This is a genomic window from Nonomuraea sp. NPDC052116 (assembly GCF_040680035.1).
Taxonomy (GTDB): domain Bacteria; phylum Actinomycetota; class Actinomycetes; order Streptosporangiales; family Streptosporangiaceae; genus Nonomuraea; species Nonomuraea angiospora_A.
In genome coordinates this window covers 114087-169264 of the sequence record NZ_JBFAWA010000014.1, presented here as the reverse complement: position 1 = coordinate 169264, position 55178 = coordinate 114087, and the positions used below count along the sequence as shown (strand labels likewise).

General features: G+C 72.1%; 50 protein-coding genes and 1 pseudogene (1 of these 51 only partly in view). 23 read left to right on the top strand and 28 right to left on the bottom strand.

Going from position 1 to position 55178, the window contains the following annotated elements:
- Positions 1 to 261: 261 nt before the first annotated feature.
- Together AB0L65_RS26895 and AB0L65_RS26890 are read left to right on the top strand one after the other, a co-directional pair.
- The gene (locus AB0L65_RS26895) at positions 262 to 1377 is read left to right on the top strand and encodes a hypothetical protein (protein WP_364250213.1); all 1116 of its coding nucleotides are present in this window, start codon (positions 262 to 264) and stop codon (positions 1375 to 1377) included.
- Between the two features lie 211 nt (positions 1378 to 1588).
- Positions 1589 to 2725, top strand: coding sequence for a serine hydrolase domain-containing protein (locus AB0L65_RS26890; protein WP_364250210.1), 1137 nt, complete (start codon positions 1589 to 1591; stop codon positions 2723 to 2725).
- 14 nt (positions 2726 to 2739) lie between these two features.
- Here the strand turns inward: AB0L65_RS26890 and AB0L65_RS26885 are convergent.
- Positions 2740 to 3637 (bottom strand): IS5 family transposase gene (locus tag AB0L65_RS26885; RefSeq protein ID WP_364250468.1). Its coding sequence is split into 2 segments (ribosomal slippage): positions 2740 to 3294 and positions 3296 to 3637, totalling 897 coding nucleotides; the frame shifts between segments, so codons are not numbered across the junction.
- Between the two features lie 124 nt (positions 3638 to 3761).
- Here AB0L65_RS26885 and AB0L65_RS26880 point away from each other — a divergent pair.
- Both AB0L65_RS26880 and AB0L65_RS26875 read left to right on the top strand, forming a co-directional pair.
- Entirely contained in the window at positions 3762 to 4625 is an 864-nt protein-coding gene (locus AB0L65_RS26880) for an SDR family oxidoreductase (protein ID WP_364250207.1), read from the top strand.
- A 64-nt stretch (positions 4626 to 4689) separates the two neighbouring features.
- Positions 4690 to 4926, top strand: coding sequence for a hypothetical protein (locus AB0L65_RS26875; RefSeq protein WP_364250204.1), 237 nt, complete (start codon positions 4690 to 4692; stop codon positions 4924 to 4926).
- A 7-nt stretch (positions 4927 to 4933) separates the two neighbouring features.
- Here AB0L65_RS26875 and AB0L65_RS26870 read toward each other — a convergent pair whose 3' ends face one another.
- The 3 genes from AB0L65_RS26870 to AB0L65_RS26860 form a co-directional block, all read right to left on the bottom strand.
- Entirely contained in the window at positions 4934 to 5461 is a 528-nt protein-coding gene (locus tag AB0L65_RS26870) for a DUF2071 domain-containing protein (protein WP_364250465.1), read from the bottom strand.
- Positions 5462 to 5540: 79 nt separating this feature from the next.
- Positions 5541 to 6119: a DUF4232 domain-containing protein gene (locus tag AB0L65_RS26865; protein WP_364250201.1), complete on the bottom strand. Its 579-nt coding sequence runs from the start codon at positions 6117 to 6119 to the stop codon at positions 5541 to 5543.
- 397 nt (positions 6120 to 6516) lie between these two features.
- The gene (locus AB0L65_RS26860) at positions 6517 to 8085 is read right to left on the bottom strand and encodes a M28 family metallopeptidase (RefSeq protein WP_364250198.1); all 1569 of its coding nucleotides are present in this window, start codon (positions 8083 to 8085) and stop codon (positions 6517 to 6519) included.
- Between the two features lie 217 nt (positions 8086 to 8302).
- Between AB0L65_RS26860 and AB0L65_RS26855 the strand changes: the two genes are divergently transcribed.
- Complete coding sequence (locus AB0L65_RS26855) at positions 8303 to 9808, top strand: phosphoesterase (RefSeq protein WP_364250195.1); 1506 nt, start codon at positions 8303 to 8305, stop codon at positions 9806 to 9808.
- Between the two features lie 93 nt (positions 9809 to 9901).
- On the opposite strand, the gene AB0L65_RS26850 is transcribed toward AB0L65_RS26855, so the two are convergent.
- From AB0L65_RS26850 to AB0L65_RS26840, 3 genes are all read right to left on the bottom strand, one after another.
- Positions 9902 to 11167: an MFS transporter gene (locus AB0L65_RS26850; protein WP_364250192.1), complete on the bottom strand. Its 1266-nt coding sequence runs from the start codon at positions 11165 to 11167 to the stop codon at positions 9902 to 9904.
- A complete protein-coding gene (locus AB0L65_RS26845) occupies positions 11164 to 12252 on the bottom strand; it encodes a PLP-dependent cysteine synthase family protein (RefSeq protein WP_364250189.1) in 1089 nt (362 codons plus the stop codon). The genes AB0L65_RS26850 and AB0L65_RS26845 overlap by 4 nt, the downstream gene beginning before the upstream one ends.
- A 93-nt stretch (positions 12253 to 12345) precedes the next feature.
- Positions 12346 to 12744: a hypothetical protein gene (locus AB0L65_RS26840; protein ID WP_364250186.1), complete on the bottom strand. Its 399-nt coding sequence runs from the start codon at positions 12742 to 12744 to the stop codon at positions 12346 to 12348.
- A 200-nt stretch (positions 12745 to 12944) separates the two neighbouring features.
- Between AB0L65_RS26840 and AB0L65_RS26835 the strand changes: the two genes are divergently transcribed.
- Complete coding sequence (locus AB0L65_RS26835; protein WP_364250183.1) at positions 12945 to 14222, top strand: aminotransferase class V-fold PLP-dependent enzyme; 1278 nt, start codon at positions 12945 to 12947, stop codon at positions 14220 to 14222.
- A 54-nt stretch (positions 14223 to 14276) separates the two neighbouring features.
- Here the strand turns inward: AB0L65_RS26835 and AB0L65_RS26830 are convergent, their stop codons facing one another.
- Positions 14277 to 15101, bottom strand: a complete 825-nt coding sequence (locus tag AB0L65_RS26830) for an alpha/beta fold hydrolase (protein WP_364250180.1) — start codon at positions 15099 to 15101, stop codon at positions 14277 to 14279.
- Positions 15102 to 15247: 146 nt separating this feature from the next.
- Here AB0L65_RS26830 and AB0L65_RS26825 point away from each other — a divergent pair, with 146 nt between their 5' ends.
- Together AB0L65_RS26825 and AB0L65_RS26820 are read left to right on the top strand one after the other, a co-directional pair.
- Positions 15248 to 16141, top strand: coding sequence for an NAD(P)-dependent oxidoreductase (locus AB0L65_RS26825; RefSeq protein WP_364250177.1), 894 nt, complete (start codon positions 15248 to 15250; stop codon positions 16139 to 16141).
- A gap of 66 nt (positions 16142 to 16207) precedes the next feature.
- Positions 16208 to 16903 carry an SGNH/GDSL hydrolase family protein gene (locus AB0L65_RS26820; protein ID WP_364250174.1) on the top strand — a complete coding sequence of 232 codons (696 nt, stop codon included), beginning with the start codon at positions 16208 to 16210 and terminating at the stop codon, positions 16901 to 16903.
- Here the strand turns inward: AB0L65_RS26820 and AB0L65_RS26815 are convergent.
- From AB0L65_RS26815 to AB0L65_RS26800, 4 genes are all read right to left on the bottom strand, one after another.
- Positions 16887 to 17894 carry a GDSL-type esterase/lipase family protein gene (locus tag AB0L65_RS26815; RefSeq protein WP_364250171.1) on the bottom strand — a complete coding sequence of 336 codons (1008 nt, stop codon included), beginning with the start codon at positions 17892 to 17894 and terminating at the stop codon, positions 16887 to 16889. The two genes, AB0L65_RS26820 and AB0L65_RS26815, sit on opposite strands and share 17 nt — an antisense overlap.
- A gap of 173 nt (positions 17895 to 18067) precedes the next feature.
- The gene (locus AB0L65_RS26810) at positions 18068 to 18844 is read right to left on the bottom strand and encodes a DNA-formamidopyrimidine glycosylase family protein (protein ID WP_364250168.1); all 777 of its coding nucleotides are present in this window, start codon (positions 18842 to 18844) and stop codon (positions 18068 to 18070) included.
- A gap of 34 nt (positions 18845 to 18878) precedes the next feature.
- Complete coding sequence (locus AB0L65_RS26805; protein ID WP_364250165.1) at positions 18879 to 19802, bottom strand: NADP-dependent oxidoreductase; 924 nt, start codon at positions 19800 to 19802, stop codon at positions 18879 to 18881.
- A gap of 5 nt (positions 19803 to 19807) precedes the next feature.
- Positions 19808 to 20293 (bottom strand): luciferase family protein, encoded by a 486-nt coding sequence (locus tag AB0L65_RS26800; protein ID WP_364250162.1) that lies wholly within the window; start codon positions 20291 to 20293, stop codon positions 19808 to 19810.
- A 109-nt stretch (positions 20294 to 20402) separates the two neighbouring features.
- Between AB0L65_RS26800 and AB0L65_RS26795 the strand changes: the two genes are divergently transcribed.
- The 3 genes from AB0L65_RS26795 (at position 20403) to AB0L65_RS26785 (ending at position 23545) form a co-directional block, all read left to right on the top strand.
- Positions 20403 to 20762 (top strand): helix-turn-helix domain-containing protein, encoded by a 360-nt coding sequence (locus AB0L65_RS26795; RefSeq protein ID WP_364250159.1) that lies wholly within the window; start codon positions 20403 to 20405, stop codon positions 20760 to 20762.
- A gap of 255 nt (positions 20763 to 21017) precedes the next feature.
- Complete coding sequence (locus AB0L65_RS26790) at positions 21018 to 21383, top strand: SPW repeat protein (RefSeq protein ID WP_364250156.1); 366 nt, start codon at positions 21018 to 21020, stop codon at positions 21381 to 21383.
- Positions 21384 to 21589: 206 nt separating this feature from the next.
- Complete coding sequence (locus AB0L65_RS26785) at positions 21590 to 23545, top strand: endo-1,3-alpha-glucanase family glycosylhydrolase (protein ID WP_364250153.1); 1956 nt, start codon at positions 21590 to 21592, stop codon at positions 23543 to 23545.
- Between the two features lie 58 nt (positions 23546 to 23603).
- Here AB0L65_RS26785 and AB0L65_RS26780 read toward each other — a convergent pair whose 3' ends face one another.
- From AB0L65_RS26780 to AB0L65_RS26765, 4 genes are all read right to left on the bottom strand, one after another.
- Complete coding sequence (locus tag AB0L65_RS26780) at positions 23604 to 24833, bottom strand: hypothetical protein (protein WP_364250150.1); 1230 nt, start codon at positions 24831 to 24833, stop codon at positions 23604 to 23606.
- On the bottom strand, positions 24830 to 25495 hold the full coding sequence (locus AB0L65_RS26775) for an ABC transporter ATP-binding protein (protein ID WP_364250148.1): 666 nt from the start codon (positions 25493 to 25495) through the stop codon (positions 24830 to 24832). The genes AB0L65_RS26780 and AB0L65_RS26775 overlap by 4 nt, the downstream gene beginning before the upstream one ends.
- A complete protein-coding gene (locus AB0L65_RS26770) occupies positions 25488 to 25994 on the bottom strand; it encodes a PadR family transcriptional regulator (RefSeq protein WP_364250146.1) in 507 nt (168 codons plus the stop codon). Before AB0L65_RS26770 ends, AB0L65_RS26775 begins: the two co-directional genes overlap by 8 nt.
- 62 nt (positions 25995 to 26056) lie before the next feature.
- A complete protein-coding gene (locus AB0L65_RS26765; RefSeq protein ID WP_350739447.1) occupies positions 26057 to 26623 on the bottom strand; it encodes a TetR family transcriptional regulator in 567 nt (188 codons plus the stop codon).
- Positions 26624 to 26703: 80 nt separating this feature from the next.
- On the opposite strand from AB0L65_RS26765, the gene AB0L65_RS26760 reads away from it, so the two are divergent.
- The 8 genes from AB0L65_RS26760 to AB0L65_RS26725 all read left to right on the top strand — a co-directional run bounded on the left by AB0L65_RS26760 (position 26704) and on the right by AB0L65_RS26725 (position 33502).
- Complete coding sequence (locus AB0L65_RS26760) at positions 26704 to 27435, top strand: SDR family oxidoreductase (RefSeq protein WP_364250142.1); 732 nt, start codon at positions 26704 to 26706, stop codon at positions 27433 to 27435.
- 106 nt (positions 27436 to 27541) lie between these two features.
- A complete protein-coding gene (locus tag AB0L65_RS26755; protein ID WP_364250139.1) occupies positions 27542 to 28117 on the top strand; it encodes a tripartite tricarboxylate transporter TctB family protein in 576 nt (191 codons plus the stop codon).
- Positions 28117 to 29628 (top strand): tripartite tricarboxylate transporter permease, encoded by a 1512-nt coding sequence (locus AB0L65_RS26750; RefSeq protein WP_364250136.1) that lies wholly within the window; start codon positions 28117 to 28119, stop codon positions 29626 to 29628. The genes AB0L65_RS26755 and AB0L65_RS26750 overlap by 1 nt, the downstream gene beginning before the upstream one ends.
- A 27-nt stretch (positions 29629 to 29655) precedes the next feature.
- A complete protein-coding gene (locus tag AB0L65_RS26745) occupies positions 29656 to 30648 on the top strand; it encodes a tripartite tricarboxylate transporter substrate binding protein (protein WP_364250133.1) in 993 nt (330 codons plus the stop codon).
- 12 nt (positions 30649 to 30660) lie between these two features.
- Entirely contained in the window at positions 30661 to 31251 is a 591-nt protein-coding gene (locus AB0L65_RS26740; protein WP_364250130.1) for an RraA family protein, read from the top strand.
- A 37-nt stretch (positions 31252 to 31288) separates the two neighbouring features.
- Complete coding sequence (locus tag AB0L65_RS26735) at positions 31289 to 32050, top strand: IclR family transcriptional regulator (RefSeq protein WP_363972768.1); 762 nt, start codon at positions 31289 to 31291, stop codon at positions 32048 to 32050.
- 37 nt (positions 32051 to 32087) lie between these two features.
- Complete coding sequence (locus tag AB0L65_RS26730) at positions 32088 to 32861, top strand: DUF1932 domain-containing protein (RefSeq protein WP_364250127.1); 774 nt, start codon at positions 32088 to 32090, stop codon at positions 32859 to 32861.
- 56 nt (positions 32862 to 32917) lie between these two features.
- Positions 32918 to 33502, top strand: a complete 585-nt coding sequence (locus AB0L65_RS26725) for a putative glycolipid-binding domain-containing protein (RefSeq protein ID WP_364250124.1) — start codon at positions 32918 to 32920, stop codon at positions 33500 to 33502.
- A gap of 166 nt (positions 33503 to 33668) precedes the next feature.
- Here the strand turns inward: AB0L65_RS26725 and AB0L65_RS26720 are convergent, their stop codons facing one another.
- Complete coding sequence (locus AB0L65_RS26720; protein ID WP_364250121.1) at positions 33669 to 34556, bottom strand: slipin family protein; 888 nt, start codon at positions 34554 to 34556, stop codon at positions 33669 to 33671.
- A 791-nt stretch (positions 34557 to 35347) separates the two neighbouring features.
- On the opposite strand from AB0L65_RS26720, the gene AB0L65_RS26715 reads away from it, so the two are divergent.
- On the top strand, positions 35348 to 35689 hold the full coding sequence (locus AB0L65_RS26715) for an Lsr2 family protein (protein WP_185077364.1): 342 nt from the start codon (positions 35348 to 35350) through the stop codon (positions 35687 to 35689).
- A 70-nt stretch (positions 35690 to 35759) separates the two neighbouring features.
- Here the strand turns inward: AB0L65_RS26715 and AB0L65_RS26710 are convergent, their stop codons facing one another.
- Positions 35760 to 36950, bottom strand: coding sequence for a serine hydrolase domain-containing protein (locus tag AB0L65_RS26710; protein ID WP_364250118.1), 1191 nt, complete (start codon positions 36948 to 36950; stop codon positions 35760 to 35762).
- 122 nt (positions 36951 to 37072) lie between these two features.
- On the opposite strand from AB0L65_RS26710, the gene AB0L65_RS26705 reads away from it, so the two are divergent.
- Entirely contained in the window at positions 37073 to 37624 is a 552-nt protein-coding gene (locus tag AB0L65_RS26705) for a helix-turn-helix domain-containing protein (RefSeq protein WP_364250115.1), read from the top strand.
- Between the two features lie 42 nt (positions 37625 to 37666).
- Here AB0L65_RS26705 and AB0L65_RS26700 read toward each other — a convergent pair whose 3' ends face one another.
- The 3 genes and pseudogenes from AB0L65_RS26700 to AB0L65_RS26690 form a co-directional block, all read right to left on the bottom strand.
- Entirely contained in the window at positions 37667 to 38590 is a 924-nt protein-coding gene (locus AB0L65_RS26700) for a CU044_5270 family protein (protein ID WP_364250112.1), read from the bottom strand.
- Positions 38590 to 38980, bottom strand: a pseudogene (locus AB0L65_RS26695) (sigma factor-like helix-turn-helix DNA-binding protein). Before AB0L65_RS26695 ends, AB0L65_RS26700 begins: the two are co-directional and overlap by 1 nt.
- A 51-nt stretch (positions 38981 to 39031) precedes the next feature.
- Positions 39032 to 40129, bottom strand: coding sequence for a hypothetical protein (locus tag AB0L65_RS26690; RefSeq protein ID WP_364250109.1), 1098 nt, complete (start codon positions 40127 to 40129; stop codon positions 39032 to 39034).
- A gap of 67 nt (positions 40130 to 40196) precedes the next feature.
- Here AB0L65_RS26690 and AB0L65_RS26685 point away from each other — a divergent pair, with 67 nt between their 5' ends.
- A complete protein-coding gene (locus AB0L65_RS26685) occupies positions 40197 to 42731 on the top strand; it encodes a LuxR C-terminal-related transcriptional regulator (protein ID WP_364250106.1) in 2535 nt (844 codons plus the stop codon).
- 7 nt (positions 42732 to 42738) lie between these two features.
- On the opposite strand, the gene AB0L65_RS26680 is transcribed toward AB0L65_RS26685, so the two are convergent.
- The 7 genes from AB0L65_RS26680 to AB0L65_RS26650 all read right to left on the bottom strand — a co-directional run bounded on the left by AB0L65_RS26680 (position 42739) and on the right by AB0L65_RS26650 (position 54124).
- On the bottom strand, positions 42739 to 44121 hold the full coding sequence (locus AB0L65_RS26680) for a hypothetical protein (RefSeq protein WP_364250103.1): 1383 nt from the start codon (positions 44119 to 44121) through the stop codon (positions 42739 to 42741).
- Positions 44121 to 45125, bottom strand: coding sequence for a hypothetical protein (locus AB0L65_RS26675; RefSeq protein WP_364250100.1), 1005 nt, complete (start codon positions 45123 to 45125; stop codon positions 44121 to 44123). Before AB0L65_RS26675 ends, AB0L65_RS26680 begins: the two co-directional genes overlap by 1 nt.
- A complete protein-coding gene (locus tag AB0L65_RS26670) occupies positions 45122 to 46099 on the bottom strand; it encodes a hypothetical protein (RefSeq protein WP_364250098.1) in 978 nt (325 codons plus the stop codon). The genes AB0L65_RS26675 and AB0L65_RS26670 overlap by 4 nt, the downstream gene beginning before the upstream one ends.
- On the bottom strand, positions 46089 to 47924 hold the full coding sequence (locus tag AB0L65_RS26665; RefSeq protein WP_364250095.1) for a hypothetical protein: 1836 nt from the start codon (positions 47922 to 47924) through the stop codon (positions 46089 to 46091). The genes AB0L65_RS26670 and AB0L65_RS26665 overlap by 11 nt, the downstream gene beginning before the upstream one ends.
- Positions 47925 to 47926: 2 nt before the next feature.
- Entirely contained in the window at positions 47927 to 51037 is a 3111-nt protein-coding gene (locus AB0L65_RS26660; protein WP_364250092.1) for a tubulin-like doman-containing protein, read from the bottom strand.
- Positions 51038 to 51044: 7 nt separating this feature from the next.
- A complete protein-coding gene (locus tag AB0L65_RS26655) occupies positions 51045 to 53216 on the bottom strand; it encodes a vWA domain-containing protein (protein ID WP_364250089.1) in 2172 nt (723 codons plus the stop codon).
- A 290-nt stretch (positions 53217 to 53506) separates the two neighbouring features.
- A complete protein-coding gene (locus AB0L65_RS26650) occupies positions 53507 to 54124 on the bottom strand; it encodes a TetR/AcrR family transcriptional regulator (RefSeq protein WP_364250086.1) in 618 nt (205 codons plus the stop codon).
- 74 nt (positions 54125 to 54198) lie between these two features.
- Here AB0L65_RS26650 and AB0L65_RS26645 point away from each other — a divergent pair, with 74 nt between their 5' ends.
- Positions 54199 to 55178, top strand: partial view of an FAD-dependent monooxygenase gene (locus AB0L65_RS26645; protein WP_364250083.1) — the 5' portion only. The gene runs 499 nt beyond the window's last position; the window shows 980 of its 1479 coding nt (coding positions 1-980); the start codon lies at positions 54199 to 54201; the stop codon falls past the right edge of the window.

The window sequence follows — 55178 nt, the reverse complement described above, 5'->3', positions numbered from 1 at the left end:
CGTTCCGAGATGATCCGGTGCTAGACGGGGGAAACGCGTAGGGCATTCGGCTCTGCGCCGATACGGAAGAATCGGAGCCGCACTTCCTCCTTCAATGGCGATCAGGATTGGCGGTGCAGATCGCCCATGCGTGAAATCCCTCCGGCCGCGACGCCGGCGGCCCGTTGCGTGGCGGCGCTGGTCGCACTTCGACAAAAGGCCGGAAATCCGTCATATGGTGAAATTGTCAGACTGTCAGGGCGGCGGCTGAGCAAAACCGCCGTGCAGAACGTGCTGACCGGCGCGCGCAAGAACCCGCCCCGCTGGAGGTGGGCGGCGGAGTTCTTCACCGCGTGCCGGCGGTACGTGGAGAACACCGGCCTGGACCCCGAAGTCGTGCTCGGCAGCAAAATGGCGTGGCACCAGCACTATTCGGCCCTGCTGGAGGCGCCGGAGGCACCGGCGGCCCGCGATCAGCCTGACCCCGTCCCCGGCCCGGGCGGTCCTTCCAGCCCCAGCCCGCCCGCCGCCGGCCCGCCTGCGCAGCCCCCGCCGAAGACCCGTGACGGCGACGGCGCCGACGGCGGCGCGGTGATGGTGTCGGTCCCGGTGTCCCCGCTGGAGAGCCTGACCGTGCCGGCGACCGGCTCCTCGCCGGACTCACTGGCCGACCTGCTCCTCGACCAGGTCATGAAGCAGTGGGACGGCCGCACGCCCGACCTCGTCCCGGACAACTGGCCGGCTGCGGAGAGCCGCCCCCGCGAGCCGACCGAGACCGTCCCCGCGCGCCCCCAGCCGCTGCTGGAACTGCCGCAGCCGGTGGAGCAAGAGGCCACCTACGCGGCGCTGACCGCCATCGGCGAGAAGAAGAGCCTCACCCACGAGCGCATGCGCGACTGGTTCGGCCCTCGCGGCGCCGCGCTGTGGGAGGCCGCGGACGCGCTCTGCGTCGCGGGTCCCTGCGCCGACCGATACGCCCGGGCCAACCTGCAGCTGGGCATCCTGCTGGTGAACCGGAACGCCCTCCATGAGGGCAACCAGCTCCTGCAGCGGGTCCGGCAGGTTCTGCCCGAGATCGCCATCGGGCCGGTTCCCTGTCACGGCGACTACTTCTTCGGCACCATCCCGGCGGACATCTGCCGGCGGGTGGCCCGCGACTACCGCGCCGCCGGACGTACCGACAAGGCCGAGGAGTGGCTGCGATACGGCAACGCCCTCGTCGCACCCCTGTCCATCAGCCTGGCCATCTCGGCCCGCGGGAAGCACGTCCGCCGGGCCGGAACGTTCCAGCACCACCCGCTGACCAACGCCGCGGAGATCCACCGGCTCTTCTGGCAGGCGGAGCCGCGCACCGGCGAAGGGCGCACCACCTTCCCCCTTGCCTCGTCCGGCCATTAGAGCGTGTCCCGTGATCATGTGAGGGCGGTGGGCAGGAGGTCCCCGCCAGCAAGGTCACCGACTTCGCCGGGGAGGCGGTGGTGCCGCCGTGTTGCGCGATTACGGGGCGGAAGTCGTAGCTGCACGGTTGGGCTAACACCAAGGAAACACGGCCCGCCCTAGAACTGTGGCTCGACATCTGATTTTTCGGACTTCCGCAGAGGGAGACTTCATGGTTTCGCGTCGAGCGGCAGTGGCTCGCGTCGCCTCGGTGGCGTGCGCGGCGCTGGCTCTGAGTGTGGCCGCGCCCGCGACCGCCTCGATATCTGCCGACCCCGTCAAGGTCGGGGACGTGCAGAAGGCGATGGAAGGCTTGGTGAAGACGGGCCATGTGGTGGGCGCCATCGGCGAGGTGTATGTGGACGGCAAGCGGGTCGGGAAGGGATCGGCCGGGTCCCGCTTGCTCGACGGCAAGGGTGGCGCGATCCCGTCCACCGCCCGCTACCGGATCGGCTCGCAGACCAAGGGCATGACCGCCACCGTGGTGCTGCAGCTGGTCAAGGAGGGCAGGCTGAGCCTGGATGACAAACTCAGCGAGGTCCTGCCGGAGGTGGCGGACAAGGACCTGGTGGAGCGGGCCGACGAGATCACGGTACGCAACCTGATCCAGCTGACCTCGGGCATCCCCGACTACATCGGCGCGGACGTGAATCCCCTGGACCCCACGCGCAACTACCGCCCGACCGACCTGCTGGCGGCCTCGCGCAAGAACCCCCGGCCCGTGGAGATCGGGACCTTCAACTACTCCAACACCAACTACATCCTGCTCGGCATGATCACCGAGAAACTGGCCGGGAGGTCACTGGCGGCTGAATTCAACCGCAGGCTCTTCGCCCCGCTCGGAATGCGCGATACCTACCTGCCCATGAAGGCTTCGGTGGGCATCAAGGGCCCGCACGGGCACGGTTACGCCCCGGACGAGACGGGCAAGCTGCACGATGTCGACAAGCTCAACGTCACCACCATGCTCGGCGCCGGCGGCGTGGTCTCCACCGCGCGCGACATGAGCGCCTTCCAGCGCGCCTTCCGCCAGGGCAGACTCCTGCCGGAGTCGCTGCGCAAAGTGATCACCGATCCGGCGCCTGGCATGCCGCCGCTGCCGTCCGGGGGTCCGTGCGCCGGCAAGCCCGAGTTCGCCTCAGGAGGCGGGGGCAGCGCCCCCGGCTTCACCGCCGCGACCTACACCTCCTCCGACGGCCGCCTGCAGTTCGCCGTGTCCGTGACGGTGGCCATGGACGATGCCGAGCGCATGACCACGCCGCAACGCATCACCAACGCTCTCAAATCGGTGTTCTGCCCGGCGACATAAAGCGTGTCCTGTTATCACGTGACGGGGTCCCGGAGCCAGATCCGGATCGAGGCGACATCGAGGGTGCCCTGGTAGATGCGCTCGCGCTTGTCGAAGCGGGTGGCCACGGCCCGATGCCGGCGGAGCTTGTTGACGCAGCGCTCGACGGTGTTGCGCTCCTTGTACCGCTCAGCGTCGAAGTTGGGCGGGCGGCCTCCGGCCGAGCCCCGCTTGAGGCGGTTGGCCTTCTGATCCTCCTTGACGGGGATGACCGCCTGAATGCCGTGTCTGCGCAGGTAGGCGCGGTTTCCCCGGGAGGAGTACGCTTTGTCGCCCATCGTGCAGGTGGGCCGCTTGCGCGGCCTGCCCGGCCCGCGCCGCCGGATGCGGATGGACTCAGTCAATGGGATGAAGCGGGGCGAGTCGCCGTGCTGGCCGGGGCTGGTGAGCCGGGTGATCGGACGGCAGCGCCGGTCGGCGACCAGGTGAATCTTGGTGGACAGGCCACCTCGGGAGCGGCCCAGCGCCTCCCGAGGTGACGTCACCCGTTCGTGATCTTTATCGGCCCTTTGAGAGGATGTCGAGGGCTGGGGCATGCCGCGCCCCGGCCGCGTGCTGGTGGGCGCGCACCACCGTGGAGTCGGCGCTGACCGTCCAGTCCTCGCCCTCGGCCTCATCGCACCCCGCCCGTAGCTCATCGAGGATCCGTGCCCAGGTCCCATCCAGTGACCAACGGCGATGCCGGTTGTAGACCGTCTTCCACGCCCCGTAGCAGGTCGGCAGGTCCCGCCACGGGGTGCCCGTCCGCGTCCGGTGGAAGATCCCGTTGATCACTGTCCGGTGGTCGTTCCACCGCGCGCCCCAGCCCGTGCTCACCGGCGGCAGCGGCTCCAGCCGTTCCCACTCCTCGTCGGTCAGATCATGACGTTTCAGACGTTCCTCATCCAAGCTAATGATCTACACCAAACCGGCACCAAAGATCACGGGACACGCCCTAGCACCACCCCGCGCCGATCCGCGGACGTTAATCCCGGGCGAGTCCGGGCATGCGCGAGCCATGCCAGAACGACCGGACAGCACGCCACTCGCACAGAAACAGCCATACCCGGGACACACCGAACGCATGGAGCCCGAGCCGCGTGACGAGATGCGTCACTACACCGGCAGCGGACTGCTGGCAGGCAAGCGCGCACTGATCACCGGAGGCGACTCCGGGATCGGCCGGGCGGTGGCCGTGGCCTTCGCCAAGGAGGGCGCCGACGTCGCGATCGCGTACCTGAGCGAGCACGAGGACGCCGCGCACACGCTGAAGCTGGTCGAGGCGGAGGGCCGGCGATGTGTGCTGATCCCGGGCGACCTCGCCGACCGCGACCACTGCGCCTCCGTCGTCGAACGGGCGGTCTCGGACCTCGGCGGCCTGGACATCGTGGTGAACAACGTCGCCTACCAGCAGCCCGTCGAATCGCTGGAAGCGCTGTCCGAGGAGCAATGGCAGCACACCTTCGACGTCAACATCCACAGCTGCTTCCGCATCACCAAAGCGGCGCTGCCGCACCTGCGCGAGGGCTTGGCGATCATCAACACGTCATCGGTGAACGGGCTGCGCGGCAACAAGGCGCTCATCGACTACGCCGCCACCAAGGGTGCGATCAACGTCTTCACCTATTCGATGGCGCAGAGCCTCGTGGAGCGCGGCATCAGGGTGAACGCGGTGGCTCCGGGCCCCGTCTGGACTCCTCTCATCCCGGCGACCATGCCGGAGGAGAAGGTGGAGCAGTTCGGCGAGCAGGTCCCGATGCGGCGGGCCGCCGACCCCGACGAGATCGCCCCGTCGTACGTGTTCTTCGCGGCCGGGCGCCTCTCGTCGTACTACACGGGCGAGGTCCTGGCCCCCATCGGCGGGGAGACCCTGCCCGGCTGAGCGGGTTACCGGGTCCGACGGAGGGCAGGCGAAAGGTGAGTCGTCGACCGAAGGAGGGGGCAGCATGGTCGTCGAGCCCACCAAGAGCGAGTACGGCAGGCGGATCGCCTTGCCCGTGGTCGGTACGGTGCCCCTGCCGGGGCCCCAGCACCTCGTCTTCTACGCGGTCCTGGTCTCTCTGGGGATATTGGAGATCGTGGAGTGGCCCGTCGTGGGCATCGTCGCCATCGGCCATCTGCTGGCCGGCCAGCACCGCCACCCCAGCCTGCAGCAAATCGGAGAGGCCGCGGAAGCGGCGTGAGCCGTGGTCACCAGGTCCACATCCCCACCCGTACCGGCACTCCAGGGGAGGCATGCAGAACGGGAGGCTTCTCACAGATGGGCAGCCCCGCCGCCTGGATCAGGTCCTGATCCAGGCCGATGAGACGGGAGCGGTACAGCGGCCACGGCGGATGCTCCACCTGCGCGGTGGCCGGCCGACCGGCCACGAAGGTGAACAGGCGGTAGCGGGCGGTCAGGAAGTGCGCGAGTTCGTCGCGTTCGCGTTCCGCCAGGGGCGCCCCTCGCTCCGCCTCCGCGTCGCACCGCGCGCCGGCCGGGCCAGGCCGGCGCCGGCGGCAGCGGTAGCGAGTGCGGCCGTCCCTGGTGTCCACCGACATGTCCGACCAGAAGTAGGGCAGCCCGAACCGGACGCCTCGCATGAGAAAGGGCGTGAGCCCGATCCACGCCGCCCCGTCGAAGGTCTCCACCGTGAGGCCGCCCGGCACCAGAGCCCGCACGCACGCGGGCGGATAGCGCCAGTGGATGAAGGTGATCTCCGACCAACGGTGGTACATCACCGGCCGATGGACGCGGGGCGACGGTGGAGCTCGCACCCTGGACCACTGCCCTCGTCGTGCGGGCGGGAACAGGCTGTCAGGCGCGCGCGCCCGGGGCGAGCGGCCGGACGTCGATCCGCCCGGAGTCGCACGCCATCGCCGTGAACGGGATCTCCAGGTGGGCCACCTCGTCCGGAGGGATGATCATCAGGCGGGCCGAGGTCGGGCATCGCTTCTCGGCTCCGGTCTGCACCATCACCCAGTGCAGCCGGGCGTGGGCGGAGGCCTTCGGCTTCAGCACCACCCGTTGGGGCCGGACGTTCTCCCTGCGCACCCGCGTCCGCATGGCGTCGCCGTTGCCGTCGAACATGACCAGCCCGACGAAGCCGTACACCCAGCAGGTCTGGGCGGAGGTGTTGGTCAGCACCAGCGGCGCGTACACGTTTCCCGCCCCCGGATCCTGCCGCCCGAGGTGCGCCGAGAGGGCTTCGGTACGGCAGCGCCCGGGCGCCGACCCTTCTCCGCGGGCGGAGGCCGCCGCGAGGCCGATGTTCGTGGTCGCCGGGCCCTGCGCACTGACCGCGGTGGCCTCACCGGAGGCCGGGAGGCCGCACACGGCCAAGGTTAGCAGTGCGCTCGCCGTCATCGCCGATCCGGCACGTTTGAATCGCTGCATGCTCTGTTGGATGAGCCTCACGCCTGTTTGGTTGGCACGCCGTCACGGTGGTCGCTCGATTGTTAGCGTTAACTTTCCTTTCTTCGTCGGGCCGGTGAAAGTGGTGGTGGGGCGGAGCAAATACGAGGCGATCGGGCGGGGCTCGCGCTGCTGCGCGACTCGTCCGCATGGATCGGTGTCAAGCGCGACGGCGGCGCGACCAGGGTGGTGATGGTCAACAACCTCACCATGGACGGCAACCGGAACACCACCGGCACCGGGTCCGAGGTGGCCGGAGCGGGTGTCTCCGGAGGCCGGATCTGGTTGCGCGCCAACGCCGACATCCGTCCGGGCGCGGGCAGGCAGGGCCGGCCGCCCCCAGGTCGGCCTCGGTCGACCTGGGGGCGGCGCGCCCGGCTCAGCCCTTCGACCGGCCCTGGAGGTCGGCGCCGGCGCTGGTGGCGGCGCGCTTGGTGGTGGCCGCCGCGCGGGTGTCGGGGCCGGGCAGGTCGGAGGTGAAGCCGTAGACGACGGTCGCCGTGGCGATGGCGCCGGTGTTCAGTGCGAGCGCCTTGTCGTTGATGTTGGCGATGGTGTCGCAGGCCTGGTGGTAGCAGGGGTCGTACGGTTCGCCGGCGGTGCCGCCGAACAGCGCGGCCTCTTCGGCGGTCTTGATGCCCTCGGCGCCGGTGAACAGGCCGCCTGCCGGGATGCCGGTCGCGATGAACGGTCCGTAGTCGGAGCGGCCGTCGAAGTCGGTCCCGTTGTGGCCCTGACGCAGCGTGTCGAAGTACTTCTCGAAGAGCTTCTCGATCTCGTCGGATCCGGGCGGGCCGGCGGGGGAGCCGACGCCGTCGCTGTTGTCACCGTCATAGATCTTGAACGCGTAGTTGGTGGAGCCGATCATGTCGTAGTTGAGGTACAGCTTGATCTTGGCCAGGTCGGCGGCCGGCAGGGTGTCCACGTAGTCGGTGGAGCCGAGCAGGCCCAGCTCTTCGGCGCTCCACCAGGCGAAGCGCAGCTTGTTGCGGGTGGGGACCTTGCCGAGCGCCTCGGCCACCGCGAGCGTCGCGGCGCTGCCGGAGCCGTCGTCGTTGATGCCCGGTCCGGCCGGTACGGAGTCGAGGTGGGCGCCGGACATGACGACCTTGTTCGGGTCGCCCCACTTGGAGTCGGCGATCACGTTGTGGGTGGTGCGGATCTCGCTGATGGTGTCGGTCTTGAGGTGCACCACGCTGGTGGCCGAGGCGAGTTCCTGGCCGACGGCGAAGCTGGTGCCCAGGACGGGGATCGACACGGGCTCGCCGAGGTTGCCGAGCAGGGTGTCGGTACGGCCGGGCTGGCCCTCGTTGAAGATGATCGCGGCGGCGGCTCCGGCGGCCTGGGCGTTCTGCGCCTTGACGACGAAGTTGCAGGTGCCGCGCTGGAGCAGGGCGATGTTGCCGGGCGTGAAGCCGGCGAAGTCGGAGGCCTCGCAGCCGGAGCTCGAGCTGCTGGGCGTCGGGCCGGGGGGCAGGACCAGGTCGACGTTCTGCAGGGTCCCGGTCACCTCACCGGAGCCGGAGTAGGTCATGGTGGAGAACTCGCCGGTGGAGGAGCCGTCGGGCGGGGTCGGGGTGAAGACCCGCGGGTTGGGGGAGGTCCGCTCCAGCAGGGCGGTCGACTTCTCCTCGAAGAAGGCGAAGTCGAACGGCTGCACCGTCACGGTGTAGCCGGCCTTCTTGAGCTTGCTGACGACGTAGTCGCGCGAGGCCGCGTGCCCGCTCGTGCCGGCCGCCCGGTTGCCGCCGTTGGCGTTGGCGATCGCCTGCAGGGCCTGCAGGTGCTTCTTGACAGCGGGCGCGGTGATGGAGTCGATCAGCTTCCTCTGCACCGTGTTCGGTCCCGGGTCCGCCTGCGCCGCGGCTGGGACGAGCGCGAGGGGTAAGGCGAGCGCCGCTGCCATGGTGAGGACGCGGTACGCACCTCGGCGCGAGGTGATGCGCATGTGAGCTCCTTTGACTCGCAGGAATCGGTGCATTCTGCCCGAATCGGCGGCATTAGGAGAACGTAGACCGCCATACCCGCCCTCGGGAAGACCCGAATCGCACAGCCGCCGGTCCCCGACTGTTCTTCTCGAGGCCGGGGATCCGTTGATGGCGCGTCACGTGTGATGGATGGACTCGTGCGGACATATAGCGCCCTTTTGAGAGGAACTATCCTCGATGTCCGCTTCTCCAGAGAACGAGCTCGTGACACGACGGCGGTTGCTCGCCGTCACCGGCGGACTGGTCGGCGCGGTCGCCGTCGGCGGCCTGACCGGTCCGGCCTGGGCCGACGACCGGCGCCCCGGCGGGAGCCGCCGGCGCTGGCTGCCCGGCGACCACCATGTGCACAGCGAGTTCAGCGTGGGGTACGACAACTCCACCACCCCGCCCAAGCCGATCATCGGCGGGGACGCGATCTACCCGTTGTCGGTCAACGCCACGCACGCGCAGCAGTTCGGGCTCGCCTGGATCGTGTCGACCGACCACGGTGGCCCGCTGCACTCCAAGCTGGACGCGGAGCAGAGGTACCCGAGCCTGCTGGAGGCGCGCCGGTCGGTGCCGCGGGTGCTGCAGTTCTACGGCATGGAGCTGGACACGCCCGCGGCCGACCACTCCAGCCTGATCATCCCGAAGGTGTCCTCCGAGCGCGACATCCTGTTCCAGCTGGAGAGCCGCTTCTCCAAGCGTGACCCGTTCCCCGCGGACCCGACGTTCGACACCGAGCAGAAGATGCTGGAGGCGCTGCGCGTGATGCGGCAGCTCCCGCACAAGCCGCTGCTGTTCGCGAACCACCCCGCCCGCTCCGCCTCCGGGCTGGGCGTCTACGGCCAGGACACCCCGGCGGAGTTCCGCAACTGGAACGACACCGCGCCGGAGATCGCGCACGGCTTCGAGGGCGCCCCGGGCCACCAGGCCGGCACGCTCAGGAAGGACGGCAGCATCGACCCGGACGGCGAGCGCGGCGGCTACGGCAACTACCCCACGATGGGTGGCTTCGACCAGATGACCGCCCGGCTCGGCGGCCTGTGGGACTCGCTGCTCGGCGAGGGGCGCCGCTGGTGGATCACCTCCACGTCCGATTCCCACCGGCACTACAGCGACGGCGGCAGCGACTTCTGGCCGGGCGAGTACTCCAAGACGTACGTGCACGCCGGCTGGGACTACGCCGACATCCTCGACGGTCTGCGCAGCGGCCGGATCTTCGTCGTCATCGGCGACCTGATCGACCAGCTCGACCTCACGGTCTCCCGCGCCGGCCAGGCGCAGGGCCAGGCCGAGGGCAACACCGTCAGCGTCGGCGAGACCCTCACGCTGCGCGGCAACGACCGTGACGCCGAGGTCGAGGTCCGCTTCCGCGTGCCGCGTACGGCCAACGCCAAGGGCCAGCGCCCGCAGGTGAAGCGGGTCGACATCATCACCGGCCGGGTCACCGGCCCGGCCAAGGACCGCTCCTCCGACACCAACCCCACCACCAAGGTCGAGGCCCGCTACGGCGCCGGCCAGTGGCGGCGCGACGGTGACGAGATCGTCGTCCGTCACACGGTGCGCGACATCGACGGCCCCATGTACGTCCGCGTCCGCGGCACCAACACCGACGAGCTCGAGCCCCAGCCCGACCCGAAGGGTTCCGACCCGTGGGCCGACCTGTGGTTCTACTCCAACCCGGTGTTCATCGAGCGCTGACACCAAGCTGGGATGACCGGGCGCGGCGCGGCGCCCGGTCATCCCGCGCGGCCCGCATGGCCTCGGCGACGAACGCGTCCTTGCCGACCGCCCCTATGCCGCCTGTGGCCGGTCGCCGAGCGCGACGGTCCGGCAGGCGGGGGAGAGCCGGCCGCGCCGGTCCAGCCGCCGGACGGCCGCGGCGGAGGCCAGCCCCGCGACGGCCAGGAGCAGCCACGGCAGGCCGGCCCACCCGGTGGAGCGGGCCGTGTCGACCAGGGCGCCGGCCACGAGGTTGCCGGCCAGGATCCCCAGCCCGGACAGCAGGTTGTACAGCCCGTAATAGGTGCCGATCAGGCGATCTCCCGCCATGTCGGCGATGGTGGCCATCTCGAACGGGAAGGCGACCAGCGTGCCCAGGGTGAGCAGGAGCACGCACATCACGACGGGCACCATCGCCCACACCGGCGCGAGAGCCGGCTGGGCGAGCGCCGCGGGCGGCAGGAAGGCGACCCCCATGAGCGCCAGGCCGCGGCTGATCGCCTGGCCGCGCGTCCACCGGGCCGAGCTCCAGGCGGTCAGGCGGACCTGGCCGGCGATGCCGAGCAGCGCCGAGAGGGCGTACAGGGCCATCACCCCCGCCTCGCCGCCGCCGAGGCGCTGCACCTCGAGCGGCAGGGCCAGATACATCTGGTACGACAGCGCGTACGAGGCGATCATCGCCGCGGCGAAGGACACGAACGCCCGGTCTCCGAACGCCCGCCGCCACTCCCGCAGCACCGGCTGCCGCTCCTCCGGCACGGGAGCGCGCCGGGCCGGAAGGCACAGCCCCTGCAGGACGGCCAGCACCGCGAAGATCGCCGCGGCGGACAGGCACACGGCGGTGAACCCCGTGTGCAGCAGGGCGAGGCCGGCCAGCGGGCCCAGCAGGATGCCGCCCTGGTAGAAGACGTTGAACACGGCGAAGGCGGCGACCTTGCGCTCCCCGGCCGCGCTGGCCAGATAGGCCCGCGCGGCCGGGTTGAACAGCGCGCCCGCGAAGCCCGTCACGGCGGCGGCCAGGACCAGCAGGGGCAGCGAGGTGGTCAGCCCGAACAGGGCGAACCCGACGGTCCGCAGCGCGCACCCGAGCATGATCATCGGCTTGTGGCCGAGCCGGTCGGCCAGGGTGCCGCCGATCAGGAACATGCCTTGCTGGCTCATGTTCCGCAGGCCCAGGATCAGCCCGATCGTCCAGGCGGCCAGGCCGGCGTCGGCCGAGAGATGCTGGGCGAGGTAGGGCATGAGCATGTAGAAGCCGAGGTTGATGCCCGCCTGGTTGATCTGCAGGAGCTGGATCGGCCGGTCGAAGGAGCGGAACTGCCGCAGCGTGTCCCTCATCGCCGGCCTGCCAGGGGGTCCGTCACGGTGGCGCAGCGCGTCCAGCGGTGCACCTCCCGCTCGGCCGGCTCGCGCAGGACGTCGGGCTCCTCGGCCGGGACCGTGCCGAGCAGGCCGTTGGCGTGGCAGTAGTCGTCGTCGAAGATGCTGCTCCAGTAGCGCCACGGCCCGTCGGGGAAGACCGCCACGACGGTCTGGTCAGGCGCGGTGCGGGCCAGCCAGCGGGCCACCAGGGTGACCGCGCCCGTGCTCCAGCCGCCCGAGACGTAGTGACCGGCGGCCAGGGCGCGGCAGGCCCAGACCGCTTCGGCCGGGCTGACCCAGTGCACCTCGCTGAAGGCGTCGTAGGCGACGTTGCGGGGATGGATGCTGGAGCCGAGCCCGCGCATCAGGCGGGGCCGGGCGGGCTGGCCGAAGATGGTGGAGCCGACGGTGTCGACGCCGACCAGCTTCAGCCGAGGGAAGTGGCGGCGGAGCACGCCGTGGATGCCGGAGCTGTGCCCGCCGGTGCCGACGGAGCACACCAGCGTGTCGATGTGCGGCAACCGGCCCAGCAGTTCGTGGGCGAGCCCCGCGTAGGCGTCGGCGTTGTCCGGGTTGTTGTACTGGTCGGGGCAGTAGGAGTCGGGAATGTCGGCCAGCAGGCTTCGCACCCGTTCCCGGCGGGCCTCCTGCCAGCCGCCGGTCGGGTGCGGCTCGCGGACGATCTCCAGGCGTACGCCGTAGGAGGAGAGCAGCCGGCACATGAGCGGCTCCATGCCGGGGTCGCCCACCAGCACGACCGGATGGCCGAAGACGATCCCGGCCAGGGCCAGGCCGAGCCCCAGGGTGCCGCTGGTGGACTCGATGATCGTCGCCCCCGGCCGGAGGTCCCCGCGGGCCCGGGCCTGGCGTACCATGTGCAGGGCCGGACGGTCCTTGATGCCGCCCGGATTGAACCCTTCCAGCTTGGCCCAGAACCCTCCTCCCGGTACGAACGGCTCGGAGATGAATGCCAGCGGCGTATTGCCGACAGCGAGGGAAAGCGACGAGAAACCGGTGGGCGGCGTCTTCTGCGGACGCGCAAAAGTAGCTGGTGATGACATTGGTGAAATCCCCGAAGTGAGTGGCGCAATTCGCGGCATGACCGAATGGCCGCGAATCCGGGCGGACATGGACGGCTGATGGACGTCGCGGTCCTATATGCGCATCACGCAGAGATTTTCCAGATACGGCGCGGCGGTTCCGGCGGCGTGCGCCGGGACTGTCGTGGCCGCCGCGGCGGCCTGCGCCGACGGGACGGACGAGGCCGTGGACATCGCCGCGAAGATCGGCGTGTCGGCCGGGTTGGTCGCCGAGCAGTCCTGCTCGGTGCCGTGCTGGTGGCGCGGCGGCAGCTCGCGGTGCAGGCACCGCGCGCTGTAGACGGCGGTGTTCTTCAGATCGACGCTGTGGGCGACCGGCTCCGACAGCTCCACGGCCGCGCACGCGCCGCCATGGGCGAACACCACGCCGATGAGCAGCACGAGCGCGAGCACCGCATGCGCCGCCGGCCGGCCGGGCGGACGGCGGGAACGGGTGGTCCTTGTCGTGAGCATCACCGGTGATAATGCCCGCGAGGCCGCCTGCCGCGCCCGGAGAATTCAAAGATTCCGGTAAAGCCGGTAGGCGCTTTATGGAGAGTACGGGGCAATCCGCCGCACCTCCTGCCGACACGGGGAAATGAACCCGCGGTTTGCCGCGACCGACGCCACACTGGGGATTCGCGTCCCATTGATGTCAGGTGGTGAGGTCTTTCATGACCGTGTCGAGACGCCGGGTCGTCGCCGGACTCGGTGCGCTGGCCGCCGCTCCGGTCGCCGCCGGACCGCCGGCCGTCCGGCGTGGCGTCACCGCCGAGCGGCTGGCCCGGGACGAGGATTTCTGGGCCGCCGTCGGCCGCCGGTTCCGGGTGAGCCCGGACTTCGTCAACCTGGAGAACGGCTACTACGGCGTCATGCCGGAGCCCGTACGGCAGGCGTACCACCGCAATGTGGACCTGCTCAACGAGCAGAACTCGCACCTGCTGCGCACCACGTACAAGGCGGGCGCCGACAAGATCCGCGATCGCCTCGCGGGCATGCTCGGCGTCACCAAGGAAGAGATCGCACTCACCCGGGGCGGCACCGAGGCCCTGCAGAACCTGATCTCCGGCTACCGCCGCCTGCGTCCCGGAGACCAGGTGATGTACGCCGACCTGGACTATGACAGCGGCCAGTACGCCATGAACTGGCTGAAGGACCGGCGTGGAGCCGAGGTCGCGCGGATCGTCATGCCCGAGCCCGCGACCTGCCAGGCGGTGCTGGACACCTACGAGCGCGCCCTGCGCGAGCACCCGAAGACGAAGCTGCTCCTGCTCAGCCACATGAACAACCGCACCGGCCTGGTCACGCCGGTGCGCCGGATCGTCTCCATGGCCCGCGCCCGGGGCGTCGACGTGATCGTGGACGCCGCGCACTCCTGGGGGCAGCTCGACTTCACCCTCCCCGACCTCGACGCCGACTTCGCGGTCTTCTCGCTGCACAAGTGGATGGGCGCGCCGCTGGGCGCCGGGTTCCTCTACGTCCGCGCGCAGCGCCTGGGCGACATCGACCCGCTCTACGCCGACGAGACCTACACCGCCACCGACATCCGCTCGCGCGTCCACTCCGGCACCATGAACGTCGCGCCCTTCCTCACCGTCGACGCCGCCCTGGACTTCCACGACGCACTCGGGGCGCAGGTCAAGCAGGCCCGGCTGCGGTTCCTGCGCGATCGCTGGGTGCGCCCGCTTCGCGACGTCCCGAACGTGGAGATCCTGACCCCGGACGAGCCCGGCATGTACGGCGCCATCACCGCCTTCCGCCTGCGCGGGCTCACCACGGAGGCCGACAACGTCGCCATCGCCGACCGCCTGATGCGCGACCATCGGATCTTCACTGTCGCCCGGACGGGCATGGCGGGCGGTGGCGGCGTCCGCGTCACGCCCGCCCTGTTCACCTCCGCGGCCGACATCGACCGGCTCGCGGCCGCTCTGCGCGACCTCCGCGCACCCTGACCTGCCGGCTCGCCGGACGGCGGGCTGTGCGACCGCCAGTCGTCGGACCCGCCGTTACGAGGAGCTGCCTGACGGCTTCCGCCGGCCCTGGGCGAGGATCAGGCCGGCCACGCCGGCGGGGTCGTCGGACATGGGGACATGCCCGCTGCCGGCCAGCCTGACGTGGCGGGCGGCGGGGAGCAGCGTCCGCGCCCGGCGGGCCTGGCCGCCGATGAGCAGCAGGTCCCGGGTGCCCCAGGCGATCGTGATCGCCTCCTGATCGATGCCGCGGCCGCCGCCGAAGAAGTAGCGCCGGCTGTACGGCAGGATCGCCCGCACTCCCGGGGCGTCGGCGAAGGCGCGCATGGTGCGCAGGGTCTCGTCCGCGCTGAGCCGGAGGGGGTGGGCGAAGTACAGGCCCATCGTCGCGGCGCGTACCACGCTGCGGCGCACCAGCGCGGGCAGCAGCGGGGCGAGCAGGCGGGCCAGGCCACGGGAGCCGCGCAGCACCGCCACGACGTAGGCGACCTCCAGGCGCGACCAGAATCCGATCGGCGCCAGCGCGACCACGCCTCGGGCCCTGCCCCGGCGTGCCAGTTCCAGCGCGATCGCGCCGCCCAGGGAATTGCCGGCGATCAGCGGGGAATCGAGGTGGAGCTCGTCCAGCAGGCGTTCCACGCGATCGGTCAGCTCGATGACCCCGAGGGGGCCGCCGTCGTGGGGAAGCGGCGAGCCGCCGTGGCCGGGCAGGTCGACCAGTACGAGCTCATGGTGGGGCGTCAGCCGATCCGTCACCGGATCCCAGCCGTGGCGGTCGTGCCCGATGCCGTGCAACAGCACCACCGGCGGCCCTTCCCCTCGCCGTTCGAAGGCGAGCTGTCCCGCGTGGCCGGTCGTCATGGCGCCCCTCCTGGAATGCGTTCCGCACCGTTCGAGGATCATAACCTGAACATTGATGTTCAAGTTAGCGTGCGCGCCGCCGGGAAGGGTAGCCGGGTACGGATCCTCGTCCTGAACCGGGCACGACAAGACAGAAAGGCGACCTCATGACCGACAACCTCACCGTGAGCGTTCTGGGCGCCGGGATCATGGGGGCCGCGATGGCCCGCAACCTCGCCCGCGCGGGGCACACCGTCCGTGCCTGGAACCGCTCCAGGGACAAGGCCGAACCGCTGGCCGCCGAGGGGATGCACGTCGCCGGCACCCCCGCCGACGCCGTACGCGACGCCGACGTCGTCCTCACCATGCTCTACGACGGCGCCGCCGTGCTGGAGGTGATGCGGCAGGCCGCGCCCGCCCTGCGCCCCGGCGCCGCCTGGGTGCAGTCGACCACCGCGGGCCTCGACGCGATCGGCGAGATGGCCGCCTTCGCCAGCGAGCACGGGCTGGTCTTCTACGACGCGCCCGTCCTCGGCACCCGCCAGCCCGCGGAGGCCGGGCAACTGCTCGTCCTGGCGGCGGGACCAGGCGAGGGCCGGCAGGCCGTGACGCCGGTGTTCGACGCCGTCGGCGCCCGTACCGTGTGGACCGGTGAGGACGGGGCCGCCGGTGGCGCCACCCGGCTCAAGCTCGTGGCCAACAGCTGGGTCCTCGCCGCCACCAACGCGGCCGGCGAGGTCCTGGCCCTGGCCAAGGCGCTGGGCGTGGACCCGCAGAGCTTCTTCGACGCCATCGAGGGCGGCCCCCTGGACATGGGCTACCTGCGCGTCAAGACCGGCCTGGTGCTGGAGGGCCGCCTCACACCGCCCAGCTTCGCGGTCACCACCGCCGCCAAGGACGCCCATCTGATCGTCGAGGCGGGGGAACAGCACGGCGTCCGCCTCGACGTCGCCGCCGCCGGTGCCGCGCGCTTCGACCGCGCCGCCGCGCAGGGCCACGGCGACGAGGACATGGCCGCCGCCTACTACGCCAGCTTCGACGACGATCCCGCCACCGCCTGAGCGTCCCCGACCACCGGCCGCGTGCGGTGTTGAAGAGTAAGTACGAACGATCGTACGCTATCCTTCGTGACCACGACCTCCCCTCGCGCAGAAGAGTCCGATCCCTACTGCCTGCCCGCCGCGCGCGCCGCGGACCTGCTCGCCCGCGCGCCCTGGCGCCGCTTCGCCACCGTCGGCGACAGCCTGGCGGCGGGCACCGGCGACCCGAGCCCCGGATACGCCGGCCTGGGGTGGCCCGATCGCGTCGCGGACGTGCTGCGCCGGATCCATCCCGATCTGGCCTACCTGAAGGCCGCCGAAGTCGGCGCGACCGCCTCCCGGACGGTGCGGACGCAGCTGGACCGGCTCGGCGCGTTCGGCCCCGACCTGGTCCACGTGTCCTGCGGGGCGAACGACCTGTTCCGGCCCGACCCCGACTACGCGGCCGTCGAGGCCTCGATGGGACGGGTGTTCGAGTTCGCCGCCGGGACCGGCGCGCAGCTGACGACGTTCACGCTGGGCAGGGCGTTCGTGGTGCCGGGGTACGCGGACTGGGGCGACCGGGTGCGCCGGGTCAACGACATCACTCGCGGCCTGGCCGCCGACCACGGCGCGGTGCTGGCCGACATGTGGGACCACCCGGTCAACGACCGTCCGGACCTGCTGAGCGCCGACCGGATCCACTTCGCCGGAGCCGGGCAGGCGGTGCTGGCCGCCGAGATCGTCAAGGGGCTCGCCCGCCTGCTCGGAGCGCAGGCGCCGTCCCTCAGAGCCTGGCGCTGATGATCGGCGCCAGGCGATCGGCGATGACCACGTGGCCGCTGTCGTTCGGGTGGACGTTGTCGGACATGTTGGCGCTGGCCAGCCAGCCCTCGGTGGGGACGTAGTAGACCTTGGCGTCGCCCGCGGAGTTGCGGGCGGTGACCGCGGCCCGGGTCTGCGTGGCGAACCGCTTCGTGAAGGTCTCCAGCGCGAAGATCGCCGCCCCGGGGTAGGCCGTCCGCACCTCCTGCAGCAGGTGGGTGTAGGACGCCTGGAAGGTGGTGGTGCTCACGCCGTGTCCCACGTCGTTGGTGCCCAAGTTGATCACGACCGCGTTGGCCTGGTAGCGGGAGAAGTTCCAGTCCGGGGTGGCGGCGTTGGGGTTGAGCTTGGGGAAGCGCGCCTCCAGGCCGACGCAGCCGTCCGCGGTCGCCACCAGGCAGGCGCCGCCCTGGGCGATCTGGGTGTGCCGGGCCCCGAGGCGCTCGCCGATGAGCCAGCCGTACGCGGTCAGGGCGTTCTTGGAGGTGGTCGTGCCGACGGTGATGGAGTCGCCGACGAACTCGATCAGCTTGGACGGGGGCGCGATCGCGTACGTCGTGGCCCCCGGGTCGAGCGCGAGGCCCTGGAAGACGGCGTCACCGTGGTAGGACCCGGCGACGACCCGGTAGGAGACGCGTAAGGTGTGGTTCCCCGCGGCCAGCGGCGTGGGGGTGAGGTTGACCGAGCCGCGTACGTTCTGGATGTAGACCCACGCGCCGCCGTCGACGCTGTAGTACAGGTCGATGGTGTTGCGCTGGTTCAGCCTGACCGTCCTGCCGGTGAAACCGGTGGTGAGGTAGGCGCCCGCCCAGTACGGCACGTACGCGGTGGAGGCGGAGGTGTCCCACCGTCCGGTGAAGGAGATGTTGGCGTCGGTGGGGGAGCCGTCGCCCGTCGCCGCCTCGGCCCGCGGCGTGACCGCTGTGACCAGGGCGATGACGAGCGTGCCGAGCAGCAGCCGTGTCCTCATCAGAGTCCGATCCTGGGGGCGACGATGGGTGCGAGCCGGGCGGCGACCGTGATGGCCGGCAGAGGGCTTGCGCACCAGTGGACTCTCGGTCATGAACGATCGTCAACGAGATCGTTCGCGCGGCGCGTCTCCGGGCAGGTCAGTGGCGCGTGCCCGGTGAAAGGTTCACGCCTTCAGAGAGGCTGGCAAACCGGGCACCACACGGTCGTACGGCCGGCGATCCGGCCGCGGGACAGGGGCGTGCCGCAGCGCGGGCAGGGGCCGCCGGGCTCGTCGCGCGCGCCGGTCAGCCAGGTGTCACGTGCGGGCACGCATCCGGCCTTGATCGACACGCGCAGGACCCGGCGCATCGCCCCGTACAACGCGGCGCGCTCGTCCTCGTCCAGATCTGCCACGGCACGCCGGGGATCGACGCCGGCGTGCCAGCAGATCTCGTCGGCGAGCAGGTTGCCCAGGCCGGCGAGGAACGCCTGGTCGATCAGCGCCGGCTTGAGCCGTCCCCGGCGGCCCGACAGCAGCCTGGCGAAGCACGCGTACGACACCTCGCGCGCGTCCGGGCCGAGGCCGCCGAGCACCCGCTCGGCCTGGGCCTCGTCGGCGGCGAGGCGGATGCCCTGGAGTTTGCGCATGTCGCGATAGCGCAGCTCCCCGTCGTCGAACTGCCAGACGACCCGGTCATGCCGGTGCCACGGCTCCTCGGGGGAGTGCCAGGACAGCGAGCCGGTCATGCCGAAGTGCAGCATCAGCACCGGCCCGCCGGCGGGCGCGATCAGCCACTTGCCGTGCCGCCGCGGCCGCTCGAACCGGTGTCCGCGCAGCACGGCGGCCAGTCGCCGGGCGCCGATGCCGCGCAGGACCCCCGGGTCGCGAACGCGCACGGCCCTGATCGGCTCGCCGGTGTGCTCCGACAGCACCTGGCGGAAGCCCTCGACGTCGGGGAGTTCCGGCATGGGGAAACCCTGCCCACCAGGGCCGCCTGCTCGCTCAGATCGTGACGGCGAGCTTGCCGACGGTGCCGGTGGTGAAGTCGGAGACCGCGCGCGGCGCCTCGGCCAGCGGGTAGGCGCGGGCCACCGGCACGCGCAGGCGTCCCGCGACCGCGTCGGCGGCGAGCCGGGCGAGGGTGTCCGGGTTCGGGTCGGCCATCACCGCCGTGGCCTTGAGGTCGCGGCCGGGTTCGTCGGGCACGTAGTGCAGGGTGGAGGCCAGCCGCCCGCCGTCGGCCAGCAGGGCGGCGACCGCCGGGCCGTCGCCCGCCAGGTGCAGCGCGGCGTCCACCCCGCCCGGCGCGATCGCGCCCACCTGCGCCGGCAGATCGGCGTGGTCGACGGCCCAGGTGGCGCCCAGCCCCGTGACGAAGGCGGCTTCGGCTCCGGGCCTGGCGGTGGCGATCACCCTGGCGCCGCGCGCGGCGGCCAGCTGGATGGCGAACGCGCCCACGCCGCCGGTCGCGCCCGAGATCAGGACGGTCTCGCCCGGTGCCGGGGCGACGGCGTCGACGGCGTCGAGCGCGGCGGTCCCGGCCAGTCCCAGCACGCCCGCGCGGGTGTGGCCGAGCCCTTCGGGGATCCTGGCCAGGCCGTACTGCTCGCTCACCACCACGTATTCGGCGAATCCGCCCTGGCCCAGGGTCGGGCGCATGACCACGCCGAACACGTCCGCACCCGGCGTCAGGCCGGTCACGCCCTCGCCGACGGCCGCCACGGTGCCGGCGAAGTCCTTGCCGAGCACGACCGGGAACTCGTAGTCGTACACGCCCTTGAGATAGCCGCCCAGCACGCCCAGGTCGAAACCGTTGACCGAGGAGGCCAGCACCCGGACCAGCACCTCGCAGGGACCCGGTTCCGGCACGGGCAGGTCGGTGGCGGCCAGGTCGGCGCCGAAGCCGGTGAAAGCCATGGCACGCATGATGATCACTCCGTTTCCGTGGAAGCTGTGGTGGCCTGCCGCCAGGAGGCGCGCAGGACGGCGCGGGCGACGGCCAGTTCGGCCTCGTCGCGCGGGGCGTAGAGCATCACGATCGTGTCCGGCCACTCGGGGCGCCGGCTGATCGGATGCGGCTCGATCCACCCGGCCCGTTCGAGCGGATCGATGAGGGGCGCGGGCACCGTGAGGTGCAGGAAACCCGAGCGGTGGATGTGGCCGAACTCGTCACGGCTGGGGTGCAGGAACGCCGCCCACGGCCCGGCCGGGTCGCGCAGCCGCAGCGCGAGTGAAGCGGGCTCGGACACCTGGCTGGGGCCGGTGAACACGCCCGCCAGCGCCTGCGCCTCCGCCACCAGGGCGGCCCTGACGTGCGGCGGGGAGAACTGGTCGAGCTGGTCGTGCGGGATCTCCCGACCCGTGGTCCGCGGGCGAGGGCCGGATCGGGGTGGGGGATCGGTCAAGTCGATGCTCATCACAACAGCACTTTCTGTGCGCTGGTTACTTCTTGTGCGCGCATCGAGTCTGATCCAGAATGCCGTCATGACGGAAGAAGGCACTTTGACCCGCGTTAGGCACACCGATGTGCGTGAGACGGTCGGCGAGCATCACCCGAGTTGCCAGTTGCGCGACATCCTCGACCGTGTCGGGGACAAGTGGAGCGTGCTGGTGATGGACCTGCTCGGCGGCGGCCCCAAGCGCTACTCCGAGCTGCAGCGCGCCATCGAGGGCATCTCCCAGCGCATGCTCACCCTCACCCTGCGCAGCCTGGAGCGCGACGGCCTGGTGGAGCGCACCGTCACCCCCACCTCACCGCCCCGGGTGGACTACGACCTGACCCCGGTCGGCCGGACGCTGTCGTCCCAGGTCGCCGGGCTCATCGAATGGGCCGAGCGGCACCGCGAGTACGTGGCCGCCGCCCGCCTGCGCTACGACGCGTCCTGAACGGGCCCAGCGCCGCGCGCTGACGGGTGCCGCGGACGGCTGCCGCTCGCCGTCATAGGCGCCCTGGGCGATTTGGAGAAATGTTGACCCTGGTGGGCGCGTTGGCGTGACCGTGGGGGAAGGGGTTACGTATTCAAATTCAAACCTCCACGCGGTATGGGGAAGGTGGTGTGGGACATGGCTGATAGTCCACTCCATCCGAAACTCGACATGGGTCAGCACCCGGACATAGCGGCCCTCCGAGCTCAATACGACATGGCTGCGCAGAGCCCGTCGGGGCAGTCCGTCAGCGGACTGACATTCCTGAGCGGTCTCTATCTCGCCATCTCGCCATGGGTGGTGGGATTCTTCGGGCGCTCGACCCTGACCGTCAACAATCTGATCACCGGTATCGCCCTGGCGCTGCTGGCGGCCGGGATAGCCTCGGCGTACGGCAGGATCCACGGGCTGGCGTTCGTCGTACCGGTCATCGGAGTGTGGACGATCATCGCTCCGTGGGTGCTGCCGCCGCACACAGCCAGCGCCGGCACGATCATCAACAACGTCATCACGGGGATCGTCATCGTCGCATGCGGCCTGGCCTGCGTCATGCTGGGCTCGATGTCCCTACGCCGGCGTTGACGCCTCCGGGCGGACCGCCGGTCCGCACCGAGAAGCGGCACGCCGCCGACTGCGTCCCGTCTCCGGAGGAGAAGGGGACGCAGTCGGCTGTCCGGCACCTGTGAGTTATCCGAAAAGTGTGGATCCGACGCTTGAGCATGATCCATCCTTGGCCGTGCAAGACGGCCCCGCCGAGGCGGGGCCGTACCGTAAGGCAAGGGAGTTTCATGGCCAACCGATATCGGACGTTATTGGGGGCGGCGGCGGGAGTCGCCATGCTGGCGACAGCCGCTGTGGCCCCCGCGCAGGCGTCCGCCGTCGCCCCCGTCAGCGTGACGTTCGCCGCGGTGGAGGACGTGTTCGTCAGCCAGGCCGAGCCGGCCAAGAGCTTCGCGACCGCGACCTGGGTGAGCGTCTGCGGCACCGCGTGCGGCAGTGCCACCGCGGGGCAGCGTGCCGCCCTGACCCGCTTCAAGGTCACCGGCATCCCGCAGGACGCCGAGGACGTCAAGGTCACGCTGGACGTGGTCTCGGCGAGAACGACGGACACCACCGTCTCCGTCCGCCCGGTGACGGGCGCCTGGACCGAGGCCGCCACCACCTGGAACACCCGTCCGGCGCTCAGCGCGCCGGTCATCGGCTCGCACACCGGCTTCACCACCGGCGCGACGGCCAAGCTGGACGTCTCGTCGGCCGTCAAAGGCGACGGCACGTACGCGTTCGCCCTCACCGGGACCGACGCCACCACGACCGTCCTGATGTCCTCGCGCGAGAGCGGGAACCGGGGGCCGAAACTCACGGTCACGTATACGGAGGGCACCGGGGACGAGCAGACCGACGGGCCGTTGCCCTTCACCCTGGCGGGCACCGCGGCGCTGCGGGCCTCGGCCAAGAAGGTGTTCGCGCACTACTTCAGCCCCTATCCGATCTCCCTGGACAACCAGGCTCCGGCCGGCGACTACTACGCCAGGAACTACCTCAAGCCGGACGGCGAGAGCGGCAAGCACGCCGCCTACGGCGGGCTGCTGCGCGACCGGCCGCTGGGACGCGACCCGATCACGGGCGACTACGCGCTGGCCGACCTCAAGACCGAGGTGCGGCAGGCCATCACCGCGGGCCTGGACGGCTTCACCGTCGACATCCTCTCCGTGACCAGCGCGCAGTGGACGCGGGTGCAGAACCTCGTCAAGGCGGCCGAGGCCGTGGACCCCGGCTTCAAGATCGTGCTCATGCCGGACATGAACGGCCTGTCCTCGGTGGACAGCGCCGCCTTCGCCACCGCCATGGCCAAGCTGGCCGCCTCGAAGTCGGTCTACCGGCTCGCCGACGACCGCCTCGTCGTCGCCCCCTTCAAGGCCGAAGGCCGCACCGCCGCCTGGTGGTCGGACTGGATGAAGGCCATGGAGACGCAGCACGGCATCAAGGTCGCCCTGGTGCCCACGTTCGTCGACTTCAACAAGTACCGCGACGCCTTCGCCTCCATCAGCTACGGCTTCTCGAACTGGGGCAGCCGCAGCCCCGCGGCCAACGCCGCTCTGACGACGAACATCGACCGCGCGCACGGCATGGGCAAGATCTGGATGCAGCCGGTGTCCGTCCAGGACGAGCGTCCCAACCAGAGCATCTTCGACGAGGCGGGCAACACCGAGAACCTGCGGGCCACCTGGAAGGGCGCCATCGACGGCAAGGCGGAGTGGGTGCAGCTCACCACCTGGAACGACTACTCGGAGAACACCCAGTTCGCCCCTTCCAGGAACGCCGGCTGGACGTATCTGGATATAAGCGCCTATTACCTGACCTGCTACAAGCTCGGCTGCCCGAAGATCACCAACGACACGGCGTACCTGACCCACCGGGTCCAGCCGGTCGCGGCCGAGCCGTCGTACGCGCAGACCAAGCTCATGAAGCTGCGCGACGGCAGCACCGCGGCCCGCGACACCGTCGAGGTGCTCACCATGCTGACCGCGGCGGGCAAGGTGTCGGTCACGATCGGCGGCACGACGCAGACCTACGACGCGCCCGCCGGGGTGTCCGCCAAGACGTTCCCGCTGAAGGCGGGCACTGCTTCGGCCTCGGTCACCAGGAGCTCGGCCGTGGTGGCGAAGGTGGTCTCGCCGTACGCGATCAGCGCGACGCCGTACGTGCAGGACCTGCACTACCGCGCGGCCTCCAGCGAACGCTGACGCGGCGCGCCGGATCCCCGGGCCGGGTGCCCCCTGGGATCCGGCGCGCCGGCACCTCTCAGGCGCGCAGCCTCTCCAGGCGGAGCGTGTCGCGCAGCAGCGGGCGTGCCGCCAGGGCCACGAGCACCGCGGCGAGAACCCCGATGCCCGCCATGGCCACGGCCCTGCCGGCCGCCCAGCCGAGCCACCCCACCTGGTAGTGGTCGGCGAGGGGCACGATCACCGCCAAGGTTCCCGCGACCGCCGCCACGACGCAGATCGGCAGCGCGGCGATGACCGCCTGCCGTACGAGGACCCCGCCCAGCGCCCGCTCCGGCACCCCGGAGGCGGCCAGCGCGGCGAACGAGCGGCGATGATCGAGCAGCTCCTCGGCCTGGTGCACCACCAGGGCGGCCGCCGACGTCACCAGGGCCACCAGGAGCGCGGCGTCGACGAGCGCATGGGCGTGGTGGTAGCCGACTGGCGCCTGCTGGGCCCCGGCGCCCGCGCCGAAGAACACCGTCAGGCCCACCACGGACAGGGCTCTGGCCCAGGCCCTCGGGTCCGCCTCGACCAGCCGCGCGGCCAGCAGCATCTCGGGCGAGCCGGCCCGCCGGGCGGCGCGGCGCGCGGACACCCTGATCACCCAGGTCGTGGCCAGCGTCGCCCCGAACAGCATGAGCACCGCCCCGGCCGTGATGGCCACAGCCGCCCCGTACTTCCCGGCGAGCGGGAAGCTCCCTTTCATCACGAATCCGAGAAAGAAGAGGCAGGCACCGGCCACGAAGCGGTACAGGTCCGCCGCTCTCGGCCCCCGCAGGCGTGAACGGCGAACCAGGCCCAGCGGTGAGGCGATGACGTTCCGGCCGGCGCGCGCCCCTGACAGGGCTCCGCCCAGCGCCATCACGGCCATGACCACCGGCACCTGGATCAGCGGCCCGGAGAGATGGGTGACCACGTAGACCGCGGCGCCGGCCAGCGAGCCGGCCAGCGCCAGCCGGCCGCCTTCCAGGGCGCCGAGCAGGCGCACGTCGTCCGGCGTGGCCCCGGCCAGCCGCAGACCGGCCAGCCGTCGCTCCCTGGTGGCCGAGCCCAACCGGTTGGACTGGTGCACCAGGCCGGCGACCGGCAGGGCCAGCAGGGCCAGGGCCAGCCCGGTCAGCGAGCCGCCCTCATCCTTGTAGTCGGCCAGGCTGACGGCCGTGCAGACCAGGAACGTCGCCAGCCCCGTGCCGGCGGCCACCAGCCAGGCGCGGGCTCGCTCGGCTCGCGACCGTCCCCTGTTCAGCATGCGGATGACGTTGATCATTGGCTGATCCCCGTCAGCACGGCCCCGTCCCGCAGGGCGAGCTCGCGGTCGGCGTAGGCCGCCACCCGGTTGTCGTGGGTGACCAGGACCACGGCGGTGCCGCCGGCGCGGGCCGCGCCCAGCAGCGCGCTCATCACCTGCTCGCCGCCGAGGGTGTCCAGCGCTCCGGTGGGTTCGTCGGCGAAGACCACGCGCGGGCCGGTCACCAGCGCCCGCGCGACGGCCACCCGCTGCAGCTGGCCCCCGGACAGCTCGCCGGGCCGCTGATCGGCGCAGTCGGACACCTCCAGCCGGGCCAGCATGTCGGCCGCGGCGGTCATCGACTCCTGCCGGCCGTGCCTGTTGAACAGCATCGGTAACGCGACGTTCTCCGCCGCGGTGAGCTCGGGCACCAGCTCCCCGAACTGGAAGACCACGCCGAAGCTCTCGCGGCGCAGCTTGGTGAGCCTCGCCTCGGCCAGCGTGTCGATCCGCCTGCCGTCCAGGACGACCTCGCCGGACTCCGGGCGGATGATCCCGGCCAGGCAGTGCAGCAGCGTCGACTTGCCCGACCCGCTCGGGCCGGTGACCGCGAGGATCTCTCCCTCCTCGAGCCGGAGGGAGACGCCTGTCAGCGCCTTGGTCCTGCCGTACGACTTCACCAGAGCTCTGGCCTCAAGCATCGTTGTCCCCCTTCAGCCGCGACAGTGCGGTCTCGATCCAGCGCAGGTCGGCGTCGAGGTGCTGGAGCGCGAAGTCGGCCGCCAGCACCTGGGCGGGCGGGCCGGCCGCCTTCTCGGCGGTCAGCTCCCGCATGCGGGCCAGATGCGCCTCGCGCTGCCGCAGGAGGTAGCCGTCGGCGTCTCGTCCCGCGACGGCGACCCGGGCGAACAGCGAGCTGGCGACGTACGGCGCCGGCGGCTCCACGGTGTCCAGCCACCGGGCCAGCTCCCCCCGGCCGCTGCCGGTGATCGCGTACATGGTCCGCTCGGGGCCGCCCTCCTGCTGTGTCTCCGCCACCTCGGCGAAGCCGTCGCGTTCCAGCCGTTGCAACGTGGCGTAGACCTGCCCGTAGGCCAGCGGCTTGGCGCCGGCCAGGCGATGATCGTGCTCCTTCTTGAGCTCGTAGCCGTGTTTCGGGCGCTCCGCGAGCAGCCCGAGCATCACATGAGCCGTGGACATGATCGCAACTATACATTCAATGAATAGTCGGGCAAGCGGCGGACTTCGAGGAGGCGGACGGCTCAGCCCGCGAGGCCGTCGAGCAGGTCGTCCAGGGCGGACTTCACCCGCTCCACACCCGTCTCCCCGAGCCGGTGGGCCAGCAGCGGGGCGGCGAGGGGCGCGAGGAGGGCGTCGGCGAGGCAGTGGGCGTCCGCGCCGGGGCGGAACCGGCCGATCAGCATCGACAGGTGGCCGTGGTAGGCGTCGTACGCGCCGCCGAAGCGGGCCAGCGGGCTCGCCGTCTCGGCCATGAGCAGCAGGTCGAGCTGCTCGGCAGTCCTGTCCGCCAGCGCCCGCAGGAACGCCTTGGCGCGCGCGGCCGGCTCCGCGCCGGGGCCGAGCGGCGGCGGGCCCTCGATGAACGCCGCCTGGAACTCCCGCTCCCGCCGGTCGATCAGCGCGTACGCCAGCCCGGACCGGTCGCCGAAGCGCCGGTAGAGCGTGCCGACGCCGACCCCGGCGGCCGCGGCCACGTCCGCCATCTGCAGGCCCTGCACGCCGCGGGCGGCCACGATGCCCTCGGCGGCGGCGAGGATCTTGGCGCGATTGCGGGCCGCGTCGGTGCGCTCGCGTGTCACGGCTCCCATCCTGGCACCTCTTGTCAACCGGAACTGATTCCGGTTACGTTGAAGCGGAATTGATTCCGCTTCAATGGGATGGAGGACGCATGGCACGGAAGGTAGCCCTGGTCACCGGGGGTAGCAGGGGGATCGGCGCGGCCGTCGCGCGGCGGCTGGCGGGTGACGGGTTCGACGTGGCTCTCACGTACCGGAGCGCGGGCGACCGGGCGGCGGCGATCGTCAAGGAGGTCGAGGCGGCCGGCGCTCGGGCGCTCGGGCTGCGGGCGGAGGCCGCCGACGCCGGGGCGCTGGTCGCGGCCGTGGAGCGGACGGTCCACGAGCTGGGCCGGCTGGACGTCCTGGTCAGCAACGCGGGCATCGCGCCGTACGGGGCGCTGGAGGAGGTGACGCTGGAGGAGGTCGACCGGCTGCTGGCCGTGCACCCCAGGGCCTCGTTCGTGCTGGCGCAGGCGGCGGCGCGGCACATGCCGGACGGCGGCAGGATCGTCCTCATCGGCAGCAGCCTGGCCGAACGCGTGCCCTACCCCGGCTGGACGGCGTACGCGATGAGCAAGTCGGCGCTGACCGGGCTCGCCAAGGGGCTGGCCAGGGACCTCGGGCCGCGCGGCATCACCGCGAACGTGGTCCACCCCGGATCCACCGACACCGAGATGAACCCGGCGGACGGGCCGGACGCGGACGAGGAGCGGCGCCACACGGCGCTCGGCCGCTACTGCTCGCCCGACGACATCGCCGCCACCGTCGCCCACCTGGCGGGGGACGGGGGCCGCGCCATCACGGGCACGGCCGTCTCCGTCGACGCGGGTGTCACCGCCTGACGCGTTACGTCACCTTCCGGTCATAGCCGGAAACCTCCGCGTAACCCTTGACATGTCCGCACGCCTCCCAGCACGCTTGTCATGAAATGGAAAGACTTTTCACTGTGTGAAAAGACTGGAAGGCGGCTACACCCCCATGAGCCATGAACAGGCGTTCGCCGAGCAAGCCCCCGCCCCCGATGACCAGGCCGCGGCCGCGGCGGCGCGGGCTTCCGACGCGAGGCTGAGAGCGGGCGCGCAAGTGGTTCTTGTCGCGCTCTCGTGCTACATCGCCGTCGAATCCCTGGGGCTCGGCCTGTGGACCTCGTTCGGTCCCGGGCCGGGGTTCTTCCCGTTCGTGCTGGCCATCGCGCTCGGGCTGCTCGCGCTGGCCTGGGCCGCCCAGACGAGGCGGGCCCGTGCGGACGAGGACGGCCCGGCCGAGCGCACCGACGTGGGCCACGCCGCCGCCGTGCTCGGCAGCCTGGTGGTGCTCGCGGCCGCCATGGACCTGGCCGGCTACCAGATCAGCGTGTTCGTGTTCCTCATGTTCCACCTCAAGTGGCGCGCAGGCCGGAGCTGGGCGCTGTCGCTCGTGCTCTCCCTCGCCGGCAGCGTGGGCATCTACCACGGCTTCGACCAGGGGCTGATGGTGCAGCTGCCGCCGTCGGCGATCCCGCTCCTGGCCGGCTGGGGCCTGTGATGGACGTCCTGGCCGACCTGCTCGGCGGGCTCGCCACGGCCCTGTCGCCGCAGAACCTCCTGTACGCGTTCATCGGCTGCCTGCTCGGCACCCTGATCGGGGTGCTGCCGGGCATCGGGCCCGTCGCCGGGGTGGCGCTGCTCATCCCGCTCACCCTCAACCTGGACCCGACCAGCGCCATCATCATGCTGGCCGCCATCTTCTACGGCACCCAGTACGGCGGCACCATCACCAGCGTCCTGCTCAACACCCCGGGCGAGGCCGCCTCCGCGATCACCACGATCGACGGCTACGCCATGACCAAGCAGGGCCGCGCGGGGGTGGCGCTCACCATCGCGGCGCTCGGCTCGTTCGTCGGCGGCACCGTCGCCACCGTCGGGCTCGTCGTCGCCGCCAAGCCGCTCGGCGACCTGGGCCTGCGGATCGGGCCGCCGGAGTTCTTCGCGCTCATGGTGCTCGGCATCTCCCTGCTCGTCGCGCTCGCCGGCCGCTCGATGACCAAGGCGCTCATCTCCGGCGTGCTCGGCCTGCTGATCTCGATGGTCGGCATCGACCCGGTGGCCGGGGCGCCGAGGTTCACCTTCGGCAGCGAACGCCTGCTCGACGGCATCAGCTTCGTCGCCGTCATCATCGGGCTCTTCGGCCTGTCGGAGATCCTCGTGGCGGCCAGGGGCGGCACCGCCCAGGCGGTGGCCCCGGGGCTGCGGGCGCTCCTGCCGGGCCGTGCCGACCTGCGGCGCAGCGTTCCGGCGATCGCCAGGGGCACCGGGATCGGGTTCGCGCTCGGGCTCGTCCCCGGGATGACCGGCTCGGTCTCCTCGCTGCTCGCCTACGGAGCGGAGCGCAGGTTCAGCAGGCACCGCGCCGAGCTGGGGTCGGGCGCGGTGGAGGGCGTCGCAGGGCCGGAGACGGCCAACAACGCGCACGCGAACGGCGCGCTCGTGCCCCTGTTCACCCTCGGCATCCCGGCCTCACCGACGATCGCCGTGCTCATGGGCGCGTTCCTGCAGCAGGGGCTGACGCCGGGGCCGACCCTGTTCGCCGAGCACGCCGACGTCGCCTGGGGGATCATCGCCAGCCTGTTCGTCGGCAACGTCATCCTGCTGGTGCTCAACGTGCCGCTGGTGCGGGTGTGGACGTCGATCCTGCGCATCCCGTACCCGGTGCTGACCGCGCTGATCCTCACGTTCATGGTCGTGGGCGCGTACACGATCAACTTCTCCGTCTTCGACGTGTTCGTCATGGTCGCCTTCGGGCTGCTCGGCCTCGTGCTGCGCCGCCTGGACATCCCCCTGGCGCCCCTGGTGCTCACCCTCGTGCTCGGGCCCCTCATGGAGCGTTCCCTGCGCGAGTCGCTGGAGCTGTCGCAAGGCGACCTCACCGTCTTCCTGACCCGTCCGATCTGCGTCGTCCTGCTGGTGATCGCGCTCGCCATCGCCGTGAGCCCGCTGCTGAGCCGGCTGCTGGGGCTGCGCAAACCCGCCGTCCTGGCCGAGGACCCCGAGGCCTGAGGCCGACACCCCCCATAAGGAGTCATCGTGAAAGTCAAGATCGCAGTCACGGCCGTGGCCGTGGCGACGGCGCTCGCCGCGTGCGGCGCCCAGCAGTCCGGCGGCGCCGCGGGCGCCTGGCCGCGCAAGGGGAAGCCGGTCACGCTGATCGTCTCGTTCGCGCCCGGGGCGGCCGTCGACGCGGCGGCCCGCGTGGTCGCACCCGTCCTGGAGAAGGAGCTGGGTACGAACGTCGAAGTGCTCAACAAGCCGGGCGCCGGGGGACAGATCGGCTACACCGCGCTCACCAAGGCCAAGCCCGACGGCTACACCATCGGCGCCACCGGCTCGCCGTCCGTCGTCGTCTCGCCCCTCGACCCGAGCCGGGGCGCCACCTACACCCGGCAGAGCTTCCTGCCGCTGGGCATGCAGGTGCTCGACCCGATGCTGGTCGGGGTCGCGCCCGGCAGCCCGTACAAGGATCTGAAAGCCCTGATCGAGGCGGTCAAGGCCAAACCGAAGAGCGTCACCGCGACCACGACCGGGGTGCAGACCGGCGAGCACTTCGCCCTGGCCGACATCCAGCAGAAGACCGGGGCGGAGTTCGCGCCCGTGCACTTCTCGGAGGGTGCGTCGTCGGCCATCGCCGCCTTCCTCGGCAAGCACGTCGAGGCGTACGTCGGCAACGTCAGCGACGTCAAGGACCTCGTCGCCCAGGGCAAGATCCAGGTGCTCGGCGTCATGTCGGCCGAGCGGAGCCCGTTCCTGCCGGACGCGCCCACCTTCGCCGAGCAGGGCTACCAGGTCGAGGGGGCGACCGCCCGCGGCTACTCGGCGCCCGCCGGGCTGCCGGACGAGGTCCGCGTCAAGCTCGAAAGTGCCCTGAAGAAGGCGATCGAGGACCCGGCGGTCGTCGCCAAGATGAAGGACCTCGGCCTGGCCACCGCGTACAAGTCCGGCCAGGACTACAGCACGTACTGGGCCGACCAGGAGACCACGGTCAAGCAGGCCCTCCCCCTCGTCCGCAACACCAAGAGCTGAAAGGCGCCTTCAATGAGCGAGACCTCCCAGGACGCGCTGGCCCGGCTGGCCGCCCTGCCCACCGCCAACATCGGCGACGCCATGGACCGCCTCGGCGTCCTCGACTCCCGGATCCGCCCCATCTGGCCGGGCGCCCGCGTCGCCGGGCGCGCCTTCACCATCTGGACCCGATCGGGTGACAACGCGCTCATCCACCAGGCGCTCGACGTCGTCGAACCCGGCGACGTGATCGTGGTCAACGGCGGCGGCGACGAGTCCCGGGCGCTGATCGGCGAGCTGATCGGGCAGCGCGCCAAGAACAAGGGCGTGGCCGGGTTCGTCATCGACGGGGCCGTCAGGGACGCCGACGGGCTCGGGGAGATGGGGATGCCCGTCTTCGCCCGCGCGGTGACGCCCGCGGGGCCGTACAAGAACGGGCCCGGCCACCTTGGCCGCACCGTCGCGGTCGGCGGCGTCGCCGTCGCGCCGGGCGACCTGATCCTCGGTGACGCCGACGGCGTGGTCGTCGTCCCGCTCGCCGAGGCCGAGCGGGTCGCGCAGGTGGCCGAGGCCGTCTTCGTGACCGAGGAGGGCAAACGGGCTGCCATCCTTGAATCCGCGTGACGACAGGTTCATCCGCGTGCGAGAAAGGGTTCCGCCGATGACCGCAGGACAGCCGCAGCCGTCCATGCGCTCGGTCGAGCGCGCGTTCGACGTGATCGAGGTGCTGGAGCGCAGCGACAAGCCGCTGCGGCTGTCGGAGGTCGCGCGGCGGGCCGGGCTGTCCCCGGCCACGACGCTGCGCCTGCTCGGGGTGCTGCAGCGGCGCGGGTTCGTGGTCGCCGGGCAGCAGGCCTACCACCTCGGCCCGGCCGCCCTCGCCATCGCCCACGGCTTCCTCGTCACCGACGGCCTCAGCCGCGCGGCCACCCCCGTGCTCCAGGAGCTGGCCGCCACCACCGGCCTGACCACGACGCTGCACATCAGGTCGGGCCTGGAGCGCATCGTCATCGCCCGCGTCGACGGCGCCGACCCGCTGCGCTACCAGCTCCCCATCGGCCGCCGGCTGCCGCTGCACCTGGGCGCGGGCAAGGTGCTCGCGGCGGCCATGCCGGACGACGAGCTCGACGCCCTGATGGCCGCGGTCCGCGACCTGGGCACCGCGGGCGGCAAGCCGGTCAGCGAGGCCGATCTGCGGGCCGAGCTGGAGCAGATCAGGGAACGCGGCTACCACTTCTCCATGAACGAACGCGTGCTCGGGAGCTCGGGCATCAGCGCGCCCGTGCCGGCCCCGGACGGCCACTCCATGGCGTCCGTGGGCATCTCCGGCCCCGCCGAGCGCCACCCCGAGAGCGAGATGCTCGGCTGGGTGCCCGAGCTGCGCCGCGCCGCCGCCGCGCTCGGCCGGGCGCGCGACCTTTAGCCATGGTTCACATATAAGAGGACTGAAGAGATTGATCATGCGTTGCGCCGTCATCGGACTGGGCGAGGCGGGCGGCGTCTATGCCGCCGCGCTCGCCGCCGCCGGGCACGAAGTGCTCGGGTACGACCCCGGCGACACCCCCACCCCCAAAGGCGTCACCAGGACGGCGACCCTGCGGGAGGCCGTCGAGCGGGCCGCGTACGTGCTCGTCCTGACCGGGGCCGCCGCGGCTCCCTCCGTGGCCGAGCAGTGCCTGCCCCACCTGGCGCGGGGCGCCTGCTACGCCGACTTCACCTCGGCCTCCCCGGAGGTCATGGAGCGGCTCGGCCGGTTGGTCGGCGAGCGCGCCGACTTCGCCGACGTGGCGATCCTGGGCCCGGTGCCGTTGCACGGGCACCGGGTCCCGCTGCTGGCCAGCGGGCCGGGGGCGGACGCGATCGCCCGGCTCGTCCGCCCGCTCGGCGGCCCGCGCGAGGTCTCCGTGGAGGTCCTCGACGGGCCTCCCGGGGCGGCCATGGGCCGCAAGCTGCTGCGCAGCGTGTTCATGAAAGGGCTGGCCTCCGTGGTCTGCGAGGCCGTCGCGGCGGGGCGGGCGGCCGGGGACGAGGACTGGATCAGGGTCGAGATCGCCAAGCAGCTCGCGGGTGACGGCCAGGCCGTCATCGACCGGTTCCTGACGGGCACCCGTACTCATGCCGTACGGCGGGCCATGGAGATGCGCGACACCGGCGCCTACCTGGACGTCCTCGGCGTGCCCGCCGAGATGACCCGCGCGGCCGAGCAGACCCTCCGCCGCCTGTCCACCGGCTGACACGTCTCTCTTGCCGGTGGGCGTTTTTTGTCGGTGGGCGATGACATGATCCGGCCATGACGACCTTCGCGCCACCGCCCGGCACCGCGGCCTGGCGGCACCTCGACGCGCGCACCGGCTTCGAGGTGGTCTACTTCCGGCCGCTGCCGGACGGGCACCGCGTCGAGGGGTGCACGACCGCGGTCGAGGAGGGCCGCACCTGGGTCGTCGACTACGTCATCGAGCTCGACGCGAGCTGGGCCACCCGCTCGGCCCGGCTCGCGAGCCGCTCTGCCGAGGGCAGGCGCCAGATCCTCCTGGAGACCGACGGCGCGGGCCGCTGGCGGGTGGACGACGCGCCGGCGTCCTGGCTGGACGGCTGCCTCGACGTCGACCTCGAGTCGTCGGCCCTGACCAACGCGTTCCCCGTGCACCGGATGCGGCTCGGCGTGGGCGCGGCCGCACCGGCTCCGGCGGCCTTCGTCCGGGCCGCCGACCTGGCCGTCGAGCGGCTCGAGCAGCGCTATGCCCGGCTGGCCGACGAGGAGGGGCGGCAGCGCTACGACTACGCGGCGCCGGTCTTCGACGTCGCCTGCCACCTGGTCTACGACGGGTCCGGCCTCGTCCTCGACTACCCGGGCCTGGCCGTCCGAGCCGCCTGAGCTTTTCCGCCCCCAGGGCTCCGGCTTGCCCCCGGGCGGCGGGTCGGCGGGTTGCCGGCCTGGCGGTGGCGGTCGGACGGTGGCGACGGGTGGGCGGCGGCGGGCTGCCGGGCAGGCGGTCGCGACCGGCCGGCGGCCGTGGGTTCGGTCGTCGGTCGCCCCGAGGTCAGGAGTCGGGGCGGGTCGCCGCCTCGTGCAGGCCGAGGATCTTGGTGAGCTCGTCCGGCGGCGTCAGCTGCGCAGGCGGCGCGCTCGTCTCGGCCGCGACCGGCCCCGCCGACTCCTCCCGCGCCGGCGAGCCCTGCGCGCCGCGGTCGAAGAAGCGCAGCACCTCGACCGGCAGCGGCATCACCAGCGTGGACGTCTTCTCGGCCGCCACCTCGACGACCGTCTGCAGGAGCCGCAGCTGCAGGGCGCTCGGCGTCTGAGCCATGATCGCGGAGGCGTCGGCGAGCTTCTGGGCGGCCTGGAACTCCCCGTCCGCGGTGATCACGCGGGCGCGGCGCTCCCGCTCGGCCTCGGCCTGGCGGGCCACGGAGCGCTTCATGGACTCGGGCAGCTGCACGTCCTTGATCTCCACCCGGTCGATGTGGATGCCCCAGCCGAGCGCCGGGCTGTCGATCATGAGCGCGAGGCCCTTGTTCAGCTCCTCGCGGTTGGAGAGCAGATCGTCCAGCTCGCTCTTGCCGATGATGGAGCGCAGCGACGTCTGCGCCACCTGCTCCACCGCGAACAGGTAGTTCTGCACCTCGACGGCCGCCCGCAGCGGGTCCTGCACCCGGAAGTAGGCGACGGCGTCGACCTGGACCGACACGTTGTCACGGGTGATGCCCTCCTGTGTGGGCACCGGCATCGTGACGATCTGGACGTTCACCTTCTTCAACCGGTCCACCCCCGGGATGAGAAAGGCGACTCCCGGCCGGCGGATCTCCTTCTGCGCCCGGCCGAAGCGGAACACGATGCCGCGCTCGACCTGATTGACGATCCTGGCGCCCCCGAATCCGGTCAATATGGCGATGGCCGCGAGGAAACCCAGGATGATCTCGGTAACCATAATGGCCTCCCTCCCATACTTCGAGAGTAGGCCTGCTCGAACGGAAGAGCGTACCGAGCCGGCCGGACCTCCCGGGCGCCGGGGTCCGCCTCTTCCGGCGCAACGGTCACGGTGTCGTCAACCGTCAACCGCGATCGTGCGGGGCGCGGTTGGCCCGAAACAGTTAGAAATCTACTTTGTAAAGGGCGGATCCTGCTGAGCCGGCGGATGCGAATCTGGTAAACGTCGGTGCGGTGCGTCAGGATCGAGTTGCGGTTCTTGGCCAATACCTGATATGGCCCGGCAAACCTTTGAATCGAACTTCAACATAGCGGATTCATGGCTATTGACAGCGGGACGGACGCACTTGCGACTAGGTTGCTGACAGCGGAGCCGGGGCGCAGGATCGGCGCGGGTGCGGGCGGTCCGGGGCAAGGGCGTCCCGCGCTCGCGAGGGCGCGCTGCGCGCGAGAGGAGGCGGGTGGGCGGCCGTGGTCTTGCCATGCCGGGGATGTCGCCGGTTGTTGATGGCTTATCACTGGTGAGAAGGGCAGAAGGGATCTCGTGCAGGTCCTTGGGCGAGCCTCGCGCAGGTCGGGTCCCGGTATGTTCCCCGCCCGGCCATGGGCCGGGGCGGCGCCGATGAATGCCGGGCACGAGAAGCGCGAAAACCGCGTCACAACAGCGAAAGGCGTTGTAGTGCGAGACACGATCGTGAAGTTCGATTGTGTCAGCACGGCGCCGCAAGGAGGTGCGTGATCTGCTGAAGGGGGCTACAGTACCTGCAACCATAACGTAATCGGAGCAGCATCATGGCGAAACGCATTGTTGAGTCCTTTGTCGATGACATCGACGGCAGTGACGCCGAGGGGACCACAAGGTTCGCTCTCGACGGCACCAGCTACGAGATCGACCTGTCGGGCTCCAACCGGGAGAAGCTGGAGAAGGCTCTCGCTCCCTTTATCACCAAGGCTCGCGCGGTCCGCGCCGAGCGAGGTGTTCGCGGCCGACGCGGTGGCGCCGGCACTTCGCGGGCCGTCACCCGTGAGAAGTCCACTGAGATCAGGCGGTGGGCGAAGGCCCAGGGGCTGCCGGTGAGCGAGCGTGGCCGCATCGCCGCCACTGTCGTGGAGCAGTACGAGGCGGCCCACTGAGGGAGCGATCCGGCTTCCGGTAGGTCTTGAGAGCACGGGCGGTCGGGTCCTGGTCGGCCGCCCGGCTCGGTCATCGAAGGTCGTCCAGGGCCGCGTACAGTGCCTCGACCAGGGAGCGGACGCGGAAGTCGCCGCCTTCCAGCAGTTCGGAGCCGCGGTTGGGGACGTAGCCGAAGGCGAGGCCGCGGTCCGGGTCGGCGAAGGCGAACGAGCCGGTGGCGCCGCCCTGGCCGAACAGCCCGGTGATGTGCCCGGGCGCGGGCCAGAAGGGGCCGCCTGGCACGGCGAAGCCGATGCCCCAGGCGGTGTGCACCCGCAGGGTCTGGTCGATCCCGTCGGCCTGCGGGGTGCGGATCCGGTCGACGAGTTCGGGCCCGAGCAGGCGGATGCCGTCGACCTCGCCGCTCAGGGCGGCGAAGTAGCGGGCCAGGGAGTGGGCGGAGGCGACGCCGTCCATCGACGGGCTCTCCACCTGGTACGTACGGGGATCGTTGGTGCTGTCCCAGCCGATGGCGACGCTGCCGTAGAAGGCGCGGTGGGACAGGCTGGCGGGGTCGTTGAGCGCCTTGGCGAAGTCGGCGAGTTCGGGGACCTCCATGCCGAGCCGCATGGTCTCGGCGTCGGGGACGACCATGGCGGCCATGCGCGGCATGGCGCTGCCGGGGACGCGGACGTGGCAGTCGAGGCCGAGCGGGCCGGTGATCTCGCGTTCCAGGAATTCGCTCAGCGTGAGCCCGGAGACGCGGCGGACGATCTCCCCGGCGAGGTGGCCGATGCTGACGCCGTGGTAGCCGTGCGCGGTGCCCGGGGGCCATTCGGGGGCGGCGGCCGCGAGGGCGTCGGTGATGGGGGTCCAGTCGCGCAGGTCCTCCCAGGTGATGGGGTGGGTGTCCAGGGTGGGCAGGCCGGCGCGGTGGCTGAGCAGCGTCCGTACGGTGATCTCGCTCTTGCCGTTCTGGGCGAACTCGGGCCAGTAGCGGGCCACGGGGGCCTCCAGGTCCACCTCGCCGCGTTCGGCCAGCACCAGCGCGGCGCCCGTGGCGAACGTCTTGCAGGTGGAGGCGATGGGGGCGATGGTGTCGCGCCGCCAGGGCCGGCGTGTCTCCGGGTCGGCGTAGCCGCCCCATAGGTCCACGATCGGGGTGCCGTGCCGGTAGACGGTGAGCCCGGCGCCGACCTCGCCTCCGTGTGTGAAGTTCCGTTCGAACGACTCGCGCACCGCCTGGAATCCGTCGACGGTGGTTCCTTCGATCTGTGCCATCGTCGTGCTCCTCACGTCAGAGCCGACCTACCGGTCGGTCGGGTGACTGGGACGCTAGCCTACCGACCGGACGGTTGGCAACCGGGGTATGCTTTGAGCCTGAACCGAGAGAGGGACGGCGATTGGCACCGAACGAAACCTCCGACACCCGGCTGCGCATCATCGAGGCGGCGCGGGAGCTGTTCACCGCACAGACCTACCGTGCGGCCAGCATGCGGGACGTCGCCGAACGGGTCGGCATCAGCAAGCCCTCCCTCTACCATCACTTCCGCAGCAAGGGCGAGATACTGGATTGCCTGGTGCGGCCCCCGATCGACCGGCTCGACGCGACGATCCGGGACGCCGCCGCCGCGCCCACCCTCGCCGAGGTGCGGCAGCGCGTGCTCGGCGGCTGCGTCGACGTCATGCTCGGCCACCGCGAGACCATGGTGCTGCTGCTGCGCGACGCCTCCGTCTACGGCGACGAGACCACCGAGCTCATGTCGCGCGTGGTGGGCATCACCAGCCGGGCCGTCGAGCTGCTGGCCGGCCCCGATCCTGACTGGCGCCGGCGCGTGCGGGCCGCCCAGGCCTTCGCCGCGGCCACCGACCCGATCAGCCATCTTCCGGACGTTCCGGACGACGAACTCCGGGACGAGCTGCTGCGTGGCGCGAGCGCGATCCTTTCGCCGTGACGGCAGCGGCGGCCCTGCGGCGTCCATCTCCGATCGGCCCCGCTACGGCCGCTCGCCCGGCTTGTCGACGATCCCGGCCTCCAGATGCGCGGTCCATCCGACGGGGGTGCCCGCCTTGACCTCGCGCGGCTGTCCGGCCGTGTAGGTGCGGGTGGCGACGGTCTCGCTGTACGTCCCCAGGAAGCGGTAGTCCTCCGGGCTCAGGATGATCTCGAAGCGCTCCCAGGGGCCGGTGTAGGCCAGCGCGATCCCGTGGCGGCCGGCCGCGTCCACGGCGTCCTGCTTGACCGACACCCCTTGGACCATCGGCAACGCGCGGAACATTGCGGCCCGTACCTTCTGCTCGACGGCCTGCTCGCTCATGACCTGGCCGATCGTCTCGACGATCCGCTGCTCCGCGGGCTTGTCGTCGCCGGGTTCCGCGGGGGTCGCGGCGACGGCCGCCCTGATCCGGGCGAGCGTCCGCTCGGGAGTGACGGGGTCCCCGGCCAGGTCGGCGGCGGTGATGCCGGGGCCGGTCTCGTGGATGACGAGCTTGCCCTCGCCGTCGTCCAGGGCCGTCTGCTTGCCGTCCACGCTGTTCCACAGCTCCAGGGTCATTCGCCTGTCCCGGTCCACCTCGGGCGCGGGCTCCGCGCGGAGCGGCGCGATGCTCTCCTTGACGTACAGCCACTTGCCCGGGGAGGGGACGGTCTTGTACGGGTCGGTCGCCGCGGCTCTCGCGGCGCGCTCGCTCAGCTCCTGAACGCTGGCCACGGGAGTGAAGGCCGGCTCCCTCGCCAAGGTGACGCCCACGGCCACCGCCAGCGACGCGGCCAGGGCCATGCTCCACACCGGGCGCGGCAGGCGCCGGCGAGGGGCGGGCGGCGGCTCGCTCATCGCGCGCAGCAGGCGGGCGCGCGCGGCGTCCTCGGCCTGGCGGGTGATCGTGGGGGTGGAGCCGCGGAAGTTCTTGATCTCGTCCATCAGGCGTCCTCTCTCGTCGGATCGTCGCCGCCAAGAGCGGCCCTGGTCTTCCTGCGGGCGCGGTGCAGGCGCGAGCGCACGGTCCCGACCGGGACGCCGAGCGCCGAGGCGACCTCCTCGTACGACAGATCGCCCCAGGCCACCAGCAGCAGCACGTCGCGATCGCCCCGCGAGAGTCCCGCCAGCGCCCCCGCCAGCCGCGATCAGGAACGTCTCCGCCGCGATGTCGTCGGCCGCCTGGGTGCCGAGCCGCCGGGCCGCGTAGCGGTGGATCTGCTGGAGGTAGCGGTCGAATATCCCGGCGAACCGCTCCGGGTCGTCGTGCGAGCGGCGGATGAGCTCTGCGTCATCCTCCTCCTCCACGCTCTCGACTGCTCGTGCTCGTGTCATGCCTGTTGTCTCCCGGAGGGCCGGATCAGGTTCTCACCCCGCCGGCCGCGCCTAAGGGAGCAGGGAGCGTCCCAGGTCGACGACGAACCGGGCGAGCCGGGCCCGCTTGCGGAACAGGTCGTGCAGCTCGGGGGTGGGCGCCTGGCCCAGGCGTTCGAAGGGGATCGCGGTCCAGGCGCTGCGCAGCACGAGGGTGGCGGCGTAGCCGAAGGAGACCTCGGCGGGGTCCGCGAGGCCGGCCACCGCGGCGGTGTACGCGGCCTCGATCGTCTCGTGGACGGCGGGCAGGTCCGCGGGGTCGAGTTCGCCGGTGTGGGCCCGGCCGACGAGGAGCTGGCCGAGGTCGAAGCCCACGGCCGCCGGGTACGGCCAGCTCCAGTCGATGGCCACGAACTCCGCCGAGCCGTCGGCCGGGATCAGCAGGTTCGAGGGGCTGGCGTCGCCGTGGACGAGGGTGTGGGGGAGGCGGTCGAGGGCGTCCAGCAGCGGGTCGATGTGGTCGGCGAGGGACAGCAGGTCGGCCTGCAGCAGGGGGTCGGCGTTCGCGGCGACCAGCGGGTGCCGCCACGTGGCCGGGTCGCGCAGGGTGGGCAGGAACAGGTTGGCGAGCGGGCCCCCGCAGTAGTAGCGCAGGCCGTGGTTGAGCGGTTCGCGCGGCGCGGACGTACGGCCCGCGACGGGGTGTGCGGTGGCCAGGTCGCCGAGCAGGCGGGCGGCGGCGCGGTAGCGGTCCAGGTCCCAGGCGGCGGGCGCGACCCGCACGTCCTCCAGCCACATGACGAGCCGGTCGTCGCCCAGGTCGTCCAGCCGGTACATCCGGGGCAGTCGCAGCCCGCCGGGGAGCCGGGGGCGGGCCAGGTAGATGTCCGCGTCGGCCCGCCAGGGGAAGTGCGCGAGCGCGGTGGCGCGCAGCGGCTCGGGGATGTCCGCGTACCAGGGCGAGTGCCTGATCTCGTGGATCGCCTTGACGAAGAACGACCAGGTCACGCCGCCGGTCGTGGTGCCGCGCACGCGGTGGAGCGAGGTCGTCGACAACGCCCCCGGGCCGGAGTCGAGGAGGTCGACGTGCTGGTCCGCGATCTCGGCGAGGGGGTCGCCGAGGCTCTCCCGTACGAGGTCCGTCAGGCCGGTGGTCAGCGCCATGGTCATGGGCCCCAGCATGGCGGGCGGGACAACTCGCTCGCATGAGCATGGCCTACTCAAATACGCTTTCGCCGTGGCAGGCTCCTGGCCGTTCATCGGGCGTGCGGCGCAATTGTCGGAGATCAGGTCCGCCTCCAGGGGCGTCGTCGTGGCCGGTCCGCCGGGCACGGGCAAGAGCCGGCTGGCGGCGCAGGCCGTGCACGGTCTCGACGGGGTCGCCTGGGCGCGGGCCACGGCGGCCGCCGCGGAGGTCCCGCTGGGCGCCTTCGCCCCGCTGCTCCCCGCCACGCCGCCCGCCGGCAACCCGCTGGGCTGGGCGGCCGCCGCGGTGCGCGTGCCGGTGCTGGTGGTGGACGACGCCCACCTGCTCGATCCGGTCTCGGCCGCGCTCGTCCACCATCTGGTGACGCGGGACGGCACCCGGGTGATCGCGACGCTGCGCAGCCGGACGCCCGTGCCGGATGCGGTGCTCGCGCTGTGGAAGGACGACCTGGTGCCGCGGCTGGAGCTGGAGCCGTTCTCCCTGGAGGAGACGGCGGCCGTCCTGGAGGCCGCGCTGGGCGGCCGGGTGGAGTCGGCGACCGTGGCCCGGCTGTGGCGCGTCAGCCAGGGCAACGCCCTCTACCTGCGCGAACTCGTGCTGTCCGGGATGCTCGCCGCCGACGGTGGCGTGTGGCGGTGGAGCGGGCCGCTGACGATCACGCCCACGCTGCGCGAGACCATCGCGGGCCGCATCGGCGAGGTGACCGCGCGGGAGCGGGAGGCGCTGGAGCTCCTGGCGTACGGCGAGCCGCTCGGCGCCGACCTGCTGGCCGCCTTCGGGTCGCTCGACGCCGTCCAGCATCTGGAGGACCGGCAGCTCGTCACGGTGCAGCCGGACGGCCGGCGGCTCCAGGTGCGGCTCGCGCATCCCCTGTACGGCGAGGTCATCAGGGACGGCTGCGGCGTGCTGCGCGCCCGCACGATGGTGCGCCGGCTGGCGCAGGCGGTCTCGGAGGCCGGGCTGCGGCGGCACGAGGATGTGCTCAGGGTGGCGGTCTGGCGGCTGGACGGCGGTCTGACCGGCGATCCCGGGCTGCTGCTGGCCGGCTGCGAGCGCGCCAGGGTCATCCGGGACCTGGAGCTGGCCGTACGGCTGGGGCGCGCGGCCGTGGCCGCGGGCGGCGGGACTCCCGCGCTGGCCGCGCTGGGCACGGTGCTGTTCTACACCGACCGGTACGCCGAGGCCGAGGAGGTGTTCGCCACCGCCTGGGCGGCGGAGATGGGCGAGGGGGCCCGGACCGACCTCGGCGTGCAGCGGGCCATGAACCTGGCCGTCGGGCTCGGGGACGTCGCACGGGCGCGAGCCGTCCTGGAGGAGACCGGCGGGCTCGTCCACGAGGTTCAGCCGCGGCAGGCGACGCTCATCATGCGGGCCGTCCTGGCCGCCCTGACCGGCGACATCGCCTTCGCAGAGGACCTGATGGCGCGGGCGCGGGACATGGGCCCGTTCAGCCCGCACGGCGCGCGGATGATCAGCGGTGCCGAGGCGGCCGTCCTGGTGGCGCGGGGCCGGGCCGCGGAATGCCTGGCCCACGTGGCGGAGATCGGCGCGGGCCTGGCGAAGGAGCCGGTCGCCATGCGCAGCCTCTCGGCCGCCTTGACCGGCCATGCCACGCACGCCGCGCTGCTGCTCGGCGATCTGGACACCGCCGAGCGGTTCGCCGGGCAGGGGTACGGCCTGGAGGGGCCCTTCCACACCTGGACGCGGGCGAACCTGGAGTTCGGCACGTGGACGGCCCGCGTGCTGCGGCTGCGCGGCCGGCTCGCCGACGCCCTCGCGTGGGCCCGCGACACCGCCGCGCGGCTGCCCGACCGCAGCGTGCTGGCGGGGTCGTGCCTGGGTGAGCTGGCGCACGCGTACGCGCTGCTCGGCGAGGTCGCGGCGGCCGAGCAGGCGGTGGAGCGGGCGGAGGCGACGGGGACGCCGATCGGCCCGTCCGTCGTCGTGCCGCTGCGCCTGGCCCGGGCGTGGACCCTGGCCGGTCGCGGCGATGCGGCCGGGGCCGTCGAGCTCTGCCTGGAGACCGCCGAGGACGCGCTGCCGTGCGACGTGCCGTTCCTGCTGCACGACGTCGTCCGGCTGGGCCGATCCGACCTGGTGTCCGCGCGGCTGGCGGCGCTCGACGTGGAGGGCCCGCTGGTGGCGCTGTTCGCGCGGCACGCCGCCGCCCGCGACGGCGCGGAGCTCGACGCGGTCTCGGAGGGCTTCGAGCGGCTCGGCCTGCTGCTGTACGCGGCCGAGGCGGCGGCGCGGGCGGCGGCCCGCTACCGCGAGTCCGGGCTGGTACGCGGGGCGCGGGCGGCGCAGACCCGGGCCTGGCGGCTCTCGCAGCGCTGCCAGGGCGCCCGGACGCTCGCGCTGATGGACCTCGACGTGCCCAGCCTGACGCCGAGGCAGCGCGAGATCGCGGTGCTGGCCGCGCAGGGGCTGACCAACCGCGAGATCGCCGCGCGGCTCGTCGTGTCCGTCCGCACCGTGGCCAACACCCTGTACGCCGTCTACGACAAGACGGGCGTCAACGACCGCGCCGCCCTGGCCGCGCTCCTGAACCGGCTGGCCGGCTAGCCGGTGGTCACCGCAGGAGAATGTCCACCGTCAGGAGGATGAACATGACCAGCACCGCTGCGGTCAGGCCGATCCACCAGGGATCGCGCCAAGTGGGCCTGACGTGCTCGGCGTCCGGAGTCTCCGGGGCCAGAAGGTCGCGCAGGACGGTGTTGATCTCGTGGTCGGGCAGCAACCGCTCCAGTTCGGGCACCAGGGCGAATGCCCGGGAGCGAACGTCGGCCGGCGTGCGCCCGGGTGCCCATTGGTGGAATTCCCACAGAATGTCGTGGGCGTCGCCCACGGTGGTCGCCCCCGCCAACTCCTTCGGGAAGTAGTCGGGGGCTGGGCCATGCGCCGCGACGGGCCGCGCCTCGGGCCGGGCCAGCGGTGAGATCGGCGCGCGGGGCCCCGGCGCGGGCGGCTCCTCCCGCGGCACGGGTGTGGGGCGGGGCCGTTTCACGGGCACCCGCCTCCGCGGGCCCGATGCCACCGCGGACGCCGGGGGAGCGGGCTCCGGTTCTGAATGCTCGGGAGGGGAAGGCGTGCGGGGCGCGGCCGGTACAGGCTTCGGCGGCTCGCGCAGGGCGATCCTGAGCAGCTCGATCCGCTCCTCCAGCGCCATCCCGTCGTTGATCCGCAGCCGCTTGACCAGCTCCAGCAGCCGCCCGCCCGCGTACGCGTCGACGACCATGGCCGCGATCTCGTCGTACAGATCGGTTTCATCAGGCACCCGCAGATCCACGCGCCGCCGGTGCGGGGCCCGCGACGACGGCCCCGGCCACTCCTGCAGGAAGATGACCTCCGCCCCCTGCTTGAGGTCGTCGCTCTCGAAGGTGGAGAACGTCTCCGGAAAGCGCCCGAGCACCCGGTCCAGGATGTCCACCACCCCCCACAGCTGCACGACGGCTTCACCCTGCGTCACCACCGACAGCGCCTCCCGGCGCCCGCGTAGGGCTTCCGAGACGATCGGCACGAGCGCCGGCGCCGCGGCGCGAGCCTGCCGGTCGAGTGCCTCGCTCGACTCGTGATAGGAGTGGGTCAGATCGGCCAGGTCGAGCGGCTCCGGGTCGGCGGGCAGCAGCGAGCTCCAGCCGGGGGCGAGCGCGAGCGCCTGGCGGACGTTCGGCATCGCCGAGGCGTTGGCGGCCGAGCCGCCCAGGTACGCCTGGACCCGGATGGTCCGCCTGCTGTCCGAGCCGCCGGTGCGCGTGCGCGAGAGCACCACGACGCGACCGTCCACCATGAGCCGGCAGACGCTGACCCCGGGCGCGGGACCGGGGTCGAGCCAGGGTCCGAGCTGGTGGTACCAGCCCCGGGTGTCCTCCAGGGAGGAGCGCACGGGGCCGAGGCCGGTGCGGCGCTCGTCCCACTCGAACAGGATCCAGTCGACGCTGGAGTAACGCCCCATCAGATCCCCACCTCCGGATAGCCGCGCAGGACGCCGGTCATCGCGAGGAGCGAGATCAGGGGCGCCAGGACGCGTCGCGGCCGCACGCCCCTGGGGAAGCGCCCGTCGGTCGGGGCGGAGCCCGTCGCCGAGACGAAATGCAGGGTGCACTTGCGGCATTTGTCGTAGGGGCTGAGCCACGCCTGCGCTCCGCGCCCGTGCAGGAAGGCGTAGACGTCGCGGCTCTCCCGCAGGACGTCCACCTGGTCCAGCCGGTCGGGCTCGTCGTACAGCCAGGTGTCGACCGGCGCCTCGAAGCGCACCGAGTCGCTCTTGGTGACCGCGATGACGGCGGGGATGTCCAGCCGCCCGCCGCTCTTGGGCAGCCGGTCGAGCACGGCGCGGAAGGACTCGTCGCCCATCCTGGCCGACCTGGTGGCGGCGTCGATCACGAAGAGCAGCCCGCCGACGGCCGGCACGAACCTGGTCGCCTCGTGGGTGGAGCTGCGCAGCAGCTCGCCGGCGATGTCGAAGAACGCCACCGCGGTGGTGTGCCGGCCGTCGTTGACGAGCAGCGCGTCGGCCGGCTCGGCGGTGGCCCGGTGGGTGGTGCGCGAGAGCGCGGTCCGCTCCACCATCAGCGGATGCACGTACGTGTTGACGTACTCGGCGTGCCGCTCGATGTCCACCGCGTCCGCGGTCAGCCCGTACGGCCGCAGGCCGCCCTGCTCGATGGCGCCGATCATCGAGGCCAGCAGGTGGGTCTTGCCCGTCTCCGGCCCGCCGACCAGCCCGATCACCAGCGGGCGGCCGTGCCGTACGTAGGTGTAGGGCAGGTGGTGTTCGAGGCTCGGGTCCGCCACCGGCGCCGGGCAGCGGACGTGGGCGGCGCGCAGCAGGTCCTCGCGGCGGGCACCGGTCGCGTTCTCCAGGGAAAGCGGCTGGTAGTGGCCCGCCGGGGTGCGTTCGTAGAGCTCGTCCTCGCTCCAGTCGAACTCGTGCAGGCAGATCGGGCAGAGGATCACCGGATCACCATCCAGACGACCACGACGAGGGCGGCCAGCACGGCCAGCGGAAGCCAGCGGGCCCACCACTTCTGCGGCTGCTCCGGCTGCACCTGCTCGATCCGGGTGACGGGCGGAGGTTGTTCCACCTCCTGCTCGCGTTTGGCCTCGTGGGCCCGGTCGAAGGCGACGCGGCCCTCCTCGAGCCGGAGGTCCTGTTCGGCGGGGATGGACCGCATGGGGTCCGGCTCCCGCAGCCGGTCGAGCACCTCCAGCGCCGACGGCGGCTGACCGGAGAAGACGTCGTGGATGGGCTGCAGCGCCGGGGCGGCGGTGAGGTCGGGGCGGTCGGCGACCTCGCGGGCGGTGACCGTGCGGTAGATCACCATGCCGGCGCTCCAGAGGTCGTCGGCGGTGGAGGCGCGGCCGGTGCCCGCGCGCTGATCCGGGGCGGCGTAGGGGGCCTCGCCGAGCCGCAGCCGGCGGCTGCCAGCCAGCGTGGCGTGGCTGAGGTCGGTGAGCTGTACGGCGGTGCCGTCCCAGCGCACGGTGTCCGGGTCGATGCGCCGGTGGACGATGTCGCAGGCCGACAGGATGCGCACGGCGCGGAAGAGGCTCGCCTGCAGGGCCCGCTGCTCGGCGATCAGCAACGAGCCGGCGAAGCGGGTGACCGGCTCGCCCCGGTGGTCGGAGAGCAGCACGAACGGCTCCTCCTCGTCCAGGCTGTAGCCCATCAGCCGGGGCAGCTCGACGGGGTAGGCCCGCCGCAGCCGGGTGAGCAGCCTGGCGCCCATCCGGGCCTCGTTCTCCAGCAGCTCGTAGAGGTGGTCGCGGTCACGCCCCTCCGCGCGGGGCACCCGCCGCTGCACGATCCTGGTGCCTGGGACGACGAGGGTCAGCCGGCGCTCGAAGGGGTCGTGGTCCGGCTCCGGCTTCACCTCCCAGGTCACGAGGTCGCCGTCGGGAGTGAAGAAGGTCAGCGGCTCAGGTTCCATCCTCGCTCCAGTTCTCCTCGACCGTCCCGGGGCGCAGCGGCACCAGGCGCAGGGTGCCGGCGTACTGCCCCGACCGGGTCCACACGACGTCGGGCGGGTTGCCCTGCCCCCGTACGGCCCTGGGCGCGAAGCGCACCGCGTACGCCTGCCGCAGCAGCATCGCCAGGTCACGGTCGCCGCACAGTTGCAGCATCTGGCCGTTCGCCTGGGCCCGCAGCGCGCGCACGACCTGCTGGGACTGCCGCCAGACCGCGTCGACGAGCTCCTGGCGGCCGGTGTCGCCGGTGCCGAAGTCGGGGCGTTCCTGGACGCCCCGGTGGGTCAGGTGGTCGCGGTACTGCCGCAGCGTCTCGTCGACCCGGCGCTCCAGCCCCACCTGCGCGTCCCGGTAGGCGCCCTGTTCGAGGGAGGTCCAGGCGGGCTCCAGCCAGCTCGCGACCGCGTCGACGAGGTCGCCGGTGATGACCTCGCGCAGCTGGCCGCCGCGGTCGCGCAGCCGTACGGTGACCTCCTCGTCGAGCGCCGGGCTCGCGGCGGCCTGGCCGGTCTCGGCCGTGCTCCAGTCGGTCAGCGTCCAGGACACCTGCGCGCAGATCTCGTTCAGCGCCGCCGCCAGCGTGCGGGACGCGTCGGAGGTGTGCATGCGGGCCTGGCCGAGCATCCACTCGCTGGCCGCGACCCGTTCGAGCATCGAGCGCAGGTCGTCGAGGGCGGTCCTGGCCGGTCCGAGCGAGAGCTGCTCGCGCCACCACGCCCGCGAGCGCCGCCAGAAGACGAAGCGGGGCAGGAACGTGGCGGGGAACTCGGCGGGCGCGTGCAGCGCGTTGAGCAGCTCGTCCGGGCAGGCCCGCCAGAGGTCGCCGACGAAGGCGCGGCTGCCGATGGGCGCGCTGTGGTCGGCCAGCAGGCGGTAGCGCGAGACCATCCGCTGCACGCTCTTGCGCTCGGCCAGGGCCGCCTCCAGGTCGGCGCGCAGCTCGCCGACGATCTGGGCGTGGCCCATGTCGGCGGGGACGGCGAACCTGATCCCGTGCGCGGCCAGCTGCTCGGCGGCGTTGTCGTCGGTGTGGTCGATCTCCTCGAAGAGCCGCGCGAGGGTGTCGCGGAACTTGGCGAGCTCCCGCCCCGCGGCGATCACCTTGTCGACGACCGCTGCCCGGGCGCGGGCATTGTGGACGTAGCCGAGGTCGTCCAGGGCGCGGACCGCCTGATCGATCCGCTCGGCGGCGCTCCGGTGGAGCTGGTCCAGCGGGCCCTCCGGGATGAGCGCGTCGAGGAGGTCGGAGGGCAGGTCGACGGTGCCGCTGAGCACGGGCAGCGCGGTGGCCAGCGGCGAGCTGAAGGTGGCCGTGTCCTGCTGGACGGGCCCGTCGAAGCGTTCGGCCACCTCGCGGAAGGCCTGGCCGAGCACCTCGGGGTCGATCCGGCCGGCCACGATGCGCCAGCCGGGCGAGGCGGTGCCGTACGGGATGTCGCCCAGGCTGTTGACCACCTCGTCGAAGACCTCCGGCTGGGTGAGCAGGTCGATCAGGATGGCCTCCGCGCTCACCCCGGGCCCGTGGGCCGCCTCGCCGGTGTCGGCGTTCCACAGGATGCCGAAGGGGTCGCTCACCCAGAGCACCCTGCGGCTCTCCCCGTCCAGGACGGGGGGCAGGCGCAGGTCGGGTCCCACCGCGAGGACGAGCACCGACCTGACCAGGCGCGAGCTGAAGACGTCCTGGAGCACCCGCTGGGCGCCGGCCAGGCGCTCGGTGTCGGCCACCACCAGGACCTGGGCGCCGAGCCGCTCCAGCTCACCCTTGCGCAGGTCGAGCACGACGACCATGCTCACTCCCCGAGGAGCGCGTCCAGGTCGCGCAGGTTGTAGGCGACCGCCTCGGCGACCCGCTCGAACGGCAGGTCCAGGGCGGCGGGCAGGGTGTGCGCCCAGAAGGCGATCAGCTGGTCGGCCCGGTTGCGCGCGCCCGACGGCAGCTTGGGCACCATGATCTCCAGCAGGCCGAGCTGGTCGGCGGACATGCCGGTGACGAGGTGGTAGAGCGGGTCGGGCACGGTGGGGGCGCCCGCGAGGCCCTTCGGGGTGGCGTTCATGAGCTGCTCGCTGACCAGGCTGCGGAACTCCTCGTCGCCGCCGATCACCCACTGCTCGTAGGCCCGCAGCATGCTCGGCCAGGAGGAGGCCTTGCCGTACCCGGTCAGCGGGAGCGTCATCGAGCCGCCCTCGACGTCGATGCGGATCCGCGCCGGCGAGCTCAGCTCGCCCTCGACCACGCTGACCCGGCCGTTCCACAGCAGGCAGAGCAGCCGGTGCAGGATCCGGACCCGGTGCTCCTCGGTCGTGGCCAGGTAGCCGAAGTCGTAGCCGAGCCGCTGGCGCCACTTCAGGTGGTCCTGCGGCCGTTCGTCGCGCAGCGCGTCGGCCCAGCTGTGCAGCACCTCGCGCAGCTCGCGGACCTGGGTGACGCTCATCGACGTGCGCAGCTGCACCACGGTCACCGAGTCGGCGTCGATGTTGCGGTAGTCGGGCACGCCCGGCAGGTCGATCCGGTCCTTGAGGAACCGTTCGAGGGCCGGGTCCTTGGCCGGCGCCGGATAGGAGACCAGCACCTTCAGGTCGCCGGTGCCGTCGGGGGTGAAGCCGCCCGGCACCAGGTCGGCCAGCTTGAGCTGGAACTGCCGCACGTGCGGGTCGTCGCCGCCGCCCGAGGCGGCCTGGGCGAGGATGTCGGCCAGCGAGGGCAGCAGCGGCTGCTCGCCCAGCGCGGCGGCCTCGTCCTGGTCCTTGAAGAGCTTCTTCACCTCCAGCTTGATCCGGTCGCGCACCCAGGTGAGCGCGTCGGCCGGCTTGCCCGTGCGCCAGGCCAGGTCGTAGGCGTGCCGCCAGCCGTCCGGGCCGATCAGCGCGTTGGCCACGGCGGCCTCCCCGTCGGTGGGCCGCAGCAGCTGCCGGGAGACGAAGACGTCGACGAAGCGGCGGACGACCGCGTCGTAGAAGGACTCCGCGCCCGCGGGCGGCAGCAGGTGGTAGACGCCCACGCGGGTCTCGTAGAGCTCGCCGGCCCGGCGCGCGAAGCGCTCGGCGTCGGCCTCGGCGTGCTCGACGAAGACCTGCGTGAACTCGCGCACCTCGCGGATGAGCTGCTTGCGGCGCGGCTCCCAGCGCGGCATCTGGTCGGCCCACGCCCGGTGCCAGAGCCCCTGGCTGCGCCACAGGTACCAGGTGTCCTGGTCGGCGATCGAGGCCTGGACCTCGGGGTCGGTCCACTGCACCTTGCGCAGCAGCCGGTCGCGCATCGGCCGGGGCTGCGGCGGGGCCTCGGTCATGTTGTCGTACGGCTTGCGCGGCTGCGCCCTGCGCTGGTCCAGGAGCCCGGCGAAGCCCAGCCGGTCGGCCTCGTGCACGTCGCCGGGCAGGCCGACCACCACCCGCCGCAGCCGGAACGGGTCGACCTGGCCGAGCGCTTCGAGCGCGCCGCGGCGCACGTCCATCTCCTGGGCCAGGGTCGGCACGACGCGGTTGAGCTGCCGTTCGAGTGAGGCCAGGTTGTCCTCCATCGCCCGCATCCGGTTGGCCAGCGACTTCTGGATCTCGGCCGCGCCGGTGGCGGGGCGCACGTCCGGCAGCGGCAGCGGCTCGCGGGTGTTGAGCGGCTCGAGGTTGGTGGTGGTGAACATGCGCCGGATCTCGTCGATGTTGCTCTCGGCGGCGCCCGGCGGCACGGCTTCGAGCTGCGTCACCGCGCGGGCCAGCAGCCGGGAGCTGACCAGGTCGGCCAGCTCCTCCACGGGGACGGTCATGGAGGAGACGAAGGCCGTCGAGACGCCCCGGTTGCCGATGCCGGAGGCCGCCGCCACCTCGCGTTCCACGGCCCGGTTGATGAAGTCGTCGGCGAAGGAGGACTCGCCGCGGTCCTCCATGCCGCCGCCGTCGCCCGTGGCGTGCGGCTGGGTGCCGGCCAGCGAGACGATCAGGGAGGCGATCGAGCGGTGCAGGTCGTCCCGCGCCACACCGGGCGGCATGGTGAACAGGAACGCCGTCTGCACGGTGCCGGTGGCCAGCCGCACCTCGCCCCTGCCCGGGTAGCGCACGCCGAGCTCGCCGGCGATGCCCTGCTCGTCGATCTGCGTGCCGGCGTGCGGCGCGTTCTGGTCGTCGACCAGCCGGAACAGGTCCAGCAGGCCGGCGCCGGCGTTCAGGCGGGCCCGGCGGCCGCCGCCCTTGCCCTCGGCGAAGGCCGACGGCATGACGACCAGCGGGTAGATCCGCGCCCTGATCTGGTTGCGGGCGAAGGCGTCGCCGATCAGGTGCAGATAGTCGTAGAAGATGCCGCTGCCGGTGCCGCCCGCCACCGAGTAGGCCACGAAGACGTCGCAGCTGCGTCGGAGCCGGCCGCCCAGCCCGGCGAGTTCGCCGCCCGAGTTGCTGATCGCGCCGATGGCGTCGTCGATGCCCTGCACCACCGGCCCGGGGCCGTGCCGCATCCGCTCGAACAGCGCCGCCCTGGCCACGGTGGGCAGCTGCCCGGCGCCGCGCATCAGCGGGGCGATCAGCGGCTCCTGCTCACGCGGCGGCAGCCAGTCCTTGACGTGGTCGCTCAACGTCGCCCGCAGGCTGCGGGCCACCTCCGGGTAGGAGTCGAACTTCGGCACCACGTCGTGGATCAGGTGGGCGGTCCGGGCGGCCGCCGGGAACTCCCGCTCGGTCGGCACCACCCGGCGCCGGGTGCGGGTCAGCTCGGCCTCGTTGAGGTCCACGTAGACGAACTGCAGGCAGGAGGGCAATTCGTAGGGCTGGTAGTTCTGCCAGCTGAAGTTTCTGATCAGGTCCATGCCGTCCGGACCGCACAGCTCGTCCCGCAGCCGCCGTTCCAGTTCCACTCCGACCCGGCAGCCGGTGCCGCCGAGCCCCACGAACATCATCGGATCGAAGATCCTCATGCGCCCCTCAAATCAGGTCGTCGCCTGGCATAGGTCTGTGGGTCCTGCTCTGGGACGGCTCCCGCGAGCCGTACACGGGTTGTTCCGCGCCCTTGACCCGGGCGTCGTCGACGCCGAGGAACATGCCGCCGGTCAGCGGGATCGGGCGTCCCGGGCGCAGCGGCTCCAGCTCCTGTCCGGACGGGTCGCGGACCAGGACGGTCTGGCCGCCGCCCCGGCGGGCCGTGTAGCCGGTGCCGAACGTGCGCACCAGGCGGCCGGCGGAGATCTCGAAGGTGAACTCGGGCCCCTCGCCGAGGGGCGCCTGCATCTTGCTGACGTACGGCTCGCCCGGCCGGTCGAAGAGGTAGAAGGTCAGCTCGCTCGGATCGGCCGCCCGCAGCCGCGCGCGCCTCCTGAGGAGCAGCAGCGGCAGGGCCACCGCCAGGATCAGCAGGAGGACCAGGAGGGCCTGGAGCAGCCGCTGCCACAGCGGCGTGGGCGGCTGCACGTCGACGTCGACGAACTCCTCGGCCACCACCTGCCCGGCCGCGTCCACGACCTGGACCGAGCCGCCGACCGGGCCCTTGGGCGCCTGCGCGCCGATGCGCAGCTTGAGGGCGTGCTCGGAGGCGCCCGCCGGCGCCTGGAGCCGCTGGACGGACAGGCTCACCGTGCCCGGGACGTCGACGAGCCGCAGGGCGAGCTGGGCGGGCTCGGCGTCGTTGGTCACGCGTACGGTGCCGGAGACCTCCCCGCCCGGCTCGACGGTGGCCGCGTCGAGCTGCACCTGGGCGCGGAGCCGGTCGGCGGGCCCGGCGACGCGGGTCGCGTAAGGGCGCTCGTCGCCGGCGACGCCCGGGCCGGTGACCTTGCCCAGGAAGGACAGGGCGCCGGTGGCCGTGGCCGGGATGGTGACCTGGCCGGAGTACTCGCCGTCGCTCTGGGCGCGGTCCGGGCCGTCGCCCGTGTCGCGCAGGTCGACGGGGAGCTCCTGGAAGCCGTCGCCGGACATCCGGGCGGTGAAGCGCAGGCCCTCCAGCGCAGCCGGGTCGGTGATCGTGCCGGTCCTGGTCTGCAGGCGCAGCCGGATGGCCACCTGCTCGCCCGGACGCGGCCGGGGGTTGCTCAGGGAGATCGAGGCGCGCAGCGCGCCCTGCCAGACGACGGTCGCGCTGACGTCCTGGCGGCTGACGCCCGGCGGCGAGGTCAGCTGGACCCGCCACTTGCCGGGCAGCGGGTTGCGGATGCGCAGCGACTCGACCGGGCCGGCCTCGCCGGCGACCTGGAAGGTCGAGTCGTTCTGCTCGCCCTGCTTGGGCACCTGGTTGCCGTCGGGGTCGAAGTAGGTCACCCGGATGCGCCGGTCGCGCTTGACCACCACGATCGAGCCGTCGGTCGCGATGATCGGGATGTTGACCTGGAGGTTGACGGTGGCGTTCGGCTCGAGGGAGTCGGTGACCGACTGCTCGATGCCCGCGCACCGGGCGTAGGCGAACGCCTCCAGCAGCGATCGCTCCACGTCCGCCGAGCTCGCGACCACCCTCGCGCGGGGCGTGGCCGTCTCCTGGTCGCCGCAGGGCTGCCGCCAGCCGCCCGCGGCGAAGGCGTCGAGGCTCGTCTTGTCGGCCGAGCCGAAGCCCAGCGGCCAGATCTGCACGCGCGCCTTCTCGGCGTCCCGCAGGCTCCGGTCGATCTGCGCCCGGGCGTTGCGGTTGCGCGCCTGGGCGTCGGCGCCGTACTGCGGGCTGTTCCTGACGTCGAGGACGCCGTCGGTCAGCAAGAAGACGATCTTCGCCCGCTGCTGGTCGTCGGGCGTGTTCATGATGTCGAGGGCCTGCTCCAGGGCGGCGGCGTGGTCGGTGTCGCCGCCCTCGTCGCTGGTACGGCGGCGCAGCTTCTCCACGCACCGGCTCAGCGACTCGCGGTCCTGGGCCGTCTCCACGCCGGTCAGCGGGCAGGCGATGTCCACGGCCGCCTGGCCCGGGCCGTTGGAGCTGCCGAAGCCGACCACGGCCACCTGCGACTGCGGTGAGAGCTCGCTGAGGGCGATGAGCTGGGAGGCGGCCCGCTCACGGGCGACGTCCTGGCCGGACAGGCTGCCCGACTCGTCGACCAGGACGACCACGCGGACGGGTTTGACGTCGGAGGGCTGCGAAGCGCTCGCGGCCGTAGGTAAGAGCGCCACAGCAGCGGTCATGGCCAGGGCGAGAAGGGACCTGAGGGATGAAGTGACGCGCACATTTCCTCACAGTTGCCGTTTTACCTATCCGCAGAACGGAGAGAGGCCACCAGAAGTTTCTGTCGCAGTTATGGGCGCAATGGAAGTCTGATTAATGGGGTCCGAAATTTAGCCTCGACGCAGACATATGGCAATCCTAAGGGGAGAAATGGCGGGTCAGGCGGCGGATGAGCGATGTGTGAATCCGCTGGTCACATTGGCCACATTGTTCACTTGACTCACAAAACCGACATAAGGGGCATTTCCTGTCAGGGGTGGTGGGCGCGGATGATGAGGTCGGCGGCGTCGGCGGCGATGGCGTGCCGCCGTTCGGGCCGCAGCGGCAGCGTCCCGTACGCCGTCTCGACCCGTCCCTCGGTGATCACCAGGTGCGAGAACTGGCGCGCCGCCCTGGCCGGGTCCGGGACCCGCAGCCGCCCGTCGGCGTCGCAGTCGCGCAGGTAGTCGACCACCGCGCGGTCCGCCGACGCCGAGCTCCCTCGCCAGGTGCGCTGGAGCTCCGGATGGTGCGCCACCTCCGCGATGGTCAGCCGGTGCAGCGCGGACACGCGGGGTGAGAGCGCGATGTCGAGGATCCGCCCGCCGAGCGCGGTGAGGCCCTCGCGCGGATCGCCGCTCAGGACGACGTCCGCCGTGCCGTCCGCATCGCCTGCGCTCACCGCCGACCTGGCCTCCTGGATCGCGGCCAGGAACAGCTGCTCCTTGTCCCCGAAGTGGCCGTACACCGTCTGCTTGCCCACCCCCGCCACCGCGGCGATGGCGTCCACGCTCGCCCGGGCGTACCCCTGGTCGGTGAACACCTTGATCGCGGCGTCGAGGATGGCCCGGCGCTTGGCCGGGGAGCGTCGCGGGCCGTGCTCGGCCATGGTCTGTACCCACTTTCTCCGGAGGAGGGCTAGTCTACGAGACGAGACGGTCTAGTCTAGTTTGGGGAGTGACGATGGACGCCGACGTCATCGTGGTCGGGGCCGGGCCCGTGGGGCTGCTGCTCGCCGCCGAGTTACGGCTCGCCGGAGCCAGGCCGCTGGTGCTGGAGCGGCTCGCCGAGCCGAGCGCCGAGCCCAAGGCGCGGGGGATCGGCCCGCTGGCCGCCGAGGCGCTGCGCCGCCGGGGGCTGGGCGGGGCCCTGGACGCGTACCGGGAGCAGGGGCTCGCCGACAAGGCGCGCGACCACGGCAGCGAGAAGGGACACTTCGCGCAGATCTTCAAGATCGACCCCGCGCTGCAGGAGGAGCCGGACCGGGTCGGCGCGCCGATCTGGCAACGGGAACTCGAACGGGTCCTCGCCTCGCTCGTCGGAGACGAGGGTGTCGTGATGCGCGAGTGCGAGGTCGTCGCCCTGACCCAGGACGACTCCGGCGTCACCGTCACCGTCGCCACCCCGGCCGGGGAGCGGCGGTTCTCCGCGCCGTACCTGGTCGGCTGCGACGGGGGACGCTCGACGGTGCGCAAGCGGGCCGGGTTCGACTTCCCCGGCACCGAGCCCACGAGCGTCGTACGGCGGGTCCTGGCCGACGCCCCCGGCCTCGACCGCCTCCCCGCGTCGGGCTGGACCTCCACGGGCAGGCTGATGCGGGCGCCCGGGATGGTGGCCACGATCGAGTTCGACGGGTTCCCCGAGGATCGCGGGCTGCCGCTGACCGCCGAGGAGATGCGCCAGAGCCTGCTCCGGGTGACGGGCGTGGACGTCGAGATCGCGCGGGTGCGCGGCCCGCTGCGGTTCACCGACGGCGCGCGCCAGGCGGCCACGTACCGGATCGGCCGGGTCCTGCTGGCCGGCGACGCCGCCCACGTCCACTCGCCGAGCGGCGGCCAGGGGCTCAACCTCGGCCTCATGGACGCCGTCAACCTGGGCTGGAAGCTCGCCGCCACCGTCGCCGGGCGCGCCCCCGAAGGGCTGCTCGACACCTACACCGCGGA

Excerpts from the sequence above, each read along its gene's own strand:
- AB0L65_RS26890 (WP_364250210.1), top strand. The coding sequence starts at position 1,589 with ATGGTTTCGCGTCGAGCGGCAGTGGCTCGCGTCGCCTCGGTGGCGTGC.
- AB0L65_RS26880 (WP_364250207.1), top strand. The coding sequence starts at position 3,762 with ATGCCAGAACGACCGGACAGCACGCCACTCGCACAGAAACAGCCATAC.
- AB0L65_RS26875 (WP_364250204.1), top strand. The coding sequence starts at position 4,690 with ATGGTCGTCGAGCCCACCAAGAGCGAGTACGGCAGGCGGATCGCCTTG.
- AB0L65_RS26870 (WP_364250465.1), bottom strand. The coding sequence starts at position 5,461 with ATGTACCACCGTTGGTCGGAGATCACCTTCATCCACTGGCGCTATCCG.
- AB0L65_RS26865 (WP_364250201.1), bottom strand. The coding sequence starts at position 6,119 with ATGCAGCGATTCAAACGTGCCGGATCGGCGATGACGGCGAGCGCACTG.
- AB0L65_RS26860 (WP_364250198.1), bottom strand. The coding sequence starts at position 8,085 with ATGCGCATCACCTCGCGCCGAGGTGCGTACCGCGTCCTCACCATGGCA.
- AB0L65_RS26855 (WP_364250195.1), top strand. The coding sequence starts at position 8,303 with ATGTCCGCTTCTCCAGAGAACGAGCTCGTGACACGACGGCGGTTGCTC.
- AB0L65_RS26850 (WP_364250192.1), bottom strand. The coding sequence starts at position 11,167 with ATGAGGGACACGCTGCGGCAGTTCCGCTCCTTCGACCGGCCGATCCAG.
- AB0L65_RS26845 (WP_364250189.1), bottom strand. The coding sequence starts at position 12,252 with ATGTCATCACCAGCTACTTTTGCGCGTCCGCAGAAGACGCCGCCCACC.
- AB0L65_RS26840 (WP_364250186.1), bottom strand. The coding sequence starts at position 12,744 with ATGCTCACGACAAGGACCACCCGTTCCCGCCGTCCGCCCGGCCGGCCG.
- AB0L65_RS26835 (WP_364250183.1), top strand. The coding sequence starts at position 12,945 with ATGACCGTGTCGAGACGCCGGGTCGTCGCCGGACTCGGTGCGCTGGCC.
- AB0L65_RS26830 (WP_364250180.1), bottom strand. The coding sequence starts at position 15,101 with ATGACGACCGGCCACGCGGGACAGCTCGCCTTCGAACGGCGAGGGGAA.
- AB0L65_RS26825 (WP_364250177.1), top strand. The coding sequence starts at position 15,248 with ATGACCGACAACCTCACCGTGAGCGTTCTGGGCGCCGGGATCATGGGG.
- AB0L65_RS26815 (WP_364250171.1), bottom strand. The coding sequence starts at position 17,894 with ATGAGGACACGGCTGCTGCTCGGCACGCTCGTCATCGCCCTGGTCACA.
- AB0L65_RS26810 (WP_364250168.1), bottom strand. The coding sequence starts at position 18,844 with ATGCCGGAACTCCCCGACGTCGAGGGCTTCCGCCAGGTGCTGTCGGAG.
- AB0L65_RS26805 (WP_364250165.1), bottom strand. The coding sequence starts at position 19,802 with ATGCGTGCCATGGCTTTCACCGGCTTCGGCGCCGACCTGGCCGCCACC.
- AB0L65_RS26800 (WP_364250162.1), bottom strand. The coding sequence starts at position 20,293 with ATGAGCATCGACTTGACCGATCCCCCACCCCGATCCGGCCCTCGCCCG.
- AB0L65_RS26790 (WP_364250156.1), top strand. The coding sequence starts at position 21,018 with ATGGCTGCGCAGAGCCCGTCGGGGCAGTCCGTCAGCGGACTGACATTC.
- AB0L65_RS26785 (WP_364250153.1), top strand. The coding sequence starts at position 21,590 with ATGGCCAACCGATATCGGACGTTATTGGGGGCGGCGGCGGGAGTCGCC.
- AB0L65_RS26780 (WP_364250150.1), bottom strand. The coding sequence starts at position 24,833 with ATGATCAACGTCATCCGCATGCTGAACAGGGGACGGTCGCGAGCCGAG.
- AB0L65_RS26775 (WP_364250148.1), bottom strand. The coding sequence starts at position 25,495 with ATGCTTGAGGCCAGAGCTCTGGTGAAGTCGTACGGCAGGACCAAGGCG.
- AB0L65_RS26770 (WP_364250146.1), bottom strand. The coding sequence starts at position 25,994 with ATGTCCACGGCTCATGTGATGCTCGGGCTGCTCGCGGAGCGCCCGAAA.
- AB0L65_RS26765 (WP_350739447.1), bottom strand. The coding sequence starts at position 26,623 with ATGGGAGCCGTGACACGCGAGCGCACCGACGCGGCCCGCAATCGCGCC.
- AB0L65_RS26760 (WP_364250142.1), top strand. The coding sequence starts at position 26,704 with ATGGCACGGAAGGTAGCCCTGGTCACCGGGGGTAGCAGGGGGATCGGC.
- AB0L65_RS26750 (WP_364250136.1), top strand. The coding sequence starts at position 28,117 with ATGGACGTCCTGGCCGACCTGCTCGGCGGGCTCGCCACGGCCCTGTCG.
- AB0L65_RS26740 (WP_364250130.1), top strand. The coding sequence starts at position 30,661 with ATGAGCGAGACCTCCCAGGACGCGCTGGCCCGGCTGGCCGCCCTGCCC.
- AB0L65_RS26735 (WP_363972768.1), top strand. The coding sequence starts at position 31,289 with ATGACCGCAGGACAGCCGCAGCCGTCCATGCGCTCGGTCGAGCGCGCG.
- AB0L65_RS26730 (WP_364250127.1), top strand. The coding sequence starts at position 32,088 with ATGCGTTGCGCCGTCATCGGACTGGGCGAGGCGGGCGGCGTCTATGCC.
- AB0L65_RS26725 (WP_364250124.1), top strand. The coding sequence starts at position 32,918 with ATGACGACCTTCGCGCCACCGCCCGGCACCGCGGCCTGGCGGCACCTC.
- AB0L65_RS26720 (WP_364250121.1), bottom strand. The coding sequence starts at position 34,556 with ATGGTTACCGAGATCATCCTGGGTTTCCTCGCGGCCATCGCCATATTG.
- AB0L65_RS26715 (WP_185077364.1), top strand. The coding sequence starts at position 35,348 with ATGGCGAAACGCATTGTTGAGTCCTTTGTCGATGACATCGACGGCAGT.
- AB0L65_RS26710 (WP_364250118.1), bottom strand. The coding sequence starts at position 36,950 with ATGGCACAGATCGAAGGAACCACCGTCGACGGATTCCAGGCGGTGCGC.
- AB0L65_RS26700 (WP_364250112.1), bottom strand. The coding sequence starts at position 38,590 with ATGGACGAGATCAAGAACTTCCGCGGCTCCACCCCCACGATCACCCGC.
- AB0L65_RS26690 (WP_364250109.1), bottom strand. The coding sequence starts at position 40,129 with ATGACCATGGCGCTGACCACCGGCCTGACGGACCTCGTACGGGAGAGC.
- AB0L65_RS26680 (WP_364250103.1), bottom strand. The coding sequence starts at position 44,121 with ATGGGGCGTTACTCCAGCGTCGACTGGATCCTGTTCGAGTGGGACGAG.
- AB0L65_RS26670 (WP_364250098.1), bottom strand. The coding sequence starts at position 46,099 with ATGGAACCTGAGCCGCTGACCTTCTTCACTCCCGACGGCGACCTCGTG.
- AB0L65_RS26665 (WP_364250095.1), bottom strand. The coding sequence starts at position 47,924 with ATGGTCGTCGTGCTCGACCTGCGCAAGGGTGAGCTGGAGCGGCTCGGC.
- AB0L65_RS26660 (WP_364250092.1), bottom strand. The coding sequence starts at position 51,037 with ATGAGGATCTTCGATCCGATGATGTTCGTGGGGCTCGGCGGCACCGGC.
- AB0L65_RS26655 (WP_364250089.1), bottom strand. The coding sequence starts at position 53,216 with ATGACCGCTGCTGTGGCGCTCTTACCTACGGCCGCGAGCGCTTCGCAG.
- AB0L65_RS26650 (WP_364250086.1), bottom strand. The coding sequence starts at position 54,124 with ATGGCCGAGCACGGCCCGCGACGCTCCCCGGCCAAGCGCCGGGCCATC.